This is a genomic window from Streptomyces sp. NPDC017676, assembly GCF_044329325.1.
In the GTDB taxonomy this organism is placed as follows: Bacteria; Actinomycetota; Actinomycetes; order Streptomycetales; family Streptomycetaceae; genus Streptomyces.
Window position 1 is genome coordinate 611,747 of the sequence record NZ_JBIRJA010000001.1, and the last position, 56,897, is coordinate 668,643.

A 56,897-nucleotide genomic window follows, 5' to 3' on the forward strand; every position below is an offset into this window, starting at 1 on the left:
GGTTCCCCCCCCGACCGGCCCCCGCTGCCCGCCGCGCCCGCGGCCTGCCGCGGGGGGCCCCCCCCCGGCCGCGCCGCGGTGTCCGTCCCGGACGCGGCGGCGCACCGCTCACCGACACCCTGAAACGGAGGTTGCGGCACAGTGGATCAGGCACTGCTCGACTGGTTCCGGACCGCCCCCGGCGACCCGGACGAGTCCGGCGCACCCGACGACGACACCCTCCCGGCCGACGTGACCCCGCCCACCCGCACCGAACTGGCGGCCGCGAGCCCCGCCGGGCAGGAGCGCCTGATCGGCGACTACCTGTGCCAGGAGCTCGGCCGCGTCCTGCACTGCCCGGCCGGGCAGGTCGACCGGCACCAGACCATGACGGACCTCGGCGTCGGCTCCATGACCGGCCTGGAGCTGCAACGGCGGATCCGGGCGGCCCTCGGCGTCGCGCCCGGCCTGCCCGAGATCCTGCGAGCCGAGAACACCCACGCGCTGACCCTGCGTCTCGTGGGCCTGCTCGGCACGACCACGGCAGGAGCCCCGTCAGCGTGAAACTGTCCCTCCCCGCCGCGGGCGACGCCGATCTGTGGCTGCTGCGCCAGCCCCGGCTCGGCACCTGCACCGGCGAACTCGACCTGACCGAACTCGACGAGGCCGAACGGCAGCGGGCCGGCAGCTGCCGCCGCGAGGCCGGCCGACTCCTCTACTCGTCGGTGCACATCGCGCTGCGCCGGCTGCTCGGCGCCTACCTGGACACCGGACCGCGACAACTGCGGTTCGGCCGGGCACCCTGCCCCTGCTGCGGGGAGCCGCACGGCAGACCCGTACTCGAAGCGCCCGCGTCCCCGCTGCACTTCTCGCTCTCCCACAGCGCCGGCATGGCCCTCATCGGTGTGTCCACCGTCCCGATCGGCGTGGACGTCGAGAAGATCCCCTCCCGCGACACCGTCCGGGTGTGCACCCCCGCGCTGCACCCCGACGAACGGAGCGAACTGCTCGCCCGCCCCGCCGGCGTCGGCGCCGTCGCCTTCGGGCAGCTGTGGACGCGCAAGGAGGCCTACCTCAAGGGCATCGGCACCGGGCTCGCCCGGGACCTGGCCGCCGACTACCTCGGCGCCGACAGCGGCCGGCACCCCGCCCGGTGGACCCTCCACGACGTGCCCTGCGGCCCCCGCCACACGGCCGCCGCCGCGCTCCGGGACCAGCCCCCGGGCGCCCGGCTGAGGGTGCACTGGCTCCCCATGGACTGCCTGTACAAGGACAAGCCCATGCCCCTGGGCAAGCGGGACACCTTCCTCGGAGAGCTGGTCGCCTGAGATGCCCGTCTACGACATCACCGCCCCGTCCGGCCACGAGCCGCCCTTCACCCTGGTGCTGCTGCACCACGCGGGCGGCTCCGCCCGGGGGTTCGCGCCGCTCCTGCCCCATCTGCCGCGCGGGTGGCGGGTGCTCGGCGCGGACCTGCCGGGCCGACTGCTCGACCGCGCCCGCTCCCGGTGCCGTACCGCCCGCGAGGCCGTGGACCATCTCCGTGACGCGCTGCGCCCCGAACTGACCGGCCCCTACGCCGTCTTCGGCCACAGCATGGGGGCCCTGCTGGCGTTCGAGCTGGTACGGCGGCTGGAGGCCGAGGCCCTGGGCCCCTGCTGGCTCGGGGTGTCGGCCCTCCCGCCGCCCGTGAGCGGGGGCGCCACCCGCGCCGCCGCCCCGGCCGGCTGGCCGGCCCACCGCGTGCTGCGGTACCTGCACGGCCTCGGCGGCACACCCGCCGGGGCCGACCACCGCACGGCCCTCGCCGAACTCGTGGCGCGGACCGTGCGCCAGGACCTGGAGGTGGTCGGCAGCTACGAGTACACCGACGGCCCGCCGCTGCGGACGGCCCTGTCGGTGTTCGGCGGCGAGGACGACCCGCTGGCGCCCCCGCACCTGCTCCGCCGCTGGTCGGCGTACACCCGGCGGCCGATGGGCTGTCACCTCTGGCCCGGCGGGCACTTCTACCTCTTCGACCACGCCGAGGACGTCTCCGCCCGCCTGGTCGGAGCCTGCCGGACGCTGCTCGCCGGCGACCGCGCGGCACCCTGACCGCCCCGGCGCACGGCGAAGTCCCCCGGGCCGCCCGGCCCGGGGGACTTCACCGTGTGTGCGGTGCCGTTACTGACGCACGCCCGTCCCGGCGGCGCGCGCGATCCGCTCCAGGAGCCGGTGGTGCCCGACCGCGTGCCGGAAGTCGGGCACGGTCCGGGTGCCCTCCTCGATGTCGGCGCGCAACCGGGCGTAGGCGTGCGCGACCGGCGACGCCGGCCCGCTCACCCCGGGCACGAGCTGGTACCCGTCGGGGACGGGCAGCACGGACAGCTCCTCGTCGCCCCGGGCACCCCGGAGGGTGAACTGGCCGAACTGGAGGTGCCCGGTGTCCCCGGTGATCACCAGGTCGCCCTCGGTGCCGTTGATCTCCCACAGGAGGTTGGTGGACCGGCTGGAACCGCCCCGGTAGTGCAGGGAGGCGACCGCGCCGCTCTCCAGCACACCGGACACGGCGATCTGGTCCTCGGCGGTCTGCGGCAGCGACTCCCCGGTCTCCGCGACCCGCACCTTGCCGCGGCGCGTGGCCGTGGTGGCCGTGAGCCCGGCGAAGCCCGACAGGCACATCGTCAGCGCGTCCAGGGTGTGCCCGAACGGGATCGTCATCAGCGTGGCCCCGTTGGCCCGGTCGGCCGTGTACGCGCCGCGGGAGCCCACCACCGGCCCCCAGCCGCCGCCGGAGCCCACCAGGGTGGTGGACAGCACCTCGCCCACGTACCCCTGCGCGATCAGGTCCCGCAGGTACCGCACGGCCGGGGCGGAACGCGACTGAAGGCCCACCGCGGTGCGCACCCCGCGCCGCTCGGCGAGCGCGGCCAGCGCCTCCGCCTCCTCGGGCCCGACGGCCAGCGGCCACTCGCTCAGCACCATCGTGCCCGCCTCCAGCGCGGGCTCGATCAGCTCGCGGTGCCGGGGCACCTTGACCGCGACCACGACGAGGTCGATGTCGTCGTGGGCGGCCAGTTCGGCGACGTCGGTGAAGGCCAGCGGCACCCCGTACTTCTCGGCCGAGCGCCGCGCGGCCTCGGGCGAGGACGCCGTCAGACCGCGCAGCTCGAAACCTTCCACCGCGGCGAGCGCGGGCAGATGCCCGCGGGCACCCCAGCCGCCGTCGGCGCTGAGACCGACGATGCCGACTCCGAGGGGCCTGGGGGAACCGGTGCTCTGTGTCATGAAGGGTCAACCCACTAACTGTTGGTCCGGAGAACTGTTCATCAGGCGGCCAGCCGCTCGTACGACCCGCGGTAGAAGACCAGCGGCGCCCCGTCCTCACGGCTGCTGAGCCGGTGGACACGGGCGATGACGACGTCGTGGTCCCCGGCCGGGTACTCGGCCTCCACCGAGCACTCCAGCCATCCGATGGCGCCGTCCAGCACGGGCGTCCCGGCCGGTGTGGCGCTCCACCGGACGTCCCGGAACTTGTCGGCGCCGCTCGTGGCCAGGCGGCTGCTCAGCTCGCGCTGGTCCGCCCCGAGGATGTTGACGCAGAAGCGCTCCGCGGCCCGGACCCGCGGCCAGCTGGTGCTCGTCCGGGCGATGCAGAAGAGGACGAGCGCGGGATCGAGGGACACCGAGGTGAAGGAGTTCACCGCGAGGCCGACCGGCGTGGCATCCCCCGCGCGGACCGCGGTCACCGCCACGACGCCGGTGGTGAACCGGCCCAGCGTGGCGCGGAATTCCTCGTGGCTGACCTGGCTGGCCTGGCTGACCGGACTGACCTGGCGGACGCCGCTGACGCTGCTCACGCGGCTGACGGAATCTGTCGACGAGGGCATGTGTCCATCCTTGGCCCCCCGACAACCCGTAACAAGTGCGTACGCACAGTAGTGGTGCCACCAATACGCGCGACGGCGCCGCCCCCGGCATGGGCGAGAATGGAGCCATGAGTCTCTTCCGCGACGACGGCATCGTGCTGCGCACCCAGAAGCTGGGAGAGGCGGACCGGATCATCACGCTGCTCACGCGCGGCCACGGCCGGGTGCGGGCCGTCGCCCGGGGCGTGCGGCGTACGAAGTCCAAGTTCGGCGCCCGGCTGGAACCCTTCTCCCACGTCGACGTGCAGTTCTTCGCGCGGGGCAGCGAGCTGGTCGGGCGCGGACTGCCGCTGTGCACACAGAGTGAGACCATCGCGCCCTACGGCGGCGGGATCGTCACCGACTACGCGCGCTACACCGCCGGGACCGCCATGCTGGAGACGGCCGAACGGTTCACGGACCACGAGGGCGAGCCGGCCGTCCAGCAGTACCTGCTGCTGGTCGGTGCCCTGCGGACGCTCGCCCGGGGCGAGCACGCGCCGCACCTCGTTCTCGACGCCTTCCTGCTGCGCTCCCTCGCCGTCAACGGCTACGCGCCCAGCTTCGGCGACTGCGCGAAGTGCGGGATGCCCGGCCCCAACCGGTTCTTCTCCGTGGCCTCCGGCGGCTCGGTCTGCGCCGACTGCCGGGTGCCCGGCAGTGTCGTACCGTCCCCGCAGACCCTGGTACTGCTGGGGGCGCTGCTTACGGGAGACTGGGAGACGGCGGACGCGTGCGAGGCGCGGTACGTCCGCGAGGGCAGCGGGCTGGTGTCCGCCTACCTGCACTGGCACCTGGAGCGCGGGCTGCGCTCCCTGCGGTACGTAGAGAAGTAAGCACGGCACGGTCGAGGAGACGAGAAGGACATGGTCGTACGCGGGATCCTGGGGCGCCAGCGGCGCGAGTACAAGGCGCCGGAGCCGCACCCGTCCGGTGCCCGCGCGCCCAAGCTCCCGGGTGAGCTGGTCCCGGAGCACGTGGCGATCGTCATGGACGGCAACGGGCGGTGGGCCAAGGAGCGGGGGCTGCCGCGCACCGAGGGGCACAAGGTCGGCGCCGAGCGGGTGCTGGACGTGCTCCAGGGCTCCATCGAGATCGGCGTCCGCAACATCTCCCTGTACGCCTTCTCCACCGAGAACTGGAAGCGGTCGCCCGAGGAGGTCCGCTTCCTGATGAACTTCAACCGCGACTTCATCCGCAAGACCCGCGACCAGCTCGACGAGCTCGGCATCCGGGTGCGCTGGGTGGGCAGGATGCCCAAGCTGTGGAAGTCGGTGGCGAAGGAGCTCCAGGTCGCCCAGGAGCAGACCAAGGACAACGACCTGCTCACCCTGTATTTCTGCATGAACTACGGCGGCCGGGCGGAGATCGCCGACGCGGCGCAGCGGCTCGCCGAGGACGTGAAGGCGGGCCGGCTCGACCCGTCCAAGGTCAATGAGAAGACCATCCAGAAGTACCTGTACTACCCGGACATGCCGGACGTCGACCTGTTCCTGCGGCCCAGCGGCGAGCAGCGCACGTCCAACTACCTGCTCTGGCAGAGCGCGTACGCCGAGATGGTCTTTCAGGACGTGCTGTGGCCCGACTTCGACCGCCGTGACCTGTGGCGGGCCTGCGTCGAGTTCGCCTCCCGCGACCGCCGCTTCGGCGGCGCCGTCCCGAACGAGGAACTGCTCGCCATGGAAGCCGCCATGAAGGGCGATTCCACCTCGTAGCCACCGGGGGTTCACGCGGGCCGCCGAGGATACGGGACTCATGAGACGTCTGACGCCTGTCCTCGCCCTCGGTGCCCTGCTGCTCACCGCCCTGCCCGCGCACGCGGCGGAGGGGCCCGCGCACCGCGAGAGTTACGGCACCAAGGCGCCCTACGCGCCGCAGCAGGACCCGCACGGTTACCAGCGGCCCCCGGCCGGGTTCGAGCCGGTCTTCACCGAGAACGTCTCCCGGCACGGCTCCCGCGCGGCCACGGACAGCGAGGACGGGGACCTGGTCCTCGCGCTGTGGGACCAGGCCGAGGCGGAAGGACAACTCACCGGCAAGGGTGAGGAGTTCGGTCCGACGGTCCGCGCCCTGGAGGCCGCCATGGCCAAGGTCGGCTACGGCAACCTCAGCGGGCGCGGCAAGCGGGAGCTGGCGGACACGGCCGTACGCATGCAGCGGCGGCTGCCCGCCCTGTTCAAGGAGATCGCGGACGACGGGGAGCGGATCGACGTCGTCAGCTCGGGGCAGGGGCGGGCCGTGGACAGCGGCACCGCGTTCACGGACGCCCTCACCGAGGCCGACCCGGCGCTGGAGCCGCTCATCGGTCCGGCCCGCACCGACAAGGACCTGCTGTACTTCCACAAGGCGGCGGGCGGTGCCGCCTACCGCGACTACATCGCGGGCGACCAGCGCCTCAAGGACACCCTGAGCGGGATCACCGACCAGCCCCGGACGCGGCAGGCCGCCCGCAGCGTGCTGCGGAAGATCTTCAAGGACGCCTTCGTGGAGCGGATCACCGACCAGGTGGGTGCCGCGGAGGCCGTCTACAACCTGTACGCCATCGCCCCCGCGATGATCGAGGAGAGTCCGGGCGGCACGGGCTGGGGCATGGAGCGGTTCGTCTCCCGTACGGACGCGGCCTGGTTCGGATACCTCGGGGACGCCGAGGACTTCTACGAGAAGGGTCCCGGCTTCGCCGACAGCGACATCACCTACAAGATGGCGGACGTCCTGCTGGACGACCTGTTCCGGCAGGTCGAGGCCAAGCGCGCCGGCACCAGCCGCCTCGGCGCCGAGCTGCGCTTCACCCACGCCGAGGAGATCATTCCGCTGGCCGCGCTGATGGGTCTGCCGGGCAGCACGCGACCGGCGACGCCGGGGGAGCCGTACACCTACGCGGACAACCCGTGGCGGGGCGCCGCCGTCTCCCCGCTGGGCGCCAACATCCAGTGGGACGTCTTCCGCAAGGGTGACCGCTGGCTGGTGCGGATGCTCTACAACGAGAAGGAGACGGCGTTCAGGGCCGGCTGCCGTCCGGTCGCGAAGGGCAGCGCCTTCTACGACCTGGACGAGCTGGAGCGCTGCTTCGGGCGGAGGTGAGCCGGAGCGGGCGCCGCGGCGGTCAGCCCTGCGCGCAGTCGGCGCAGTCGGCGCACGTGCCGAAGATCTCCACCGTGTGGGCCACGTTGACGTAACCGTGCTCGGCGGCGATCGCCTCGGCCCACTTCTCCACCGCCGGGCCCTCCACCTCCACCGCCTTGCCGCAGGCGCGGCAGACCAGGTGGTGGTGGTGTTCGCCGCTGGAGCAGCGGCGGTAGACGGACTCGCCGTCGGACGTGCGCAGGACGTCGACCTCGCCGGCCTCGGCGAGGGACTGGAGGGTGCGGTAGACCGTGGTCAGGCCGACGGAGTCGCCCTTGTGCTTGAGCATGTCGTGCAGTTCCTGCGCGCTGCGGAACTCGTCGACCTCGTCCAGGGCCGCCGCCACGGCTGCACGCTGGCGGGTCGCGCGGCCCTTCACGGGCGGTCCAGCGGTCGTCACCGTTGCCTCCTCACGTCTGCTGCTGCCCGGGCCATTCTGCCAGCCCGGGCTGTCGGCGGTCAGACGCCGACCTCGTCGCCGGCACCCCGCGAAGCCGGAATCGCGCACTCCGCGGGGTCCCCGGCGGGCTGGGCCGCGGCGGCCGCGCGGGCGCGTCGCCGGGCCAGCGGACCGGCCAGCGCGGTCAGCACGAGGAACGCGGCGATGGTCAGCAGGACGATCGTGGCGCCGGGCGGGACGTCCTGGTAGTACGACGTGACCGTGCCGCTGACGGCCACCACCACGCCGATCGCCACCGCGATCACGAAGGTGACGGTGAAGCTGCGGCTGAGCTGCTGCGCCGCCGCCACGGGCACGACCATCAGCGCGGACACCAGCAGCAGGCCGACGACCCGCATGGCGACCGTGACGGTGACGGCCGCGGTGACCGCCGTCAGCAGGTTCAGCGCGCGCACCGGCAGGCCCGTGACCCGCGCGAACTCCTCGTCCTGGCTGACCGCGAACAACTGGCGGCGCAGGCCCAGCGTGACCAGCAGGACGAACGCGGCGAGCACACAGATCGCGCCGACGTCGGACTGGGACACCGTCGACAGGGAGCCGAACAGGTACGACGTCAGGTTGGCGGTGGAGCCGCCCGGCGCGAGGTTGATCAGCATCACACCGCCGGCCATACCGCCGTAGAACAGCATGGCCAGGGCGATGTCACCGCGTGTCCTGCCGTACCAGCGGATCAGTTCCATCAGGACCGCGCCGAGGACGGAGACGGCCGTCGCCATCCACACGGGGGACGTGGACAGCAGGAAGCCGAGGCCGACGCCCGTCATGGCCACGTGTCCGATGCCGTCGCCCATCAGAGCCTGGCGGCGCTGGACCAGGTAGATGCCGATCGCGGGCGCGGTGATGCCGACCAGCACGGCGGCCAGCAGCGCCCGCTGCATGAAGGCGTAGTTCAGGAAGTCCATCAGCTCAGCAGTCCCGTGCGGATCGGTTCGGCGCCCGCCGGAGCGTGCGGGTGTACGTGGTCGTGGCCGGGCAGCGCGTGCTGGCCGACCGCGCGCGGCGGCGGGCCGTCGTGCAGCACACAGCCGTCGCGCAGGACGACCGCCCGGTCGATCAGGGGCTCCAGCGGGCCCAGCTCGTGCAGCACGAGCAGGACCGTCGTACCGGCCTCGACCTGCTGCTTGAGGGTGCGCGCCAGGATCTCCTGGCTGGCCAGGTCGACGCCCGCCATCGGCTCGTCCATGATCAGCAGTTCGGGCTCGGCGACCAGCGCGCGGGCGATCAGCACCCGCTGGTGCTGGCCGCCGGAGAGGGCGCCCGCGGAGTCCTTGGCGCGGTCCGCCATGCCGACCAGTTCCAGGGCCCGGCGCACGGCCTCCCGGTCGCCCTTGCGGAAGACGCCGAAGCGGGTGCGGGACAGGCGGCCCGAGGAGACGATCTCGGTGACCGTCGCCGGGACCCCGCCGGCGGCCGTCGTCCGCTGCGGTACGTAGCCCACGCGCGCCCAGTCCCGGAAGGACCGGCGCGGGGTGCCGAACAGCTCGATCGTGCCGCTGCTCACCGGCACCTGGCCGATGATCGTGCGGATCGCCGTGGACTTGCCGGAACCGTTCGCGCCGAGCAGCGCGACGACCTCGCCGCGGCCGACGGCGAGGTCGATGCCGCGCAGCACGGGGCGCGCGCCGAGTTCGGCGGTCACGCCGCGCAGGGCTATGACAGGCTCGCTGGTCATCTCGTCTCCTGTCACTTGGCGCCCAGTGCCTGCTGGAGCGCCTTGAGGTTGGCCCGCTGGACCGCGAAGTAGTCCTTGCCGCGGGACTTGCCGGTGATGCCCTCGATCGGGTCGAGGACGTCGGTCTTCAGGCCCGTGTCGCGGGCGATGGTCCTGGCGGTCTTGTCGCTGACGAGCGTCTCGTAGAAGACCGTGGAGACGCCGTCCGCCCTGGCCATCCTCTCCAGGTCCCGCACCCGGGCGGCGCTCGGCTCGGACTCGGGGTCGAGGCCGCTGACGGCCTCCTCGGTGAGCCCGTAGCGCTCGGCGAGGTAGCCGAAGGCGGCGTGCGTGGTGATGAAGACCTTGGTCCTGGTGTCCGCGAGGCCGTCCTCGAACTGGGTGTTCAGGTCGTTCAGCTGCTTGACCAGCACCGCGGTGTTCTTCCTGTAGTCGGCGGCGTGCTCCGGATCGGCCTTCTCGAAGGCCTTGCCGACGCCCTCGGCGACCTGGGCGTAGCGCACCGGGTCGACCCAGATGTGCGGGTCCTTGCCGGTGGACTCCCCGTCCTCGTGGCTGTCGTGCTCGGCCGCGTGGCCGCCGACCTCGTCGCCGTGGTCCTCCAGCGTGGTCAGGGAGGCCGCGTCGATCTTCGTCCCGACCGGGGACTGGGCCACCGCGTCGTCCACGGACGGCTGGAGGCCCTTCAGGTACAGGACCGCGTCGGACTCCTCCAGCGAGGCGATCTGCTGGGGGCTGATCTCCAGGTCGTGCGGCTCCTGGCCGGGCGAGGTGAGGGTGGTGACGTGGACGTGGTCCCCGCCGATGCGGTCGGCGAGGAAGGCCATCGGGTAGAACGACGCGACGACGTCGAACTTGCTCGTGTTGGCCGCGACCGCCTTGTCGCCGGAGCAGGCGGACAGCGTGCCGATCCCGAGGGCGGTGGCCGCGGCGACCGCGGCGGCGGGTATGAGGCGCCGCGCGCGGGGCCGGGTGTGTCGTCGTACGTTCATGACAGTCATTTTCAACAAACATGGAAACCGTTGTCAACAACGCTCGTCAGGCGGTCCGGGCAGGGGCCGATTTGGTCGTGGGGGAGCATGCGCCGGTAACCTGAATCATTCGCTGGAAGCATCTCGCTTCAACGCCCGTCGTCGTAATGAAGAGAGCACCGTGGCCGCCGACAAGATCGACACCATCGTCAGCCTGAGCAAGCGCCGTGGCTTCGTTTTCCCCTGCAGTGAGATCTACGGCGGACAGCGTGCCGCCTGGGACTACGGACCGCTCGGTGTCGAGCTGAAGGAGAACATCAAGCGCCAGTGGTGGCGCTACATGGTGACGTCGCGCGAGGACGTCGTCGGTATCGACTCGTCCGTCATCCTGGCCCCCGAGGTCTGGGTGGCCTCCGGCCACGTCGCCACCTTCACGGACCCGCTGACCGAGTGCACCGCGTGCCACAAGCGGTTCCGCGCCGACCACCTGGAGGAGGCGTACGAGGAGAAGAAGGGCCACGCCCCGGCGAACGGCCTCGCGGACATCAACTGCCCGAACTGCGGCAACAAGGGCCAGTTCACCGAGCCCAAGCAGTTCTCGGGTCTGCTCTCCACGCACCTCGGCCCGACCCAGGACTCCGGCTCCGTCGCGTACCTGCGCCCCGAGACCGCCCAGGGCATCTTCACCAACTTCGCCCAGGTGCAGACCACGTCGCGCCGCAAGCCGCCGTTCGGCATCGCCCAGATGGGCAAGTCGTTCCGCAACGAGATCACGCCGGGCAACTTCATCTTCCGCACCCGCGAGTTCGAGCAGATGGAGATGGAGTTCTTCGTCAAGCCGGGCGAGGACGAGCAGTGGCAGGAGTACTGGATGGAGCAGCGCTGGAACTGGTACACCGGCCTGGGCCTGCGTGAGGAGAACATGCGCTGGTACGAGCACCCGAAGGAGAAGCTCTCCCACTACTCCAAGCGCACCGCCGACATCGAGTACCGCTTCCAGTTCGGCGGCTCGGAGTGGGGCGAGCTGGAGGGTGTCGCCAACCGCACCGACTACGACCTCAGCGCGCACTCCAAGGCCTCCGGCCAGGACCTCTCCTACTTCGACCAGGAGGCCGGCGAGCGCTGGACGCCGTACGTCATCGAGCCGGCGGCCGGTGTCGGCCGCACCATGCTGGCCTTCCTGCTCGACGCCTACGTCGAGGACGAGGCGCCCAACGCCAAGGGCAAGATGGAGAAGCGCACGGTGCTGCGCCTGGACCACCGCCTGGCCCCGGTGAAGGTCGCCGTGCTGCCCCTGTCGCGCAACCCCGAGCTGTCCCCGAAGGCCAAGGGTCTCGCCCAGGCGCTGCGGCAGAACTGGAACATCGAGTTCGACGACGCCGGTGCCATCGGCCGCCGCTACCGCCGCCAGGACGAGATCGGTACGCCGTACTGCGTGACCGTCGACTTCGACACGCTGGAGGACAACGCGGTCACCGTCCGCGAGCGTGACTCCATGAAGCAGGAGCGCGTGTCGCTCGACCAGATCGAGGGCTACCTGGCCCAGCGCCTCGTGGGCGCCTAGTCACACCGCCGGATGCCGGGCGAGCCGCCAGCGCGGACTCGTCCGGCATTCGCGTGTCCGCCCCCGCTCAGCGGCCCTGGAGCGCCTTGACGTTGTCGCCGAAGGTCCAGTTCTTCGACCCGTCCCAGTTGACCGACCACGTCATCAGGCCCTTGAGCGAGGTGCCGTAGTGCTTCCAGGCCTGGGAGACCAGGGACGGGGACATGTAGCCGCCGCCCGCGCCGGACTGGGCGGGCAGGCCGGGCACCTGCTTGTCGTACGGCACCCTGATCGTCGTGCCCTGCACCACCAGGCCCTTGTTCAGGCAGTCGGTCTGGGCGGTGAAGCCCTGCACGGTGCCGGCCGCGTAGGAGTCGCCGGAGCAGCCGTACATGCTGCCGTTGTAGTACTGCATGTTCAGCCACCACAGGCGGCCGTTGTCCGCGTACTTCTTGATGACCGGCAGGTACGCGCCCCAGATGGAGCCGTAGGTGACGCTGCCGCCGGTGACGTACGCCGTCTCCGGGGCCATCGTCAGGCCGAAGCCCGCCGGCATCTGCGCGAGGATCCCGTCGATGATGCGGATCAGGTTGGCCTGGGACGTGGACAGTTGGCCGATGTTGCCGCTGCCGACCAGGCCCGTCTCGATGTCGATGTCGATGCCGTCGAAGTTGTACTTCTTCAGGATGGGCACGATCGTCGCGACGAAGCGGTCGGCCACGGTGGAGGAGCTGAGGTCGATGCCGGCCGCCGCGCCGCCGATGGACAGCAGGATCGTCTGGCCGGACGCCTTGGCCGCGCACATCTCGGCCGGGGTGGCCACCTTCACGCCGGCGTCCATGCCGTCCTCCCACAGGGCCGTGCCGTCGGAGCGGATCACCGGGAAGGCCGCGTTGATCACGTTGTAGCCGTGGGCGGGGATGCGGGAGTCGGTGATCGGGGTCCAGCCGAAGGGCGGGTGGACCCCGTTGGCGGCGCCGTCCCAGTTCTCCCAGTATCCCTGGAGCACCTTGCCCGCCGGCCTCGGCTTCACCGCGCAGGTGTCGGCGGCGGAGGCGGCGGGCGCGGTGGCGATCACCAGCGGGGCGAGAACGGCCGAGGTGAGCGCGGCGGTGAGGACGCGCAGGGTACGGCGGAGCATGGGGCCTCCCGGTGGGGGTCGGTGAGCGTGGGCCATGTCGCAAACATGACAGTGCTCGTGGTCCAGACCTCCAGTCAATAGGTCTGGACCAAACGACCCGGGCCGTGGCCGGACCGAAGGACCCGGCGCACGCGCGCCGCCCGGCCGACGGCGCGCGGCCCCCGCTCAGCCCACCGTCCGCGGCAGCCGCAGGCTCAGCAACCCGGTCAGCACGATCCCGCCCAACTGCACCAGCAACGTGCTGACCAGCGCGTCCCGCATGCCCAGATGCGGGACCAGGGTCAGGAACAACGTGCCCAGCGTGGCCACCCCCAGCGCCAGCGCCGACTGCTGCGTGGTGACCATCACCCCGCTGCCGACCCCGGCCCGCGCGGGCGGCACCTCGGACATCACCAGCCGCATGATGTTGGGCAGTTGGAGCGCCTGCCCCGCACCGGCCACCGCCGCGCCCGGCAGCAGCGAGACGACGTCCAGCCCGGGCCAGTCCCGCCACGCGGCCAGCACGATCAGCAGCACGCCCACGCCCTGGAGCACGGACCCGGCCGTGACCACCCGGGTGCCGAAACGGGCGATCAGCCGGGGCCCGGCGAGGGAGACGAGCAGGAACGCCACGGCCATCGGCGCGAGCGCCAGCCCGGCCGGCACCGGCCCGAGCCCGGCACCCTGCTGCAACGCCAGCGCGATCATGAACATGAACCCGCTGAAGCCGATGGAGAACGGCACCATCAGCTCCAGACCGCGCCGCATGGACGGCACCCGGAACAGGCTCGGCGGCACCAGCGGGGTCCGCCCCGAGCGGTCCGCCCGCCGCTCCACCACCCAGAACGCGCCCGCCGCGAAGGGGAAGGCGATCAGTGACAGCCAGGTCCACAGCGGCCAGCCGGCCGCCCTGCCCTCGGTGAGCGGCGCGAGCAGCGTCAGCAGGGACACCGCGAGCAGCACGGTGCCCGGCCCGTCCACGGGCTCCGGGTGCTGCGACCGGGTCTCCGGCACGAACCGGGCGGCGAGCACGAGACCCAGCACGACCACCGGCACATTGACGAGGAAGATGGCCCGCCACCCGGTCCCGGCGATGTCGGCGGCGACCAGCACCCCGCCGAGGATCTGCCCGGCGACCATGGACAGCCCGGCCGTGGCGCCGTAGAGGCTCATGGCCTTCGCCCGGCGCGCGCCGCTCGTGGCGGACTGGATGGTGGCGAGCACCTGCGGCAGCATCGCGGCGGCCGAGGCGCCCTGCGCGACCCGGGCCGCGACCAGGCTCCAGGCGCCGGGCGCGAGTCCGCAGGCCAGAGAGGTGAGCCCGAAGGCGGCCATCCCGGCGAGGAACAGCCGGCGCCGGCCGAACAGGTCCCCGAGCCGCCCGCCGAGCACGAGCAGCACGGCGTACGCGACCCCGTACCCGGCGACGACCAGCTCCAGCACGGCCTCGCCCGCGGCGAGATCGGCGCCGATGGTCGGCAGGGCGACGTTGACGATGAAGAAGTCGACCAGCGGCAGCGCCGCGGCCAGCAGGACGGTGAACAGCCCGGGCCCGGTGAGCGCGGGCGGCGCCGCTGTCGGCCGGACGGCGGGGGCGGTGACGGTTTCACTCATGCTCCCGAGCCTGGGGCACCCCTCAGGCTGGTACCAGAGTCTGCTCATCCTGGTAGCAGGACTACCTGGCGCCACCCGCAGACCCGGGCGGATTCCCGGGCCGGCCCCCGGGTCATGCTGGTGGTCGGCGGCCCTTGTCCTGGTACTGGAAGCACCTGGAAACAGGTTGGCCGGCCCGGCACCCTGGACGTATGACGACCTCGGTCCAGGAAACCCGGACGCAGCCCGCCCGGGGAGCGGAGATCCGCCGGCACGAGCTGGCCGCGTTCCTGCGCAGCAGACGGGAGCGCATCACGCCGGAACAGGTGGGCCTGCCGCGCGGGACCCGCCGGCGCACCCCCGGACTGCGCCGCGAGGAGGTCGCCCACCTCTCCGCGGTCGGCGTCACCTGGTACACCTGGCTCGAACAGGCCCGTGACATCCAGGTCTCCGTCCAGGTCCTCGACGCCCTCGCGCGCGCCCTGCGCCTGGACGCCAGCGAACGCGCCCACCTCTTCCAGCTGGCCGGCGCGACGGACCCCACCCCGGCGGCGAACTGCCCGAGCGTCACTCCCGCCCTGCGCCAGATGCTGACCGGGCTGGAGCCGATCCCCGCCTGCATCCAGAACAGCCGGTACGACATCCTCGCCTACAACCGCACCTACGGCCGCCTCCTGGGCGACCTGGACGCGGTTCCGCCCGAGGACCGCAACTGCATGCTCCTCGTCCACACCAACGAGGAGTGGCAGGCGGCGGTCGTCCACCTGGAGAAGACCCAGCGCCTGATGGCCGCCCGGCTGCGCGCCGCCCTGGCCGGCCATCTCGGCGAGCCGGCCTGGAAGATGCTCCTGAAGCGGCTGGACGAGTCACCCGCCTTCCGCGAGAACTGGCGGCGCTACGAGGTGGTCGACACCCGCTCCAAGTCCAAGGAGTTCCTCAACCCCTACGTGGGCCGCCTCAGCCTGGAGCACACGGACCTGTGGCTCGCCCCCGACGTGGGCGCCCGGATGGTGACGTACACACCGAGGAACGAGGAGACCCGGCAGCGGCTGGAGAGGCTGCACGAGATCGCGCACGGACGCTGACCCTCGGCGGGGCGAGCGCCGCGCAGTCGCGGGGGCCGTCCGCCCGCCGGACGCTCTCCTCGAAGGGCACGGCGGCCCGGGACGCGGCCGTCTCCCGCTCACCGAGCGTGGCGCACCGGCTGAGGCAGACCGCGCAGACCAGCGCGGCACGGCAAGGAAACCTCCACGGGATCGGCGAAGCCGCTGCCACGTCGAACCATCGTGGAACGGCACTCCCACCACCCCCGGGAAGCCGCGCCGCGCCCGGCACGGGCAACCGGGCGTTCGGGCTGGCCGGCCAGGGTTGGGGCGGGTGCGGGGGGCTCAGCCGAGCGGCGGGGCCGGTGCAGGGTCCCGCGCGGCGCCCCGGTGGGGCCTCGGTGTCACGCCCGTTCCGCTGTGCCCACGACCTGGCGTACCTCCGGTGACCGCAGGCTCTCGGCCGTGCGTTCGGCGGTGCGGCGGGCCCAGTGGCCGCTGGTCAGGAGGCCCAGGGTCAGGACGGCCAGGCCGCAGGCGGTGAGGATCCACCAGCCGGGGCGGGCCGCCGAGACGAACACCTGCCGGTACGGGGACGAGCCGATGCCGGAGGCCAGGACGGCGCCGACGACCGCGACGCCGAGCGTCTGGCCCAGCTGCCGGCTGGTGGAGGCGACGGCGGCGGCGACACCGGCCTGGGTGCGCGGCATGCCGGAGACAGCCGTGTTGGTGATCGGCGCGTTCACGAAGCCGAAGCCGATGCCGAAGAGGACGTAGCCGAGGAAGAGGGTGGTGTCGGAGGTCTCCGCCTCGAACGCGGCGAACAGGACACCGCTCGCGGTCATCGCCGTGCCCGCCACCAGAAGCGGCAGCCGAGGGCCGCGGCTGCCGACCAGGCGGCCGGACAGCGGGGCGCACAGGAACGTCGGCAGGGCCATCGGGAGCATCCACAGGCCCGCGTGCAGGGCGTCCAGGCCGCGCACGTTCTGCAGGTACAGGGTGGACAGGAACAGGAAGCCGCCGAGGGCCGCGAACGCGCTGATCGCGATCACCGTGGCACCGCTGAACGGGGCCGAGCGGAAGAAGCGCAGATCGATGAGGGGTTCGTCGCGACGGGGCTCGTACCACAGGAGGGCCAGCAGCGCGGCCACGGCGATCACGGCGAACGGCGTCACCGGGCCGGCGCCCGACTCCGGCGCCTCGATGATCGCGTACGTCAGCGAGCCGAACAGCGCGATCACCAGGAGCTGTCCGACCGGGTCGGGACGGCGGGCCTTGGGCGCGCGCGACTCGGGGACGAAGCGGAGGGTGAGCAGCAGGGCCGCGAGACCGACCGGCAGGTTGACCCAGAAGATGGAGCGCCAGCTCACCGACTGCACCAGCAGGCCGCCGACCAGCGGACCCGCCGCCATGGAGATGCCGACCACCGCGCCCCACACACCGATCGCGCGGGCGCGTTCCCGGGCGTCGGTGAAGGTGTTGGTGATGATCGACATGGCGACCGGGTTGAGCATCGAGCCGCCCACCGCCTGGACCATGCGGAAGACGATCAGCAGTTCCAGGTTCGGGGCGACGGAGCAGAGCACGGAGCCGACGGTGAACACCACCAGGCCCGACATGAAGACGCGTTTGCGGCCGATGCGGTCGGCCGTGGAGCCTGCCAGCATCAGCAGCGAGGCCAGGACCAGCGTGTAGGCGTCGATCGTCCACTGCAGGCCGGAGGTGGTGGCGTGCAGGTCGCGCTGCATCGAGGGCAGGGCCACGTTCAGCACGGTGTTGTCGAGGCTCACGATCAGCAGGCTCATGCAGCAGATCGCGAGCACGAGCAGGCGTCGGCGAGGGCTCAGCTCTGGCATGCGCCCCATCGTACGCCGAACTCAATAGTGCGTCTAACTAATGAGTCATACATGGTCCCCTGGGTGTCGGCGGTCGGCGCCGGCGGACGAGCCGCTCGGCGGGTGAGGGACAATGGGTGCTTGCCCAGTGTTCCCGTGTCCGTTCTGTGCCGTAGATCCGCCCCGGAGTCCTGACGATGACCCACCCGCTCTCCATCGGCCCGCACGCCGTGACACCGCCCGTCGTGCTCGCACCCATGGCGGGGATCACCAATGCGCCCTTCCGCACGCTTTGCAGGGAGTTCAGTGGCGGCAAGGGGCTGTTCGTCAGCGAGATGATCACCACCCGGGCGCTGGTCGAGCGCAACGAGAAGACCATGCAGCTGATCAGGTTCGACCCGAGCGAGCAGCCGCGCTCCATCCAGCTGTACGGCGTCGACCCCGCGACCGTCGGCAAGGCCGTCCGCATGATCGCGGAGGAGGGCCTGGCCGACCACATCGACCTGAACTTCGGCTGCCCAGTGCCGAAGGTCACGCGCAAGGGCGGCGGGTCCGCGCTGCCGTACAAGCGGAACCTGCTGCGGGCCATCCTGCGCGAGGCGGTCAGCGGGGCCGGTGACCTGCCGGTGACCATGAAGATGCGCAAGGGCATCGACGACGACCACATCACCTACCTCGACGCCGGCCGCATCGCCGTGGAGGAGGGCGTGACGGCCATCGCCCTGCACGGCCGGACCGCCGCCCAGCACTACGGCGGCACCGCCGACTGGGACGCCATCGCGCGGCTGAAGGAGCACGTGCCGGAGATCCCCGTGCTCGGCAACGGGGACATCTGGTCGGCCGAGGACGCGCTGCGGATGGTGCGGGAGACCGGGTGCGACGGGGTGGTCGTGGGGCGCGGGTGCCTGGGGCGGCCCTGGCTGTTCGCGGACCTGGTCGCCGCGTTCGAGGGGCGGGACGACTTCCTGCGGCCCACGCTGCGGGAGGTCGCCGACGTCATGGTGCGGCACGCGACCCTGCTCGGGGAGTGGCTCGGGGACGAGTCCAAGGGCGTGGTCGACTTCCGCAAGCACGTCGCCTGGTACCTGAAGGGGTTCGCGGTCGGGTCCGAGATGCGCAAGCGGCTCGCGATCACGTCGTCCCTCCAGGAGCTGCGGGCGGGGCTGGACGAGCTGGACCTGGATCAGGCGTGGCCGGTCGGCGCGGAGGGGCCGCGGGGGCGGACGTCCGGGAACAACCGGGTGGTGTTGCCGGACGGGTGGTTGAAGGATCCGTACGACTGTTCCGGGATCACCGAGGAAGCGGAGCTCGACACGTCGGGTGGGTGAGCGCCCCCGGGGCTCCGCCCCTGGACCCCGGCCTCGCCCACCCACCACCCGACTCGGTCGGCCGGAAGGTGCCGCACCCCGCTCCGTCGGCAGGGGTGCCGCGTCCCGCGGGAGGTGTCAGTTCCTCTTCGGGTGGGGTGTCGAGCCGTAGGCCGTCAGGAAGCGGTCGCGGAAGGCGCTCATCTTCCATACCGGGGCGTCGTGGGCGGGGCGGAGCCCGTCCGTCCAGTTCCAGTCGGCGATCTTGTCCAGCATCCTGGGATCCTTGGCGACGATCGACACCGGCACGTCACGGCTGGCGTGGTTGCCGCTGACCCGGGCGATCGGCTGGTGGTCGCCGAGGAAGACCAGCACCGTGTCCTTGGTGCCGTACCGCTCCAGCCACTCGGTCAGCGCGGTCACCGAGTACTGGACCGACTTGCCGTACTCCTCGCGGGACTTGGTGGTGTCGGCGATGACGTCGGCCGGCTTGTTCCCCGCCGCCTGGATGCCCTTGAAGACCGAGCCGTCACCGAGCTGGTCCCAGCCCACCATCTTCGGGATGGGGGCCCAGGGCTGGTGGCTGGACGTCAGGATGAGCAGGGACATCCGCGCCTTGCCGGCGGCCGGCCGCTTGCTGTGCACCCTTTCCTGGTACTGCTGGAGGGCGTACTGGTCGGGCATGGTGGACCAGCTGAACTTCGGCCCCTGGTAGCCGAGTCGGAAGGCGTTGTAGACCTTGTCGAGGCCGTACCACTTCTGCTCCGGCCAGCCCTTCTGCACACCCGGCATGACCCCCACCGTGTCGAACGCGCCGGTCTTCCGGAACGCCTCCGTCAGGCTGAGGTGGTCGCTGGCCATCACCGTGCGGTAGCGCTGCTGGTTGCTGATCCACAGGCCCGACATGGTGGTGGAGTGGCCGAGCCAGCTGCTGCCGCCGTAGGTCGCCGAGGTCAGCCAGCCGCTCTTGGCGTGGAAGCCGGCCTTGGCCAGGGCCTTGGTGCGGACGTCGAGCGTCCGGTCCACGCCGGGCGCCATGACCGGGTCCTCGATCGCGCTGCGGCCGTAGCTCTCGATGAAGGTGAAGATCACGTCCTTGCCGCGCAGGTCGGGCACCAGCTGACTGCCCGGCGTGTTCCCGAACGCGTCGACCCGGGCCACCTTCCGGAACTCGGCCTCGTCCTTCAGTGTGTCCGACACCCGGCGGGCCTGGGCCTTCAGCGCGGTCGCGGTGCGGTCCGAGGCGATCGGCACGCCCGCTACCTGGAGCCCGAGCGAGGAACAGGTGATCCAGACGACCCCGGCGACCAGGGTGCCGCGGGTCGCGGTGCCGGGGTGCCGGGCGAGGAGGTTGCTCAGCCGGACCATGGCCAGCGCCAGCAGCACGAAGAGCAGCAGGACGACCGCGACCAGTCCGGCCACGGCGGCGAGGGTGGCCGTCCGCCCCAGGGAGTCCTCCAGATACGACTCCGCGTCCCCGAACAGACCCCAGTCCAGTACGACGTTGAAGCTGCGGCCGAGGTACTGGTTGAACCCCATGTCCAGCGCGTTGAGCACGGTCATGGCCCCGAGCAGCACCCCGGACACCGCCGCCAGCACCACCCGGGGCCGCCGTGGCAGCGCGAGCAGCACGGCCGCCCCGATGACGGCCTCGCCGGGTATGCGGAAGAACTTCGCGGGCCCCAGCCGGACGACCGTGTTCGGCATCACCAGCGCGGCGACGACCAGCGCGGCGGCGAGCACGGTGACCGTCACGGACAGGGCCCGTGCGACCTCCGGATGTCCCTCACGCCAGCGCCCGCGCCACGCCGACCATGCGGCCCAGGGGCGGCGGAACGTGCGTACGGCGGGTTCGGTGACCTCCGCGGCCACGTCCTCGGCGGAGGGATCGGCAGAGGCATCGGCAGAGGCAGACTGGAGCGCGCTCATGCCTTCCGGTACGGCCCACGGGGAAGCACCGTTCACGACCGCTGGGCAAACACCTGGTCAACACAGCCGACGGTACGTCAGCGCCCTGAAGGGGCGCGGGGAACCGCGCGAACGACCCCCCACGGACCCGCACCCGCCCCACAAGCGAACCCCCGCCCCCTCAGGCGCCCCCCACGGCCGTCAGCAGGGCGAGCGGCGCGGCGGCGGACCGGGCCCCCCGTCCGCACGCGTGTGGATACGGCACCGGCGCACCGTGCGCGGTACGCCCGTACCCCGCCAGCACCTCCGGCAGCCGGTGCCCGCCCACCGTCGCCGCGTCGATCAGCGCATGGGCGACCGTACGGGCCTCGTCGTGCAGCCCGTACCGCGCCAGACCCAGGGCGATCAGCGCGTTGTCATGGGGCCAGACGGACCCCCGGTGGTAGGACAGCGGGTGGTACGCGGCCTGGCCGGAGGCCACCGTGCGCACACCCCAGCCCGAGAAGAAGTCCGGCTCCAGCAGCCGCCGGCCCACCACCTCGCCGTACTCCTTGTCCAGCAGCCCCGACCACAGCAGATGCCCGGCGTCGGACGCCAGCGCGTCGATCTGCCGGCCCTGCCCGTCCAGCGCCAGCGCCGGGAAGCACTGCTCCCGCATCCAGAAGTCCCGCTGGAAGCGGTCGCGGAGGTCGGCCGCCGCCTGTTCCAGCAGCGCGGCGTACGTCTCGTCGCCCCACACCGTCCGCGCCACCCCGGCCGTGCGGCGCAGCGCGTCGTAGGCGTACCCCTGGGCGCCCGCCGCCATCACCGCGCCGGTGGGCCGGGTGCCGTCGGCGCAGCAGATCGCGCCGGGGGAGTCCTTCCAGTTCTGGTTGGCGAGGCCGCCCTCGTCGGCGCGGTAGACGAGGTAGCCGCGCGAGGTCAGGCCGCCGTGGTCGAGCATCCAGCCGACGGCGGCCCGGGCGTGCGACTCCAGGCGCCGGGCCGGCTCCGTGTCCCCGGTCCGCTCGACGTACGCGCCGAGCAGGATCAGGAACAGCGGGGTCGCGTCGACCGAGCCGTAGTAGCGGCCGAACGGCACCTGGCCGAAGTGGGCCAGCTCGCCGTGCCGTACCTCGTGCACGATCTTGCCGGGCTGGGCGACCGGGGACCGGCCGGTGCCGGTGGCCTGGGCGGCGGCCAGGGCGAGGAGCGTGGCGGCGGCCGACCGGGGGTGGTACGGCAGGACGAACAGGGAGGTGAGGAGCGCGTCGCGGCCGAGCAGGGTGAGGAACCAGGGGGCACCGGCCGCCGGTACGCGCAGGTCCTCGCCGTCCGGTCCGGTGGCCGGGACCTGGAGCGCCGCCAGGTCGGCGAGGCCCCGGGCGCAGGCGGCGGCCAGCTCCGGCCAGCCGGTCGGGAAGGCCACGCCCTCCATGAACCGGGCCTCCTCCGCGAGGAGCTGTTCCTGTACGGCGGCGGGGTCGCGGGGTACGCGCAGGGCGCGCTTCTCGCCGTGCGGGCGGGCGATCACCCGCAGCAGCAGCTCGGTCGTGCCGTGGGGGGCGAGGTCGAGGGTCCACACCAGGCGGCGGGCACCGGTGCCCGTCTCCTCCACGGCGTCGGGGGCCGGGTCGGCCGTGATCGTCGTGCGGGACCGCCACTCGGCGCGCCGGTAGGTGAACTCGATGCCGTCGGGGAGGACCTCGCGGGAGCGCAGGGCGCCGGGCTTGGCGTAGGTGCGGTGGTCGGAGCGGAGTTCGAACTGGTCGGTGAAGTCGGCGTCGACGGTGAGCGCGAGCCGGGCGGTGGTGGGCACCGGACGGTTGCTGGTGACCTTCACGGACTCCACGAACGAGTTGTCCCCGACGGCCTGTTCACGGAAGAGGGTGTACGCCGGGGGCTCCTGACGACCGCCGCGCGGGACCAGCACACAGCGGGTCTCGTCCCCGTCCGTGACCGGGGTGAGCACCTCGGGCACCGCGCCGTCGAGGGTGAGCTGCCAGCGGCTGAGGTGCCGGGCGTCCCGGACGAACAACCCGTCCGGGGAGCTGCCGCCCCGCACCCCGCTGATGTCGCCACGGTCGCCCACGGCGGCGAAGGTGGCGCCGTGCACGAGCAGATGATGCCGGTCCGTCATCCCCGGTCCCCTCCTCTGTCACTCCTGTCGAACGTTCCGGTGTGCGTGGGGGGTACGACTCTTTGTGTGCTCTTGTCCAGATGTTGACGCTCGTGTCGCGCGGTCGGCCGGTGGTACAGGTCGAGCGCGAGGGCCGCCGTCCAGCCGAAGCCGGTGGCCCCGCAGGGTGCGCCGGTGTACGGGTCGACGTACTCCGCGAAATCGGTGGCGCCGGCGAGGTCCAGCACCGCCTGGCGCAGGGCCTCGGCCGCCGCCGTCTCGCCGTGCGCGCGCAGGCCGCGCTCCAGCAGCCAGCTCGTGTTGAACCACGCCGGTCCCCGCCAGTAGCGGTGCGGGTCGAAGGCCTCGCCGAGGAGGTCGTAACTGGGCACGAGCCTGGTGCGGTCACCGACCGAGAAGTGCGGCCCGCGCAGGGTGCGGACGAGGGTGGCGGCGATGTCGCGGGGGAGCCCGGGCAGGATCAACGGCACCAGACCGGAGACGGCGCGCTCGGGGAGGAGGCGGGAGCCGGGGGCACGCGGCCCGCCGTCGGCACCGGCACCGGCACCGGGACGGGAGGTGCCGTGCTCGCGGACGGGGCTCGGCTCGCAGGCGCCGTGCTCGGGGGCGGCCCCGGAACCGGAGGCTCCCCGCCCGGCATCAGAGGCTCCCCGCCCGGCACCGGAGGCACCCGGCCCGGAGACGGCGTCCTCGTCCCGCAGGTCGCGGCACAGGAACATCCCCGCCTCCGCGTCCCACAGCCGCTCCACCAGCGTCGCCGTCAGCCGCTGCGCACGGGCCCGTCGGGCGGATCCGGTCGCGCCCAGTTCCTCGGCGATCCGGGCCAGCGCGAGCTCGGAGGCGATGAGGAGGGCGTTGAACGCCGGGTCCTCCACGGCGAACTCCCCGCCCCCGTCGGCGTACCCGGCGTCCCGGTAGTCCGCGGCCAGCCGCACGTACCGCCCGTAGTCCAGATCCGTCGGCCGGTCCTCGGCCGCGCCGTGGTCGAGGTCGGCGCGGCGGAAGGAGCGGGCCGGGGCCGGGGTGATCCGGGCCAGCGGGGCGTCCCAGCAGGGGCTGTTGTCCATGCCCTGCTCCCAGGGGTGGACCACGGACACCAGCCCGGCGCCGCCCAGGTCCCGGCGGTGCAGCAGATACCGGTGCCAGGCGGCCAGCCGTGGGTGGAGGCGGGCCAGGAAGCCGCGGGCCCTGGACAGCTCCGGGTCGGCGCGGTGCACCAGCCAGGCCGCCAGCGCGTGCACCGGTGGCTGCACGATGCCGGAGGTCTGTAACGTGCGCGGGGCGCCCGCCGAGCGCCCGGCGGTGGAGGAGCGCCAGAAGTCGGGGCTCGGGAAGTACGCGTCGAGCGGTACGGAGGGGTTGAAGACGATGTGCGGGACGCGGCCGTCGGCCCACTGGGCGGCGAAGAGCGTCTCCAGCTCCGTCTGGGCCCGCCGCGGGGAGACGTGCCGCAGCCCGACGGCGATGAACGCGGAGTCCCAGGACCACTGGTGCGGATACAGGTCGCGGGAGGGCACCGTCGACGCACCGGTCCAGTTCGCCTCCAGCACCCGGGCGGCCCTCGTGTGCAGGGACGTCGTCGTGGCCGGGGTGGTGGCCGTGGCCGGTGGATCGTATGCCGTCTCGTGCGGGGTGGAACGGGCAGTGAGCTGGGCGGTGCGATCCACTCGGGGCTCCCCGAAGACGTCCGGCCGACGCGGTTCCGCCCCGGCCACCGTAGGGTTACGTCTATTTAACACGCAAAACTCAATATGTAATGCAAACTGGAGAAACACAAGGGGGTGCGCATGACCGGACGTCCGGGAAGGACCGGCAAGAGCGGGAGCCAGGCGGGCGCCGGCGATCTGCTCGAACTGGTGCGCAGCGGACGGGCCGTGACGCGCGGCGCGCTCCAGCAGGCGACCGGACTGTCCCGGGCCACCGTCGGCCAGCGCCTGGACCGGCTGTTCCGGGCGGGCTGGCTGCGTGAGGGCGCCGGTGGCCCGGTCGACTCGCCGCTCGGCGGACGCCCCTCCATCACCCTGGAGTTCGACGACTCCCACGCGGTGGTCCTCGCCGCCGACCTGGACACCCGGCACGCCCGCGCGGCCGTCCTCACCCTGACCGGCGAGATCCTCGCCGAGCAGGCCGGCACGCTGGTGGTCGAGGACGGCCCCGACGCCGTCCTGGGCGAACTCGGCCACTGGTTCGCCGACCTGCTGACCAAGGCGGGGCACCGGGCCGGGGAGGTGTGCGGGATCGGGCTGGCGGTGCCGGGCCCGGTGGACAGCGAGACCGGCCGGGTGGTCCAGCCGCCGATCATGCCGGGCTGGGACGGCTACGACATACGCGGGCGCCTCTCCCGCGCCCTCACCGACCACTCCGGGGCCCCGGCGGTCCCCGTCCTGGTCGACAACGACGCCAATCTGATGGCGTACGGCGAACAGCGCACCGGACACCCCGACTGCAGGGCCTTCGTCCTGGTCAAGGTGTCCACGGGCATCGGGGCCGGGGTGGTCGTGGACGGCTCGATCTACCGGGGCGTCGACGGCGGCGCGGGCGACATCGGGCACATCCGGGTCGGCGCCGACGCGCTGTGCCGGTGCGGCTCGTACGGCTGTCTCGCGGCGGTCGCGAGCGGCGGTGCCGTGGCCCGCCGGCTGGCCGCGTCCGGGGTGCAGGCCGCCTCCGGTTCGGACGTGCGGGAGCTGCTGGCCGCCGGGCACCCCGAGGCCGCCGCGCTGGCCCGGGAGGCCGGGCGGCAGGTCGGGGACGTGCTGGCGACGGTCGTGACCCTGCTCAACCCGGGCGTGCTGATGATCGCGGGCGACCTGGCCGGAACGCCCTTCCTGACCGGCGTGCGCGAGCTGCTCTACCAGCGGGCGCTGCCCCGCTCCACGGCCCACCTGGACGTCGTCACCTCGCGGCTCGGCGACCGGGCCGGGCTGATCGGCGCCGGCGCGCTGGTGGTGGAGCACCTGTACGCACCGGACCGGGCGGAGCAGCGGCTGTCGGAGATGGGTGTGTGACGGCGGTGTTTCCGCTGCCGACGGGCGTCCGCCGAGCGGTCCGCATGGTGAAACGGAGCGGTCTGTGGCAGCGTGATTCTCGCCACCCTTGATAAGGGTAGCGCTCAGATGAGCGGATCAAGCACGGCTGCACTTCCTCAAGGGGTGGCACTCGGTGCCACCCCTTGATCGTTCATCGATCGAAATCAGTCGTGCCGATGCCCGCTCATGTGAGCAGAAAACCGCACCTGTGGGCACTGCTGCCTTCAAGAAGTGAAAACATACGGCTGGCTTCGCTTGCCAAGCCTTGACTTTCGATCCGCTGGCGGACGAGTGGTTACAGGCGCATGACGCGCAAGTGGACGTACCCAGGCGCCTTCGATCTGGGTATGTTCCTCGCCATCAGGGCAGCCACCGTGGCCTCAAGGAGTCGAGACCCGTGTCGGAAAACAAAGAACCCCAGGCAGCGAAGTTCGTTTACGACTTCACCGAGGGCAACAAGGACCTCAAGGACCTGCTCGGCGGCAAGGGTGCCAATCTCGCCGAGATGACCAACCTGGGTCTCCCGGTCCCTCCCGGCTTCACGATCACCACGGAGGCCTGCAAGGTCTACCTGGAGAGCGGCGAGGAGCCCGCGGCACTCCGTGACGAGGTGAGTGCGCACCTCGAAGCCCTCGAAGCCAGGATGGGCAAGAAGCTCGGCCAGGCCGACGACCCGCTGCTGGTCTCCGTCCGCTCCGGGGCCAAGTTCTCCATGCCCGGCATGATGGACACGGTCCTGAACATCGGTCTGTCGGACAAGTCGGTGCAGGGCCTGGCGGCCCAGGCCGGCGACGAGCGGTTCGCCTGGGACTCCTACCGCCGCCTCATCCAGATGTTCGGCAAGACCGTCCTCGGCGTCGACGGCGACCTCTTCGAGGAGGCCCTGGACAAGGCGAAGGCGGCCAAGAAGGTAGCGGTCGACACCGACCTGGAGGCCGCGGACCTGAAGAAGCTGGTCACCACCTTCAAGAAGATCGTCAAGAAGGAGGCCGGCCGGGACTTCCCGCAGGACCCGCGCGAGCAGATGGACCTCGCCATCAAGGCGGTCTTCGACTCCTGGAACGGCGACCGCGCCAAGCTGTACCGCCGCCAGGAGCGCATCCCGCACGACCTGGGCACGGCCGTCAACGTCTGCTCGATGGTCTTCGGCAACCTGGGCCCCGACTCCGGCACCGGTGTCGCCTTCACCCGCGACCCGGCCTCCGGCCACCAGGGCGTCTACGGCGACTACCTGCAGAACGCCCAGGGCGAGGACGTGGTCGCGGGCATCCGCAACACCGTGCCGCTCGCCGAGCTGGAGCAGATCGACAAGAAGTCGTACGACCAGCTCATGCGGATCATGGAGACCCTGGAGAACCACTACAAGGATCTCTGCGACATCGAGTTCACCATCGAGCGCGGCCAGCTCTGGATGCTCCAGACGCGCGTCGGCAAGCGCACGGCGGGCGCGGCCTTCCGCATCGCCACCCAGCTCGTGGACCAGGGCCTCATCGACGAGACGGAGGCGCTCCAGCGCGTCACCGGCGCCCAGCTCGCCCAGCTGATGTTCCCGCGCTTCGACGAGGAGGCGAAGGTCGAGCAGGTCGCGCGGGGCATCGCGGCCTCACCGGGCGCGGCGGTCGGCAAGGCGGTCTTCGACTCGTACACGGCGGTGAAGTGGTCCCGCTCCGGCGAGAAGGTGATCCTGGTCCGCCGGGAGACCAACCCCGACGACCTGGACGGCATGATCGCGGCCGAGGGCATCCTCACCTCCCGCGGCGGCAAGACCTCCCACGCGGCCGTGGTCGCCCGCGGCATGGGCAAGACCTGTGTCTGCGGCGCGGAGGAGCTGGAGGTCGACACCAAGCGCCGCCGTATGACGGTCCCCGGCGGACACGTCGTGGAGGAGGGCGACCTGATCTCCATCGACGGCTCGACCGGCAAGGTCTACCTGGGCGAGGTCCCGGTCGTCCCCTCTCCCGTCGTGGAGTACTTCGAGGGCCGCATGCACCCGGGCGCCGACGACGCCGACGAGCTGGTCGAGGCGGTGCACCGCATGATGGCCTTCGCCGACCGCAAGCGCCGCCTGCGGGTGCGCGCCAACGCGGACAACGCCGAGGACGCGCTGCGCGCGCGCCGCTTCGGCGCCCAGGGCATCGGGCTGTGCCGCACGGAGCACATGTTCCTCGGCGACCGCCGTGAGCTGGTCGAACGCCTCATCCTGGCCGACACGGAGGAGGAGCGCGAGGCGTCCCTGAAGGCCCTGCTGCCCCTGCAGAAGAAGGACTTCGTCGAACTCTTCGAGGCGATGGACGGCCTCCCGGTGACGATCCGTCTCCTGGACCCGCCGCTGCACGAGTTCCTCCCGGACATCACGGAACTCTCCGTCCGCGTGGCCCTGGCGGAGTCCCGCCAGGAACCGCACGAGAACGAGCTGCGCCTGCTCCAGGCCGTGCACCGGCTGCACGAGCAGAACCCGATGCTGGGCCTGCGCGGCGTACGCCTGGGCCTGGTCATCCCCGGCCTGTTCACCATGCAGGTCCGCGCCATCGCGGAAGCGGCGGCCGAGCGCAAGGCGGCCAAGGGCGACCCCCGCGCGGAGATCATGATCCCGCTCGTCGGTACGGTCCAGGAGCTGGAGATCGTCCGCGAGGAGGCGGACCAGGTCGTCGCCGAGGTCGAGGCGGCGACGGGTACGAAGCTGAAGCTGGCGATCGGCACGATGATCGAGCTGCCGCGGGCAGCCCTCACGGCCGGCCAGATCGCCGAGGCCGCGGAGTTCTTCTCCTTCGGCACGAACGACCTGACGCAGACGGTGTGGGGCTTCAGCCGGGACGACGTGGAGGCCTCGTTCTTCACGGCGTACCTGGAGAAGGGCATCTTCGGCGTCAGCCCGTTCGAGACGATCGACAAGGACGGCGTCGGCTCCCTGGTGAAGGCGGCGGCCGAAGCGGGCCGTCGCACCCGCCCCGACCTCAAGCTCGGCGTCTGCGGCGAGCACGGCGGTGACCCGGAGTCGGTCCACTTCTTCCACGAGGCCGGCCTGGACTACGTCTCCTGCTCCCCGTTCCGCATCCCGGTCGCCCGCCTGGAGGCGGGCCGCGCGGCCACCCAGTCGGCGGGCAGCGACCACCGCTGACCCACCCGGTCCCCGGAGCCGCCGACGGTCCCCGACCCTCACCGATCGCCGGCGGCTCCGGCGCACGAAAGAGGAGGGGCGACATCCCAGTGCGGGGGGTGTCGCCCCTCTGTGCGGTGCGCCCGTGTCACCCGCTCTGCTCGACGGCCTCGAAGATGTCGGCGTCGGTCTCCCTCTGCCACTCGGGAAGGTCGCCCCAGACGGCGACGTAGCGTCGCGGGGTACAGCGCGCCGGCCTGTGCCTGGGAGGCGCGCAGCAGGCTCGCGGTGCGGCCCAGTCGCAGATACGGCGGAGCCATCGGGCATGCCCGGCGGCTGGCGCGCGTGTTGAACCTGCTCTGTGATCGGTACGAGGACCTGGCTGGACGTCGCTGCTGACAGGCGCACCGCACACCGGCGTCACCTTCCACGACCGTACCGGCGACACACGGCCGCAACTCGCCTTACGTAATCGAGGCGCATGGTTGATCGTTGGGCCGTGCATCGGTGACGGACGTCAGGGGGCACGATGACGATCAGGCGTAGGGATCTGCTGGCCGCGGGGGTGGGCGTCGGGGTGCTCACGGCCTGTGGGGGCAACACCGGGCGGGGCGGCGGTGGTTCGGGGCCGGAGCTGGCGCAGTGGTACCACCAGTACGGGGAGCCCGGCACCGAGCGGGCCGTGCAGCGGTACGCCGCCGGCTTCAAGAAGGCGCGCGTGTCGGTGCAGTGGCGGCCGGGGAACTACGACCAGCAGACCGCCGCCGCGCTGCTCACCGACTCCGGGCCCGATGTCTTCGAGGTCAACGGACCCACCCTCGACCAGATCCGCGGCGGGCAGGTGCTCGACCTCACCGAGCTGGTGGCGCAGGTGAAGGACGACTTCAATCCGGCCGTGCTCGCGCCGAAGACCCACGACGGCAGGGTCTACGGCATTCCGCAGGTCATCGACATGCAGATGCTGTACTACCGCAAGAGCCTGCTGAGCGACGCCGGTGTCGAGCCGCCCACCACCCTCGACGCCCTGGTGGACGCCGCGCACCGGCTCACCGGCGGCAAGGTGAAGGGACTCTTCCTCGGGAACGACGGGGGAGCGGGCGTGCTCGGGGGGACGCCCCTGTACGCGGCCGGATTCCAGCTCGTCGGCGACGACGGCCAGGTCGGCTTCGACGATCCCGCCGCCGCCCGCACCCTCGGCAAGCTGCACCGGCTGTACGCCGACAAGTCCCTGCTCCTCGGCGCGCCCAGCGACTGGTCGGACCCGTCCGCCTTCGTTCAGGGGCTGACCGCGATGCAGTGGACCGGGCTGTGGGCGCTGCCGCAGGTCCGCAAGGAGCTCGGTGACGATTTCGGGGTGCTGCCCTTCCCGCGGGACGGGAGTCAGGGGCGGCCTTCCGTGCCCGTCGGGGCGTACGGCGCCGCCGTCAGCGCCCGCAGCCGGCACAAGGAGCTCGCCAAGGAGTACGTGAAGTGGCTCTGGGTCGAACGCACCGACCTCCAGGAGGACTTCGCCCTGTCGTACGGGTTCCACATCCCCGCCCGGATCTCCCTCGCCGAGAAGGCCACCGCGCTCAAGGACGGTCCCGCCGCCGACGCCGTCCGCTTCACCACCGACCACGGCTACGCCCAGCCGCTGCTGTGGACCCCGGCGAGCCAGACCGCCTACCAGGACGCGCTCAGCCGGATCATCAAGGACGGGGCCGCTCCGGAACGGGAACTGCGGGCCGTCGTACGGAAGGTGTCGGCCGAACTCGACCGTGTGAAGAAGACGTCGTGAGGCGGCGCGGGGCGCTCTGGTTCTGGGTGTTCGTCGGGCCGTTCGCGCTGGGGCTCGCGCTGTTCACGTACGTCCCGCTGCTGTGGAGCGTGGCGCTCAGCTTCTTCGACGCGCACAACACGGTCACGCCCACGCACTTCGTCGGGCTGGACAACTACACGGCCATGCTGCGGGACCGGGCCTTCGTGGACAGTCTGAAGACGTTCCTCCTCTTCACCGCCTTCATCGTGCCCGTCACCTACGTGTTCTCCCTGTCGCTCGCCCTTATGGTCAACCGCCTCAGGGCCGCCCGGGCCTTCTTCCGGTCCGTGTTCTTCCTGCCGGCCGCGTGCAGTTACGTCGTGGCCGCGCTCGTCTGGAAGATGTCCCTCTTCAACGGGGTCCGGTTCGGGCTGGCCAACAGCGTGCTGGGGTGGTTCGGCGGCGATCCCGTCGCATGGCTGTCCACCACCGACCCGCCCTGGTACTGGCTGGTGATCGTCACCGTACGGCTGTGGCTCCAGGCCGGGTTCTACATGATCCTGTTCCTCGCCGGGCTCCAGCGGATCGACCCGGCGCTGTACGAGGCGGCGGCCGTGGACGGGGCCCGGCCCGGCTGGACGGTGCTGCGGCACATCACCCTGCCCCAGCTCCGCGCCACCTCGGTCGCGGTGGTGCTGCTGCTCGTCGTGGGCGCCTTCCAGGCCTTCGACGAGTTCTACAACCTGCTGTCCGACGCCCGGGGCTATCCGCCGTACGCCCGGCCGCCGTTGGTCTACCTCTACTACACCGCCCTCGGACAGGGGCAGAACCTCGGGGTCGGCAGCTCGGGCGCGGTGATCCTCGCGCTGGTCATCGCCGTCGTCACGGTGGGACAGGCGCGCTGGCTCCGGCTGGGGAGGACGGACGCCGATGGATGACGCCCTGGTGCGGGCCGGGCGGGCGCTGCGGCTGGTGCTGCTGATCGCGCTCGCCCTGCTCTTCCTGATCCCCTTCTACCTGCTCGTGCGCAACGGGCTGGCCAGTGAGAAGGACATCACCTCCCCCGAGTGGACCTTCTTCCCCCGCGAGGTGCGGTGGGAGAACGTCGGCGAACTGTTCGGTGATCCGTCCGTGCCCTTCGCCCGGTCCCTGCTCAACTCCGCGCTGATCGCCGTCGCCACCACCCTCGGCACCCTGTTCCTCGCCTCCCTCGCGGGCTACGGCCTCGCCCGCATCCCCTACCGCCACGCGAACAAGGTCTTCTACGCCATCCTGGGCACCCTGCTGGTCCCGGCGGCCGTCACCTTCGTGCCCAGCTTCGTGCTGGTGTCGTCGCTGGGCTGGATCTCCACGCTGCGCGGACTGATCGTGCCGACCCTGTTCCCGGCCTTCGCCTGCTTCGTCTTCCGGCAGTACTTCCTCGGCTTCCCCCGTGAGCTGGAGGACGCGGCGCAGGTGGACGGGCTCGGGTACTGGCGGACGTACTGGCTCGTCGTCGTACCCAACGCCCGTCCGGTGTTCGCGGCCGTGGGGACCATCGTGTTCCTCGGCGCGTGGAACTCCTTCCTGTGGCCGTTGGTGATCGGGCAGGACCAGAGCGCCTGGACGGTGCAGGTGGCCGTGTCCTCGTTCACCACCGCCCAGGTGGTACGGCTGCACGAGCTGTTCGTCGCGGCGGCCGTGTCGATCCTGCCGTTGCTCCTGGTGTTCCTGTGCTTCCAGCGGTGGATCGTGGCCGGGGTGGAGCGGTCCGGGATCGACTGACGGGAGCCGGGGCTCAGGCCGTGGAGCCGCCGTCGACCACCAGGTCGGTGCCGACCACGGAGGCCGCGTCGTCCGAGGCCAGGTACAGCACGGCGGCGGCCACCTCCTCGACGGTGGAGACCCGGCCGAGCGGCACCTCGGTGCGCATGCGCGCGGCCCGGCCGGCCTCGGTCTCCCCGTTCCGGAACGACATGTCCGTGGCGGTGGGGCCGGGGCTGACGGCGTTGATCCGCACGCCGTCGGCGATGTGGTCGAGGGCGGCGGCGCGGGTGAGGACGGAGACGGCCGCCTTGCTGACGGCGTAGCCGGCGGTGCCGGGCAGCCGGCTGTGCACGCCGATCCGGGAGGCGATGTTCACGATGGCGCCGCCGTTCGGCTGGGTCCGCATCCGCGCGATCTCGGCCTGGAGGGCGAGGAGGACACCGGTGACGTTGATGTCGAGCATGCGGCGCCAGTCCTCCTCGGCCAGGTCGCCCACCGCCCGCCCCCGGCCCTCCAGCACCCCGGCGTTGTTCACGGCCACGTCCAGCGAGCCGAACCGGTCCACGGCGGCGTCCACCAGGGCCCGCAGGTCGTCGGCGTGGGAGACGTCGGCGGTGACGGCGAGGCTCTTGCCGCCCCCGGCCTCGATCAGCGCCACGGTCTCGTGCAGCGGGTCCGGGCGCCGGCCGGCGACGACGACCCGGGCGCCCTCCCGGGCCAGGGCGAGGGCCACCCCGCGGCCGATGCCGGAGCCGGCGCCGGTGACGAGGGCGGTCCGGCCGGAGAAGCGGTGCGTCATGGTGAGGTTCCCTTTTCTTGACCGAACGGTTCAGTTTGTGAGCGAAGGAGAACAACCGCGATCCGCGGGCGGGGGTCTCAATCCAGCGGCTCGTCGGCGGCGGGCGCGGTCTCAGCCCAGCAGTGCCAGGGCCTGCTCCGCCGCGTCCCGGACCCTGGCCGGGTCCGCCGAGGCCTTGCCGACCACCCGCAGGCCCTGGAGCAGGACCAGCAGCATGCGGGCGAGGGCCAGCGGGTCGCGGTCCCCGGCCAGCTCGCCCTGCGCCTGGGCCCGGACGAGGGCGGAGTGCAGCAGGGTCTCGACGGTGTCCCAGCTGCGCTCCACCCGGCGGGCGGCCTCCCGGTCGTGCGGGGCCAGTTCGACCGCCGTGTTGGTGACCAGGCAGCCCTGCTCCCGGGTCGCCCCGGCGGCCTCGGCGGCGAACCGCCGGACCAGCCCGCGCACGGCCGGCAGCACCGGGCCGGGCCGGGACAGCTCGCGCGTCAGCACCGGGTCCTGCGTCTGCCCGTACCGGTCCAGCGCCCGCAGGTACAGCTCGTGCTTGCTGCCGAAGGTGGCGTACAGACTCGCCTTGCCGATGCCCAGGTGCCCGACCAGGTCGGCCATCGACGTCGCCTCGTAACCGCGCCGCCAGAACAGCTCCAGGGCTGACTGGAGCGCCGTGTCGGGGTCGAATTCCTTGGTCCTGGCCATGCGGGCAGCCTAGGGGTATCTGAAACGATCGGTCAACAAAGCGAGCGGTGAAGGGGCGCGCCCGTGGAGGCGCCCGCGCGCCCTGTGCCCACCGGTGGCAGCATGGAAGGCCATGCGTGCCGCGTACATCCAGGAGCTCGGTCCCCCGGACGTCATCCGGTACGGCGAGCTGCCCGCGCCCCGCCCCGGCCCGACCGACGCCCTGGTGGACGTGCTCGCCACCGCCGTGGACCCGGTGGACGCCTACGTCCGGTCGGGGGTCTTCCGCACGGCCGTGGACTTCCCGTTCGTCGTCGGCCGTGACCTGGTGGGCACGGTCGCCGGGACGGGACCCGGCGTGACCGGCTTCCGGGCCGGCGACCGCGTGTGGTGCAACAGCCTCGGGCACGAGGGACGGCAGGGCGCGGCCGCCGAGCAGGCGGTGGTGGCGGCCGACCGGCTCTACCCCTTGCCCGACGGCGTCGACCCGGACCTCGCCGTGGCCGCGCTGCACCCGGCCGCCACCGCGTACCTCGCCCTGTTCGTCCACGGCCGCCTGCGCCTGGGCGAGACCGTGCTGGTCGCGGGCGCCGCGGGCAACGTGGGCAGCGCCCTGATGGCGTTCGCGGCGCGGGCGGGGGCCCGGGTCCTCGCCACGGCCGGCGCGCGGGACGCCGGGTACTGCGCCGGGGCGGGCGCGGCCGAGGTGTTCGACTACCGCGACCCGGAGCTGACCGGGAAGATCCGCCGGGCCGCGCCGGCCGGTGTCGACGTGTACGTGGACACGGCGGGCGTGAACGACCTGGAGACCTCGGTCGGTCTGCTCGCCCGCCGCGGCCGGGTGGTGCTGCTCGCCGGTGCCGGCACCCGGCCCGTGCTGCCCGCCGGACCGCTGTACATGAACGACTGCTCCGTCGTGGGCTTCGTCATCTCGCATGCGACGACCGTCGAACTCGCCGCCGCCGCGACCGCCGTCAACGACCTGCTGGAGCAGGGCCTGCTGCGCCCCCGGAGCGTCGAGGTGCTCCCGCTGGGCGCCGCCGCCGAGGCGCACGCGCGGATGGAGAGCGGGGAGCTGCGGGGCCGCAGGGTCGTGCTGCGCACGGACCTGACCTGAGCCGAGGCCCGCGGCCCGGTCCGCACCCCGCCCGTCCCTACAGCGCCCGCACCTCGTACGCGCTCACCCGCACCGACTCGTCGTCCAGGCACTCACCGGTGACCAGGTCGAAGCGCTGCTTCAGCAGGGGGGACGCCACGAAGGGGCGGCCCTGGTGGGTGCCGGTCAGGCCGCGGGAGAGGACGGCCGCGCCGGTGAAGGGGTCGCGGTTGTCGACGGCGTACAGCCGGTCCGCGCGGTCGCGGAAGAGGGCCACCTGGCGGCCGTCCGGCAGCAGGGCCGCCACTCCGCGGCCCGGGACCAGCAGGCTCAGGTCGCAGACCGTGAACCAGCCGTCCGCGAGCTGGAGCTGGACCTTCAGGTCGGTCGTCTCAACTGCCAGGGTCATCGCTGGGCGCTTCCTTCCAGGACGTCGTCGGCGGGCCGCAGGCCGATGTTCAGCAGCGGCAGGTCGGGCTTGATCTGGTCGCGCTCGGGGACGAAGGAGACCACCGGGTCCGGGGTGTCCGGGGCGTTCACGAAGGACACGAACCGGGCCAGCTTCTCGGGGTCGTTGACCGTCTCCGCCCACTCGTCGCGGTAGTGCGCGACGTGCGCCCGCATCAGCTGCTCCAGCTCGTCGCAGATGCCGAGCGAGTCGTGCACCACCACGTCCCGTACGTGCTCCAGGCCCCCCGGGATGCGCTCCAGCCAGGTGCTGGTGCGCTCCAGACGGTCGGCCGTACGGATGTAGAACATGAGGAACCGGTCGATCAGCCGGACCAGTTCGGCGTCGGACAGGTCCTGGGCCAGCAGGTCGGCGTGGCGCGGGGTGGCGCCGCCGTTGCCGCCGACGTACAGGTTCCAGCCGCCCGAGGTGGCGATCACCCCGAAGTCCTTGGACTGGGCCTCGGCGCACTCGCGGGCGCACCCGGACACCGCCGACTTCAGCTTGTGCGGGGACCTGAGGCCCCGGTAGCGCAGCTCCAGGTCGATCGCCATCCGGACCGAGTCCTGCACGCCGTAGCGGCACCAGGTGGAGCCCACGCAGGACTTCACCGTGCGCAGCGACTTGCCGTAGGCATGGCCGGACTCGAAGCCGGCGTCCACCAGCCGGGCCCAGATCAGCGGGAGCTGTTCGACGCGGGCGCCGAACATGTCGATCCGCTGGCCACCGGTGATCTTCGTGTAGAGGCCGAAGTCCCGGGCGATCTCGCCGATCACGATCAGCTTCTCGGGTGCGATCTCCCCGCCGGGGATGCGGGGCACCACCGAGTACGAGCCGTTCTTCTGGAGGTTGGCGAGGAAGTGGTCGTTGGTGTCCTGGAGCGCGGCCTGCTCGCCGTCCAGGACGTAGCCGCTCGCGCCGATCGCCGGGGCGAGGGAGGCGATGATCGAGCCGACGGCCGGCTTGCACACCTCGCAGCCGTCCCCGCCCCGGGCGCCCTCGCGGCCGTACCGGTCCAGCAGTTCCCGGTACGACGTGATGCGCAGGGCCAGGACGATCTCGTACAGCTCCTCACGGGTCTGGGAGAAGCAGCCGCACAGGCCCTTGTCGACCTCGACGCCGGACGCCTCCAGCTCGGCGTCGACCAGCTGGCCCAGCACCTTCACGCAACTGCCGCACGTGGTCCCGGCCTTGGTGCACTTCTTCACCTCGGGCACCGTGGTGCACCTGTGCTCGGTGACCGCCTCGCGGATCGTGCCCTTGCGGACGTTGTTGCAGGAGCAGATGATCGCGTCGTCCGGCAGCGCGGCCGGGCCGAGCTGCGCCCCGGAGTCGGCTCCGGCGGGCAGGACGAGCGACTCGGGGGAGACGGGCGGCACCGAGCCGGTGAGCGCGCGCAGGGTGCCGTACGCCTCCGCGTCGCCGACCAGGATGCCGCCGAGCAGCGTGCCGTCCGCGCCGATGACCAGCTTCTTGTACAGGCCCGCGCGGGAGTCGGAGTAGACGACGTCCAGGCAGTTCTCGGTGGTGCCGTGCGCGTCGCCGAAGGAGGCCACGTCCACACCGAGCAGCTTCAGCTTGGTGGACAGGTCGGCACCGGTGAAGGAGGCCTCGTCGGCCGCGATGGTCGCGGCGGCCGTCTCCGCCTGCTCGTAGCCCGGTGCCACCAGGCCGTAGACCCGGCCGTCGGCGGCCAGCGCGCACTCGCCGATCGCGAACACGTGCGGGTCGGAGACGGTCCGGCACTGCTCGTCCACCGTGATGCCGCCGCGCTCGCCGACCGTCAGGCCCGCGTCGCGGGCCAGCTGGTCGCGGGGGCGGACACCGGCGCTGAACACCACCATGTCGGTGGCGAGTTCGGAGCCGTCGGACAGCTTCATGCCGGTGACGGCACCGTCCGCGTCCGTCACGATCTCCTGGGTGCCCACACCGGTGTGGACGGTCAGGCCCATGTCCCGGATGGTCCGCAGCAGGGCCGCGCCACCGCCGTCGTCGACCTGCACCGGCATCAGCCGCGGCGCGAACTCCACGATGTGCGCGTCGATCCCGAGCCCCTTGAGCGCGCCGGCGGCCTCCAGGCCGAGCAGGCCCCCGCCGACCACGGCACCCGTCGTCGCCCGGGTCTTCGCGTACTCCTCGATCGCCAGCAGGTCCTCGATGGTCCGGTACACGAAGCAGCCCGTGGCGTCCTTGTTCGGCACCGGCGGCACGAACGGGTAGGAGCCGGTGGCCAGCACGAGGACGTCGTAGTCCACGACCAGACCCGAGCGGGCGGTCACGGTGCGCGCCTCGCGGTCGATCGTCTCCGCCGGGTCGCCGAGGTGCAGCTCGATGCCGTGGTCCTTGATGAACTCCATGTCGGTCATGGAGAGGTCCTCGGGCGTCCTGCCGGAGAAGTACGAGGTGAGCTGGACGCGGTCGTACGCCGGACGCGGCTCCTCGCACAGCACGACCACGCGGTGCGTGGCGGTCAGGCCGCGCTCGGCGAGCGCTTCGAGGAAGCGCTGGCCGACCATGCCGTGGCCGACGAGCACGATCGTGGGGGTGGCCCCCGGGGTGGCGGTCATTCAGGAGCCTCCATCGTTGGTGAGCAGGTGGAGCAAGGGGCCGTCGTCGGGGAGCGGCTCGGCTCCCTCCCAGGCGCGGGCGAGCGCGCCGACGGTGCCGAGTTCGCCGACGAGGACCCCGCCGACCAGGCGGTCGTCGCGGACGACGACCTTGCGGTAGGTGCCGCGGGTGGCGTCGGCGATCCGCACGACGTCGTCGCCCGGCCGGGGCTCGGTCTCGCCGAACGCGGCGAGGTCGAAGGGGGAGTCGGGACCGGTGAGGGTCAGCCGGGTCAGGGAGCGGGTGCCGGTGTAGCGGGCACGGGCGTCGCCTGCCAGCAGCTCGGCGAGCGCGTCGGCCTGTTCCAGGGCCGGGGCGGCCAGGCCGTAGACCGTGCCGTCGTGCTGGGCGCAGTCGCCGATGGCGTGGATGTGCGGGTCGGAGGTGCGCAGCTCGTCATCGACGAGGACGCCCTTGCGGACGGCGAGGCCGGCCTGCTCGGCGAGACCTGTGCGGGGCCGTACACCGCAGGCGAGGACCACGAGGTCGGCGTCGAGCGCGTACCCGTCGGCCATCTCCACCGAGCGGACCGCGCCGGCGACGCAGCGCACGTCCCGCACCCGGCACTCGGTGTGCACCTCGACGCCCAGCTCGGTCAGGTGCCGCAGCACCAGCCGGGAGGCGTCCGGGTCGAGCTGGCGCTCCATGAGCCGCTCGGCCTGCTGCGCGAGCACCACCTGGGCGCCGCGGACGGCGAGCGCGCGGGCCGCGGAGACGCCGAGCAGCCCGCCGCCGATGACGACCGCCCGCACGCCGGGCCGCACGGCCTCGGCGAGGCCCAGGCAGTCGTCCATGGTGCGGAACGCGTGGACGCCCTCGGGGAGCTGGTGGTCGGGGCCGAACAGGCCGCGCAGCGGGGGCAGCACCGGGTTGGAGCCGGTGGCCAGCACCAGCGCGTCGTATGGGATCGACGTGCCGTCGGCGCAGGCGAGGGTCCGGGCGGCCCGGTCGATGCCGGTGACCCGGGTGCGCAGCAGGCCGGCGGGCGGCGGGAGGGTGATCACCTCCGGGGCGTACCGGCCGGCCAGTACCTCGGCCAGCAGCACCCGGTTGTACGGCGCGTGCTCCTCCTCGCCGACGAGCAGCGCGGGCGTGCCCAGCTCGCCGAGCCGCCGGGCGAGCCGCACGCCCGCGAGGCCGGCGCCGATCACCACCACACGCGTATTCGAGGTCATGTCCCGAGCGTGCGGCCCCGACGTTACCCGGCAGCATCACGCCTGTTTCCCGGGAGGAACGCTGCCCTCAGCGGGCCGGGGCGGGGGGTGTGAGGGGGTTACCCGGGGGCGGAGAGGGGATGTGAGGGCGGGGCCGCCGGGGACCCGGGGGCCGGCCCGGCGGTCGCGAGGCCGCGGTCAGCGGGTGCGCAGCAGGTCCACCAGGCCGGTGGTGTCCTCCGTGCCGTGGCCGTCGGCCAGGCGGCGGCGCATCAGCTCCAGGAACGGGGTGAGCAGGTCCGGGCGTACGCCCTGCTCCCCGGCCGTGCGCAGCAGCGTGTCCGTGCCCGCCACCTGCATCTCCAGAGTGGAGACCACACCGGTGGTGTAGTCGCCCGACTCCAGCCGTTCGGCCGTCTGGTGTGCCGAGCCGGCCATCGCGTTCAGCCAGGGCACGAGCAGCGCGGCGAAGTCCCCGGGCGCCACGCCGGTCCCGCGCAGCAGCGCGAACGCGTGCGTGATGCCCGCGAACATGCCGTACATCCCGCTCAGCAGCGCCACGTCGTGCAGCGCGGCGAGGCCGGGGTCGATCCCGACGTACTCGGTGCCGGCCGGGACGGCGAGGGTGTCCCGGTGCTCGTCGAACAGCTCGCGGTGGCCGCTGTAGAGCACGAAGGCACCGGGCGCGCCGATCATCGGCGGTACGGCCATGATCCCGCCGTCCAGGAACCGGGCGCCCCGCTTCTCGGCCCAGGCGGCGCGCTCCCGGGCGTCGGCGGGGGTGCCGGTGGTGAGGTTCACCAGGTCACGGCCGGCCAGCTCGGCGGAGTCCAGCGCGGTGCCCACCGAGTCGTCGTCCAGCAGACAGGCCACGACGAGCCGGTTCGCGGCCACCGCCTCCGCCGCGCTCCCCGCCGCCACCGCGCCCTCGGCGGTCAGCGCGGCCGTGCGTGCGGGCGTGCGGTTCCAGACGGTCAGCGGATGCCCGGCGGCGAGCCAGGCCCGCCCGAGCGCGGTGCCCATCGCACCGGTGCCGAGGAGGGTCAGGGGAGTACGGGGCGCGGAGGAGAGGGAGGTGTCGGTCATGGCGACTACGCTCACCCATGGAACCGCCGCGCAGAAGTACGTACTTGCGAGTGGGTGGTTACCGGTGGGAAAGCGTGCGGGTCGGAAGGGGGAACACCATGCCGGTGGGACGGCGGCCGGGGGCGTACGTCTGCGGTACCGACGCGGCGATGGACATCATCGACGGCAAGTGGAAGGTGTCGATCCTGTGGGCGCTGGGCGAATGCGGCACGTGCCGCTTCGGTGAGCTGCGCCGGCGGCTGCCGGGCGTCACGGAGAAGGTGCTCGCCGCGCAGCTGCGCGGACTGGAGGCCGACGGCATCGTGCACCGCGAGGAGTACGACGAGGTGCCGCCGCGTGTCGAGTACTCGTTGACCGAGAGCGGTACCCAGCTGAACGAGGCGCTGGAGCCTCTGGGCACGTGGGGCAGGAGACACGTCCTGGACGCGGCACCGGCACCGCGCTGAAGCGGTCAGCGGCTTGCCGTCAGGTGGGCGAAGACGACCACGTTGCCCTGGTAGCCGGTGGTCTTCGAGTAGCCGCCGCCGCAGGTGATGACACGGAGTTCGGGGCGGGGGGCGGCGCCGTACACCTTGTCGTCGGGGAAGTCGTGCGCCGAGTACACCTCCACCGCGTCCACGGTGAACACGGCCACGGAGCCGTCCCGGCGGTCCACTTCGACACGGGCGCCCCGCTTGAGCGCGCCGAGGTCGTAGAAGACGGCGGGGCCCTCGGTGTTGTCGACGTGGCCGGCGACGATCGCGGTGCCCGTCTCGCCGGGGGTGGTGCCGGCCTCGTACCAGCCGGCCAGGTTCTTCTCCTTGGCGGGCGGCGCGTCCAGGCTGCCGGAGCGGGTGAGGGCCAGGCCCATGAGGGGCGCGTCCACCCGGATCGCGGGGATGCGGATGCGCAGGGGCGGGGACGGCGCGAGACCGGGCGCCCCGACCCGCGCACCGCCCGGGTCGGGGCGGCCCTCTGCGGCGGACGGCTGCGGTGGGGTGTGCGGGCCGGTGCCGCCGCCCAGCAGCCACACGCCCGAGCCGAGGGCCACGACGGTGACGGCGGCTATGGCGGTGTCGCCGAGCCGGGCGGTCCTGGAGCGCCGGGCGGTCCTGCGGTGCCCGGTGGCCGTGCGGTGCCCGGCCTCGCGGCTTCCGGTCCCGCGGTTCCCGGCGGCCTTGCCCATGCCAATCCCCTCTCCCGGGGGCGGGCCCCCGAAATCCCCTTCCCCCTCCGGGCCGCGAGGGGCGTCGGACCCGGAGGGGGCGGGATGTGCGGTACCGGCGGACGGACAGCGGAGGGTGTCCGTCAGATCCCGTCGCCTCTCGCCCGGCGATGCAGGAGCCAGGTACCGCCCGCGGCGGCGACGGCCAGTGCCGCCACACCCGCCGCGGTCTGTACGGGGTCGGTGCCGAGTCCGCCGCCGACCCCCGTCTTCACGCTTCCCCGCGGCAGCACCTGCTGGTGCACCGCGCTCAACGCCACCACCAGGTCGCCCGCCACCTGCCGGTCGCCCTCGGCGCACCGGGCGACGATCTCGTACGTCCCCGGCTGGGCGCCCGGCGGCACCCGGAACTGTCCGATCGCCTCGCCCTCGTGCGCGGTGGGCGCCAGCATGAACGTTCCGGCACCGACTGCGCCCGCGTCGCCGGTCGCGGCCCCCGTGTCCCCGCACGCGGCCGTGTTCACGGTGACCTGGCCACCGGGTGTCACCGTCGCCGGGTACAGGTCCAGACGGCCGGTCCCGGCCGCGTGGGCGGGTGCCGCGGCGGTCACGGCGAGCGCGGTACCGGCCAGCAGACGGGCAGTGCGTCGCATGGTGCTCCCCAGGGCTTGTCCGACTCGTCCAGGGGTGCGCCCCTGCCCTACCGAGGTAAGTCGCAGTCGCGGGGATCCGCTTCCCGAGGCGGCGCCGGGAATGCGGTGAACGGGTGGCGCGAAAGGCCCCCACACGGCCTAGCCGGAGCGTGTTCCGGCAGGTCAGGGCCGTGTGAGGGGCCGGGTACGAAGAGCACACGATTGGCCCCCACCCGCCGGCCGCACCCCGTCGTCAGCCGGGGTCAGCCGCGGCCGGTGGCAGGGACGGCCGGCGGCAGGGGTGGCCGGCCGGGGAGGCCGCGCCGGTTCAGTTGACGTTGACCGCGCTCCAGGCGGCGGCCACCGCGTTGTACTCGGTGCTGCCCGCGCCGTAGAGGTCCTTGGCCGCGTTGAGGGTGGCCGTGCGCGCGCCCGCGTAGTTGGTCGAGGAGGTCATGTAGACCGTCAGCGCCCGGTACCAGATCTTGCCGACCTTGTCCCGGCCGATGCCGGTGACCGTCGAGCCGTTGTACGTCGGCGAGTCGTAGCTGACGCCGTTGATGGTCTTCGCGCCGCTGCCCTCGGCGAGCAGGTAGGCGAAGTGGTTGGCGACGCCCGAGGAGTAGTGGACGTCCAGGTTCCCGACCGACGAACTCCAGTAGTCCGCCGAACTCCCGTCCTTGGACGGCTTGTCCATGAAGCGCAGGGCCGCCTTGCCGAAGCCGGGCTTCACGATCTTCTCGCCGATGAGGTAGTCACCGGTGTCGGAGGAGTTGTTCGCGTACCACTCCACCATCGTGCCGAGGATGTCGGAGGTGGCCTCGTTCAGCCCGCCGGACTCGCCCGAGTAGGTCAGCGCGGCGGTCTTGGACGTCACGCCGTGGGTCATCTCGTGCCCGGCGACGTCCAGGGCGACCAGCGGCCCGAAGGTGGTGCCGTCACCGTCGCCGTAGGTCATGCAGAAGCAACTGTCGTCCCAGAAGGCGTTGTTGTAGTTGCTGCCGTAGTGGACGCGGTTGTACGAGCCCTTGCCGTCGCCCGCGATGCCGTTGCGGCCGTGGATGTTCTTGTAGTAGTCCCAGGTCTCGTTGGTGCCGTACTGGGCGTCGACGGCGGCCGAGGCGCGGTCCGCGGTGGTGCCGGAGCCCCAGTGGTTGTCGGCGTCCGTGAACAGGGTCGCGGGGGCCCGGCTGAAGCAGATGCCGAAGATGCACAGGTCGGTCTTGCCCTCGGCGTCACCGGTGTAGGTGTTGCCCCGCGTCGGGTCCTTGAGCTGGTACGACGTCCCCGACTGGGTCGTCTCCAGCGGCACCGTGCCGCTGTAGAGGCCCTTGCCGTCGCCGGTGGCCGTCTCGATGCTGTCCCAGGCGTCGATCTGCGCGCCGGTGCGCGCGTCGGTCAGCACGGTCCGGGCGACGGGGTTGCCGAGTGAGTCCAGGCCGGCCGCGTCGGTGCGCCAGGCCAGCTTCGGACTGCCGTGCAGGGCGTCGACCACCAGTACCGGCTTGGCCTTGGCCTGCTTCAGCGTCGTGCCGGGGTTGGCCGCGCGCAGGGCGCTCACCGCGAGGCCGGCGGCCGTGGGGCCGGAGACCCGCGGGGTGACGGAGGGCACGGAGATCGCCTGCCGGGTGGCGCGGTCGGCGCCGCGGTAGGCGCCGTCGGGGGCGAGGTGGACAACGAAGTCGCCGCCCAGCACCGGTATCTGACGGTAGGTGCGGTCGTAGCGGACGTGCTGGGTGCCGTCCTTGTCCACGACCACGTCCCGGACGCTGGTGTCCTGGGGCGCGGTCAGACCCAGGGACGCGGCGTGGGCCAGGAGGGCCGAGGCCGCGTTCTCGACCGCGGTGGCCCGGGTCGGCCGGGCGTCGGCGTGGGCGGCGGGGGAGAGGCTGACGGCCAGCAGGGTCGCGGTGGTCAGGGCGACACCGGCGGTGGCTGTGCGACGGGTTCCTCGGACATGCTGCCGTATCCGGCTCATCTGTCTCCTCGGGGAGGCGCCAGGCTGGGAGTGGGGGTGGCGCTGACGTGTCACCGAGATTTAAGTGGGCATGACATGTCATGTCCATAGTGCGTTCATGGATCTTCGGGGAGATGTGTGGGGAGCCGGCGAGGGTCCAGAATCGTTTCCGTGATCGCCGAGGACCCCCGCCCCCTGCCCTTCTTCGTCTACGGCACGCTCCGCCCCGGCGAGGCCAACCACGACCTCTACCTGCGCGGCCGCACCCTCGCCGAGGAACCGGCCCGCCTCCCCGGCGCCGTGCTGTACGACGGACCCGGCTACCCCTACGCCGTCGAGGAGCCCGGCGGAACCGTGCGCGGGGAACTGGTGACCGCCCGGCCCGAGGCGTACGAGGAACTGCTGGCCGCCCTGGACCGGCTGGAGGAGTACGTACCGGGCGACCCCCGCAACCTCTACGAACGCCTCGCCCGGGACACCGTACGCACCGCAGGCGGCACCGTGAGGGCCTGGGTCTACCTGGCCGCCCCGCGCGTCGCCGCCCGGCTGCGCGCCACCGGCACCCGCATCGCGGACGGCGACTGGCTCTCCCGCCGCTGAGTCAGGGCAGCAGGGTGACCCCCTCGGGCACCTCGATGCCGAACTCCTCCTCCACCACGCGCCGCGCCTCCGCCTCCTCGGTCAGCGTGCGCCCGGTCACCGTGCCGTCGGCGAGCGTCTCGGTCAACCGGGCGCCGTCCAGGGAGAGATGGCGATCGGCGGTGGTGCGCTGCAAGTAGGGGCGGCGGGTGAAGGGGGACCGGGGGTGGGTGCCGACGAACCAGTTGAACACCTCCAGGTCGGGCGCGGCGAACGGCTCCTGGGTGAACGCGTACTGACCGGTCCAGGCCCCTTCGCCCGGGCCGCCCCGGGGGTCGTGGACCTGCAACTCCCACAGCTCCAGCTGCCCCTCGTGCGGCAGCCGCACCAGCCGGTGCCGGCGGCCGGCGCCCTCGAACTCTGTTCCGGTCACCAGCGGCACCGGCAGCAGCAGCGCGCCGGGCGCGCCGAAGCCGACGTCCGCCAGGTACGGCAGCGGCTCGCCCGCCACCTCGACCCGGAGCATCGCGTGCGTCCGGGGCCGGCTCTCCGGCGTCCGCGCGCCCACCACCACCCGGCCGGCCAGCTGGGCCACCCGGAAACCGAGCGCCTCCAGCGCCAGCCGGAGCAGGATGTTGTGCTCGTAGCAGTAGCCGCCGCGCCGGCCGTGGATCATCTTGGCCATCAGGTCGGCGGGCGCGAGGGAGGGAGCCGTGCCCCGCACCGGGTCCAGGTTCTCGAAGGGCAGCGACAGCGCGTGCGCCAGGTGCACCCCGCGCAGGGTGGCCAGGTCGGCCCGCCGCTCGCCCTTGAAGCCGATGCGGTCGAGATAGGCGTCGAGGTCGTACGCCTCGCTCTGCTCGGTCAGGTCGGTTCGGGACATACCCCGAACCTATGCGAGCCCCGCCGCCCGTGCCGCGTCCGGCGGACCGGACCCGGCTACTGCGCTGGGCGTAGGACCTCCACCCGCACCGCGCACGACTTGAACTCGGGCATCCGGGACGTCGGGTCCAGGGCCGGGTTGGTGAGCGTGTTGGCGCGGCCCTCGCCCGGCCAGTGGAACGGCATGAAGACGGTGTCCGGCCGGATGGCACCGGTGATCCGTGCCGGCGCGACGGCCCGGCCGCGCCGGGACACCACCGCAACCGGGTCGCCGTCGGCCGCCCCCAGCCGGGCCGCGAGCCGCGGGTGCAGCTCCACGAACGGTCCGGGGGCCGCCGCGTTCAGCTCGGCCACGCGCCGGGTCTGCGCCCCCGACTGGTACTGCGACACCACCCGCCCGGTGGTCAGCAGCAGCGGGTACTCGGCGTCCGGCTCCTCGGCCGTGGCCCGGTGCACCACGGGCACGAACCGGGCCCGGCCGTCCGGGGTGGCGAAACGGTCGAGGAAGAGGCGCGGGGTGCCGGGGTGGGTGTGGCCGGCGGGGGCGCGGGTGGCGCCGGTGTCCGCGGCGGGGTCGTCGGGCAGCGTGTCCAAGGCAGCGTCCTCTCCGTCGGCCGCATCGGTGCCCGCGGACTCCTCGGAAGCCTCAGTCCCACGAGGACCTTCGGCCCCACCAGAACCGTCGGTCTCACCAGAACCGTCGGTCCCACCGGAAACTTCAGTCTCACCGGAACCTTCAGTCCCACAGGAAGTCCCGACAAGACCGTCAGCCCCACCAGAACCCTCCGCCCCACCAGAACCCTCCGGGCACGGCCAGAAGACGCCGTTCTCCTCGGCCAGGCGGCGGTAGGTGATGCCCGAGTAGTCCGCCGGGCCGCCGGCGCTCGCGCGACGGAGTTCCTCGAAGACCTCCTCCGGATCGGCCGGGAAGCCCTTCTCCACCCCGAGACGGTCGGCCAGCTCGTGCAGGACGTACAGGTCGCTGCGGACGCCCGGCGGGGGAGTGACGGCCTGGCGGCGCAGCAGCACACGGCCCTCCAGGCTGGTCGTCGTGCCCGTCTCCTCCGCCCACTGGGTCACCGGCAGCACGACGTCCGCCAGCTCCGCCGTCTCCGACAGGACGACGTCGGCCACCGCGAGGAAGTCCAGCGAGCGCAGGCGCCGCTCGATGTGGGCCGCGCGCGGGGCCGACACCACCGGGTTGGAGCCCATCAGCAGCAGCGCCCGGACGTCCGTGCCGAGGGCGTCGAGGAGTTCGTACGCGCTGCGCCCGGGACCCGGCAGGCTGTCCGGGTCCACGCCCCACACCCCGGCCACGTGCCGCCGCGCCGCCGGGTCGTCCAGCTTGCGGTAGCCGGGCAACTGGTCGGCCTTCTGCCCGTGTTCACGTCCGCCCTGCCCGTTGCCCTGCCCGGTCAGACAGCCGTACCCGGAGAAGGGGCGGCCCGCACGGCCGGTCGCCAGGCACAGGTTGATCCAGGCGCCCACCGTGTCCGTGCCCTTGGACTGCTGCTCCGGTCCGCGCGCGGTCAGCACCATCGCGGCCTCCGGCTCGCAGAACATCCGCACCGCCTCGCGGAGTCGCGGCACCGGCACCCCGGTGATCCGCTCCACGTACTCCGGCCAGTGCGCCATCGCCGCGGCCCGGGCCTCCTCCCATCCGGTGGTCCGCTCCCGGATGTACTCCTCGTCCGTGCGTCCCTCGGCCACCACCAGGTGCAGCAGGCCCAGGGCGAGGGCGAGATCGGTGCCGGGCCGGGGGGCGAGGTGCAGGTCGGCCTGCTCGGCGGTCCGCGTCCGGCGCGGGTCGACGACGATCAGCGTGCCGCCGTTCTCCCGGAGCTCCGTGAAGAACCGCAGCGACGGCGGCATGGTCTCCGCCAGGTTGGACCCGACGAGGACCACACACCCGGTCCTCGGGACGTCCTCCAGCGGGAACGGCAGCCCCCGGTCCAGACCGAACGCCCTCGTGCCGGCCGCCGCCGCCGACGACATGCAGAACCGGCCGTTGTAGTCGATCTGCGAGGTGCCCAGCACCACCCGGGCGAACTTGCCGAGCGCGTACGCCTTCTCGTTGGTCAGCCCGCCCCCGCCGAACACCCCGAGCGCGTCGGGGCCGTACCGCTCCCGCGTCGCCCCGAGCCGCTCGGCGATCCGGTCCAGCGCCTGGGGCCAGCTCGCCTCGACCAGCCGGCCGCCGTCGCGCACCAGCGGCGCGGTCAGCCGTACCGCGGGTGACAGCACCTCGGCCGCCGTACGGCCCTTGCCGCACAGCGCGCCCCGGTTCACGGGGAAGTCCGCGCGCTCGGTGACCTCGACGCCCCCCTGGGGCAAGGGCGTGATGTTCATCCCGCACTGCAGGGCGCAGTACGGGCAGTGGGTGGGCGTCGAGGTGTTCTCCATGCCGCCCAGCGTGCGTCGCCCGTGTTACGGCCCCGGGTCGCCTCCGGTTACACGCCCGGCACGGCGACCTCCCCGCGCCGGCCGGCCGGCCGTGAGGCCGCGGTCACCGCGCGGCGGCCAGCGCCCGCGCCACCCCCGGTTCCCTCCGCCCCAGGAACGTGGGATCCGGCTGGAAGACGGCGTCCAGGGCCGCCTTGCCCGCCGCGAACACCTCGCGCGTCCCGCCGTAGTACCAGGTCGCGTCGTGCTCGGCGTCCACCCCGACCCCGTACGACGCCACCCCCGCCGCCTCGCACAGGGCCACCGCCCGCCGGATGTGGAAGCCCTGGCTGATCAGCACCGCCCGGTCCACCCCGAAGATCTTCTTCGCCCGGACGCAGGAGTCCCAGGTGTCGAACCCGGCGTAGTCGCTGACGATCCGCGCGTCCGGCACCCCGTGCCGCGTGAGGTAGGCGCGCATGGCGTCGGGCTCGTCGTAGTCCTCGCGGCTGTTGTCCCCGGTGACCAGCACGACCTCGATCCGCCCCGCCCGGTACAGCGTGGCCGCCGCGTCCAGCCGGTGCGCGAGGTACGGCGACGGCTCCCCGTGCTTCCACAGCCCCGCCCCGAACACCACCGCCACCTCGGTGCGCGGCACGTCCGCCGTCGTCCGCAGCCGGTCCGCCGTCGACACGTACAGCCAGGTGGACGGCAGCAGCGCCAGCACACACCCGGCCACCACGGCCTGCACCAGCCGCCGCTGCCCGGTCCGCGTGCGCGGCCATCGCGGTCGACGGATCCTCATACGGCCCCCTGTGATCGCTCCCGACCATGGAGGACGCCACCGGCGCCGTCCCGGTTCACCTCACATCGGACGTCCGGACGAGGTGAACCCGCGGAAAACACCCGTGACGGCCATGCAACGGGCGCGCAACGTCCCGCGGTCAGGATCGTTCCATGACGGCGTCGATCCCCCTCCGCACCAGCAGCCGGCTCGTCCCGCCGCTCGGCCGCCGCCGCCCGTCCCCGCCGGCCCTCGTGCTGGTCGCCCACGGCAGCCGGAACCCCCGGGCCCTCACGACCGTACGGGCCCTCATGGACCGGCTCCGCGCGCTGCGCCCCGGCCTCCCGGTGCACCTCGGCCACATCGAGCTGAACGAGCCCCCGCTCCCCGACACCCTCGCCGCCCTCGGCGACACCCCGGCCGTCCTGGTCCCGCTCCTCCTCGCCCGCGGCTACCACGTCAAGCAGGACATCCCCGAGATGGCGGCGGCCTCACCGGTACGCGCGCACATGGCCACCCCGCTCGGCCCCCACCCCCTCCTCGCCGAGGCCCTGCACGCCCGCCTGCTGGAGGCCGGCTGGCCGGCGGCCATGGACGACGCCGCCCGCCGCGGGACCGCGGTCGTCCTCGCCGCGGCCGGTTCCCGCGACCCCGACTCGGCCACGGACACCCGGCACACGGCCCGCCTCCTCTCCGCCCGCCTGGGCGTCCCGGTGCTCCCCGCGTACGCCTCGGCGGCGACCCCGGCGGTTCCGACGGCTCTGCGCGCCCTGGCGGCAAGGGGCCGCCACCGAGTGGCGGTGGCGTCCTGTTTCACGGCCCCGGGCCGCTTCGCGACCCAGTGCGCGCAAGCGGCGCCGTGGATCGCTTCGGCACCCCTGGGCGCCCACGAGGCGATGGCGCGCCTGGTCCTGCACCGCTACGACCAGAGCCTGTCCACCCGGTCGACCGAAGCAGCGTGAGGGGCGCGGGCCCGTATCGGTGTGCGGTTCCGCCGCGGGGGCGCGGTCGACCACGACGACCCCGCGACCGCCCCACAACAGAACCCGGCAGGCGATTGGGCTTACTGTCGACCCATGGAAGGCACCGCACTCTCCACGGCATACGACCCGACGTCAGTCGAGCGCTGGGCCCCCGAACCCGACAAGCGCCCGGGCCGCACAGCCTTCCAACGCGACCGCGCCCGCATCCTCCACTCCGCCGCCCTGCGCCGCCTCGCGGGCAAGACGCAGGTGGTCACCCCGGGGACCCACGACCAGGCGTGGGACCCCAGCCCCCGCACCCGCCTCACCCACTCCCTCGAATGCGCCCAGGTCGGCCGGGAGCTGGGCGCCGCCCTCGGCTGTGACCCCGACCTGGTGGAGGCGGCCTGCCTCGCCCACGACCTCGGTCATCCCCCCTTCGGTCACAACGGCGAGACCGCGCTGAACGAGTTCGCCGACGACTGCGGCGGCTTCGAGGGCAACGCCCAGTCCCTCAGGCTCCTCACCCGCATCGAGCCCAAACGGTTCACCCCCGAGGGTTCCGTCGGCCTGAACCTGACCCGCGCCACCCTGGACGCCGCCACCAAGTACCCGTGGCAGCGCGGCACCCACCCCACCGACCCGGCGTCGCGGAAGTTCGGCGTGTACGAGGACGACCGCCCGGTGTTCGACTGGGTCAGACGGCACGCCCCCGGCACCCGCACCTGCTTCGAGGCGCAGGTCATGGACTGGTCGGACGACGTCGCCTACTCGGTGCACGACGTCGAGGACGGTCTGCACGCCGGGCACATCGACCCCAACTGCCTGCACGCCGAGCCGGAACGGCAGGCGGTGTTCGGGGTCGCCGTCGGCCGGTACGTCCCCGTGGACACCGACCCCGCCGAACTCGCCGCCGCGCTGGACCGCCTCCAGGACGAGGAGTGGTGGCCGCACGGCTACGACGGCACGGCGGTCGCCCAGGCCCGTCTGAAGGACGCCACCAGCCAGCTCATCGGCCGGTTCTGCCTGGCCGCCGAGGCCGCCACCCGCGCCGCGTACGGCGCCGGCCCGCTCACCCGGTACGACGCCGAACTCGTCGTACCCCGGGCCACCCGCATGGAGTGCGCGGTGCTCAAGGCGGTCGCGGACCGGTACGTGATGCAGCGCGCGGAGCAGGAGCGGCTGCGCGCCGACCAGCGGGTCATCGTCGCCGAGCTGGCCGAGGCGCTGACCGCCCGCGCGCCCGAGGGCCTGGACCCCCAGTTCCGGGCGCTGTTCGACACGGCGGAGGACGACCGGGCGCGCAAGCGGGTGATCGTGGACCAGATCGCCTCCCTGACCGACGCCTCGGCGCTCTCACTGCACGCGAGACTTACGGGGCATATGTGAGAGGAACATGACCCTCCGTGCCCTGATCGGGTCACACCCTCTTCCCGCAGCACGCCGTGTGCGGGACGCTCGCATGTGGCGGCACCCCTACGAGGAGGCATCAAGTGGTCGACGCGGATCAGACATTCGTCATCGTGGGAGGCGGTCTCGCCGGCGCCAAGGCGGCCGAGACGCTCCGGGCGGAGGGCTTCACCGGCCGCGTGATACTGATCTGCGACGAACGCGACCACCCCTACGAGCGCCCGCCGCTGTCCAAGGGCTATCTGCTCGGCAAGGAGGAGCGGGACAGCGTCTTCGTGCACGAGCCCGCCTGGTACGCGCGCAACGACGTCGAGCTGCACCTCGGCCAGACCGTGGACCGGATCGACCGCGCGGCCAGGACGGTCCGCTTCGGTGACGACGGCACGATCGTCCGCTACGACAAGCTGCTGCTGGTCACCGGTGCCGAGCCGCGCCGCCTGGACATCCCCGGCACCGACCTGGCGGGCGTCCACCACCTGCGCCGTCTCGCGCACGCCGAACGCCTCAAGGGCGTCCTGCAGCACCTCGGCCGGGACAACGGGCACCTGGTGATCGCGGGCGCCGGCTGGATCGGCCTGGAGGTCGCGGCCGCGGCCCGGAGCTACGGCGCGGAGGTCACGGTGATCGAACCGGCGCCGACCCCGCTGCACGGCGTGCTCGGCCCCGAGCTGGGCAACGTCTTCGCGGAGCTGCACCGCGAGCACGGCGTCCGCTTCCACTTCGGCGTGCGGCTCACCGAGATCGTCGGCCAGGACGGCGTGGTCCTCGCGGCCCGCACGGACGACGGCGAGGAGCACCCGGCGCACGACGTCCTCGCGGCGATCGGCGCGGCACCCCGCGTCGCCCTCGCGGAGGCGGCCGGCCTGGAGATCGCCGACCGGGCGCACGGCGGCGGCATCGTCGTCGACGAACGGCTGCGCACCTCCGACCCCGACATCTACGCGGCCGGTGACGTGGCGTCCTTCCCGCTCGCCCTGTTCGACACCCGGCTGCGCGTCGAGCACTGGGCGAACGCGCTGAACGGCGGCCCGGCGGCGGCACGCGCGATGCTCGGCGAGGAGGTGGCCTACGACCGTGTGCCGTACTTCTTCACCGACCAGTACGACCTGGGCATGGAGTACAGCGGATGGGCGCCGCCGGGGTCCTACGACGAGGTGGTGATCCGGGGCGACGCCGGGAAGCGCGAGTTCATCGCGTTCTGGGTGAAGGAGGGACGCGTGCTGGCCGGGATGAACGTGAACGTGTGGGATGTCACAGAGCCGATCCAGAAGCTGATCCGTTCCCGGGCCCAGGTGAACACCGAGGCGCTCTCCGACCCGCATGTACCCCTGGACAGCCTCACCCCATGACCTCCGCGAGCACCGGGACTGTCACCGCGCCCCCGTAGAATTCACGCGTGGCAGGACGGATCAACGACGAGGACGTGAAGGCGGTACGGGACGCGGTCCCGATCGACGCCGTGGTCTCCGAGTACCTCCAGCTGCGCAACGCGGGCGGCGGCAACCTCAAGGGCCTGTGCCCGTTCCACGACGAGAAGTCGCCGTCCTTCCAGGTCAGCCCCAGCAAGGGTCTCTTCCACTGCTTCGGCTGCCAGGAGGGCGGCGACACCATCACCTTCGTGATGAAGGTGGACCACCTCTCCTTCTCGGAGGCGGTGGAGCGGCTGGCCGCGCAGGCCGGCATCACGCTGCGGTACGAGGAGGGCGGGTACAACCCGGCCCACCAGCGCGGTGAGCGCATCCGCCTGGTCGAGGCGCACAAGATCGCCGCCCAGTGGTACGCCGAGCAGCTCGCCACCAGCCCCGAGGCCGAGACCGGCCGGGTCTTCCTCGCCGAGCGCGGCTTCGACCAGGCCGCCGCCGTCCACTTCGGCGTCGGCTACAGCCCCCAGGGCTGGGACCACCTCACCCGCTACCTGCGCGGCAAGGGCTTCACCGACAAGGAGCTGATCCTCTCCGGCCTCGCCCAGGAGGGCCGCAGAGGACCCATCGACCGGTTCCGGGGCCGGCTGATGTGGCCCATCCGGGACATCGGCGGCGACGTCGTCGGCTTCGGCGCCCGCAAGCTGTACGAGGCCGACACCGGCCCGAAGTACCTCAACACCCCCGACACGGCGATCTACCGCAAGAGCCAGGTGCTGTACGGCATCGACCTGGCGAAGAAGGAGATCGCGAAGAGCAGCCGCGCGGTGGTGGTCGAGGGCTACACCGACGTCATGGCCTGCCACCTCGCCGGAGTGACCACCGCCATCGCGACCTGCGGTACGGCGTTCGGCGGCGACCACATCAAGATCCTGCGCCGGCTCCTCATGGACAACGGCTCGGCCCGGGTGATCTTCACCTTCGACGGCGACGCGGCCGGGCAGAAGGCGGCCCTCCGGGCCTTCGAGGACGACCAGAAGTTCGCCGCCGAGACGTACATCGCCATCGCGCCGGACGGCATGGACCCGTGCGAACTGCGCCTCGCCAAGGGGGACGAGGCGGTGGCGGACCTGGTCGAACCGCGCACGCCCCTCTTCGAGTTCGCGCTCCGCCAGATCGTGAGCCGCTACGACCTGGACACCCCGGCGGGCCGCGCGGCCGCGCTGGACGAGGCCGCGCCGATCGTCGCCCGGATCAAGAACAGCGGCGCCCAGCACGAGGTCGCCGTCGAGCTGGCCGGCATGCTCGGCATCCTCGACACCCAGTTCGTGGTCCGCCGGGTGGCGCAGCTCGCCCGCTGGGCCCGCGAGGGCAAGGGACCCCAGCAGCAGGACCGGCGCCGCCCGGCCGACCGCCAGTGGACCGAGGCGCCCCGCCCCGCGAACTCCGGGCCGGCCCTCACCCTGCGCAACCCGGTCTTCGCCGCCGAACGCGAACTGCTCAAGCTCGCCCTCCAGCGCCCCGAACTGGTCTCCCCGGCCTTCGACGCCTACGGCGTGGACGAGTTCACCGCCCCGCCGTACGCCGCCGTGCGCCAGGCCGTCGCGGAGGCGGGCGGCGCCGAGTACGGCGTGCCCGACCCGCAGGAGTACCTGGTCCGCGTCCGCGAGGCCGCGCCCGACGACACCGTGCGCGCGATGGTCACGGAGCTGGCCGTCGAGCCGATCCTGCGCCGCACGGTGGACCAGACGTACGCCGGCACGGTCCTCGTCCAGATCCGCCGCCGCGCCGTCGAACGCCGCATCCGCGACATCCAGTCCCAGATGACCCGCCTCTCCACCGCCGGCGACCCGGCCCAGCTGGCCGCCGTACAGAACGAGCTGTGGATCCTCCAGCAGTACGACCAGGCATTGCGCGAGCGGGGCGCGGAGGCGTTGTAGCGGCGGCTACTGCACGGGTGGCGTGACGGCGAAGTGGGTCAGCGAACTGCCGCCGGCCGCAGTTGCCAGTCGCATAGTCCGACGAGACGAGTAACCGACCGGTGACGGACCGGACGCAAAAAGTCACGGCACGACCCTCGTGGCGGGCTTGTGTCGTACTCCACACTGGGGGCGGTGCCCGAGCCTCGGAGCGCACGCTGCCGCACACCTTCAGCAGCGATCATCCTGGAGGTCGCCCCCGTGCAGACCCAGACCCTCACCCAGACCGACGACAGCACCAGCGCCACCGGCATCACCGCGGACGAGCCGGACGCGGAGGCGGACGTCCTCGCGGCCGTGCCCCCGCAGAGCCGTGCCGGCCTGCATCCCGAGGCGGAGCCGCCCGCCGACGCGCTCGTGGACGAACCCGAGGAACCCGTCGAGGTCCCGGCCGTCGCCCGGGTCGAATCCGGCGGTCCCTCCGCCGACCTGTTCCGCCAGTACCTGCGCGAGATCGGCCGCATCCCGCTGCTCACCGCCGCCGAGGAGGTGGAACTGGCCCGCCGGGTGGAGGCCGGCCTGTTCGCGGAGGAGAAGCTCGGCAACACCCCCGACCTGGACAGCGAACTCGCGCTGGACCTGGACCGGCTCGTCGTCATGGGCCGCATGGCCAAGCGCCGGCTCATCGAGGCGAACCTGCGGCTCGTCGTCTCCGTGGCCAAGAGGTACGTCGGTCGCGGCCTGACCATGCTCGACCTCGTCCAGGAGGGCAACCTCGGGCTCATCCGGGCCGTGGAGAAGTTCGACTACGCGCGCGGCTACAAGTTCTCCACCTACGCCACCTGGTGGATCCGGCAGGCCATGTCCCGGGCGCTCGCCGACCAGGCCCGCACCATCCGGGTCCCGGTCCATGTCGTGGAGCTGATCAACCGGGTCGTGCGGGTCCAGCGGCGGATGCTCCAGGAGCGCGGCTACGAGCCGACGGCGGAGGAGGTCGGCGCCCATCTGGACCTGCCGCCCGAACGGGTCGGCGAGGTGCTGCGGCTCGCCCAGGAGCCGGTGTCGCTGCACGCCCCGGTCGGCGAGGAGGACGACGTCGCCCTCGGCGACCTCATCGAGGACGGCGACGCGACGAGCCCCGTCGAGTCCGCCGCCTTCCTGCTGTTGCGCGAGCACCTGGAGGCGGTGCTGTCCACGCTCGGGGAGCGCGAGCGGAAGGTCGTCCAGCTCCGGTACGGCCTGGTCGACGGCCGCCCGCGCACCCTGGAGGAGATAGGCCGCATCTTCGGCGTCACCCGCGAACGGATACGGCAGATCGAGTCCAAGACGCTGAACAAGCTCCGCGACCACGCGTTCGCGGACCAGCTCAGGGGCTATCTGGACTGAGGCGGGGCCGCCCCGGGGAGCGGCCCCGCCCGTCCCCTAGTCCACCTCGGCGACCGCCTGCGCGAACTGGGCCTTGTACAGCCGGGCGTAGGCCCCGTCCGCTGCCAACAGCTCCTGGTGCGCGCCCTGTTCGACGATGGACCCGTTCTCCATCACGAGGATGGTGTCCGCGTCCCGGATGGTCGACAGCCGGTGCGCGATCACGAACGACGTACGGCCTGCCGCCAGTTTGGCCATCGCCTTCTGGATCAGCACCTCGGTGCGCGTGTCCACGGAACTCGTCGCCTCGTCCAGCACCAGGATCACCGGGTCGGACAGGAACGCCCGCGCGATGGTGATGAGCTGCTTCTCACCGGCGCTGACGCCCGTGCCCTCGTCGTCGATCACGGTGTCGTAGCCGTCGGGCAGGGTGCGGATGAAGCGGTCCGCGTGGGCCGCCCGGGCCGCCTCCTCGATCTCCCCGCGCGTGACCTCGCGCGAGGCGCCGTACGCGATGTTCTCGGCGATGGTGCCGCCGAACAGCCAGGTGTCCTGGAGCACCATGCCGATCCCGGACCGCAGTTCGTCCCGGGTCATCCTCCGGATGTCGACCCCGTCCAGGGTGATCCGGCCGCCGGAGACGTCGTAGAACCGCATCAGCAGATTGACCAGCGTGGTCTTGCCGGCGCCGGTCGGGCCGACGATCGCCACCGTGTGCCCCGGCTCCACCGTGAGCGACAGGTCCTCGATCAGCGGCTTCTCGGGGTCGTACCGGAACGACACGTGCTCCAGACGCACCCGCCCGCGCAGCTCCTCGGGCCGCTCGCCCGGCACCGCATCCGCCTCCTGCTCCTCCGCGTCCAGGAGTTCGAAGATCCGCTCGGCCGAGGCGACGCCGGACTGCACCAGGTTCGCCATCGACGCGACCTGCGTCAGCGGCATGGAGAACTGCCGCGAGTACTGGATGAAGGCCTGCACATCGCCGATGGACAGCGCGCCGGACGCGACCCGCAGCCCGCCGACGACCGCCACCAGCACGTAGTTCAGGTTCGACACGAACATCATCAGCGGCTGCATGACACCGCTGTGGAACTGCGCCTTGAACGCGGCCTGGTACAGCGCCTCGTTCTGCTCGGCGAACTGCTGGGCCGACTCCTCCTGCCGCCCGAACACCTTCACCAGGGTGTGCCCGGTGTACATCTCCTCGATGTGCGCGTTCAGTTGGCCGGTGGTGCGCCACTGCTGCACGAAGTGCGGCTGCGAACGCTTGCCGACCCGGGTGGCGACCACGAACGACAGCGGTACGGTGACCAGCGCGACCAGCGCCAGCAGCCAGGACACCCAGAACATCACCACGAGCACGCCGACGATGGTCAGCACCGAGTTGATGAGCTGGCCCATCGACTGCTGGAGCGTCTGCCCGACGTTGTCGATGTCGTTGGTCGCCCGGGACAGCACCTCACCGCGCTGGCGCTTGTCGAAGTACGA

Annotated in this window: 47 protein-coding genes and 1 pseudogene (1 of these 48 cut by a window edge); 23 read left to right on the forward strand and 25 right to left on the reverse strand. The window is 72.5% G+C overall.

Annotation, left to right across the window (positions count from 1 at the left end; genetic code table 11):
- Positions 1 to 141 precede the first annotated feature (141 nt).
- The 3 genes from ACH4LD_RS02715 to ACH4LD_RS02725 are packed head-to-tail and all read left to right on the forward strand — an operon-like array spanning position 142 to position 2,073.
- The gene (locus ACH4LD_RS02715) at positions 142 to 543 is read left to right on the forward strand and encodes an acyl carrier protein (protein ID WP_398053355.1); all 402 of its coding nucleotides are present in this window, start codon (positions 142 to 144) and stop codon (positions 541 to 543) included.
- Positions 540 to 1,307 (forward strand): 4'-phosphopantetheinyl transferase family protein, encoded by a 768-nt coding sequence (locus tag ACH4LD_RS02720; protein WP_398053356.1) that lies wholly within the window; start codon positions 540 to 542, stop codon positions 1,305 to 1,307. The genes ACH4LD_RS02715 and ACH4LD_RS02720 overlap by 4 nt, the downstream gene beginning before the upstream one ends.
- A gap of 1 nt (position 1,308) precedes the next feature.
- The gene (locus tag ACH4LD_RS02725) at positions 1,309 to 2,073 is read left to right on the forward strand and encodes a thioesterase II family protein (protein ID WP_398053357.1); all 765 of its coding nucleotides are present in this window, start codon (positions 1,309 to 1,311) and stop codon (positions 2,071 to 2,073) included.
- Between the two features lie 69 nt (positions 2,074 to 2,142).
- On the opposite strand, the gene ACH4LD_RS02730 is transcribed toward ACH4LD_RS02725, so the two are convergent.
- Together ACH4LD_RS02730 and ACH4LD_RS02735 are read right to left on the reverse strand one after the other, a co-directional pair.
- Positions 2,143 to 3,246 carry a Gfo/Idh/MocA family protein gene (locus ACH4LD_RS02730; protein ID WP_398053358.1) on the reverse strand — a complete coding sequence of 368 codons (1,104 nt, stop codon included), beginning with the start codon at positions 3,244 to 3,246 and terminating at the stop codon, positions 2,143 to 2,145.
- A 41-nt stretch (positions 3,247 to 3,287) separates the two neighbouring features.
- A complete protein-coding gene (locus tag ACH4LD_RS02735; RefSeq protein ID WP_398053359.1) occupies positions 3,288 to 3,818 on the reverse strand; it encodes a flavin reductase family protein in 531 nt (176 codons plus the stop codon).
- 137 nt (positions 3,819 to 3,955) lie between these two features.
- Between ACH4LD_RS02735 and recO the strand changes: the two genes are divergently transcribed.
- The 3 genes from recO to ACH4LD_RS02750 are packed head-to-tail and all read left to right on the forward strand — an operon-like array spanning position 3,956 to position 6,947.
- On the forward strand, positions 3,956 to 4,702 hold the full coding sequence (gene recO, locus ACH4LD_RS02740; RefSeq protein WP_132783564.1) for a DNA repair protein RecO: 747 nt from the start codon (positions 3,956 to 3,958) through the stop codon (positions 4,700 to 4,702).
- Between the two features lie 30 nt (positions 4,703 to 4,732).
- A complete protein-coding gene (locus ACH4LD_RS02745) occupies positions 4,733 to 5,581 on the forward strand; it encodes an isoprenyl transferase (RefSeq protein ID WP_398053360.1) in 849 nt (282 codons plus the stop codon).
- Positions 5,582 to 5,621: 40 nt separating this feature from the next.
- The gene (locus ACH4LD_RS02750; protein WP_398053361.1) at positions 5,622 to 6,947 is read left to right on the forward strand and encodes a histidine-type phosphatase; all 1,326 of its coding nucleotides are present in this window, start codon (positions 5,622 to 5,624) and stop codon (positions 6,945 to 6,947) included.
- Between the two features lie 22 nt (positions 6,948 to 6,969).
- Here the strand turns inward: ACH4LD_RS02750 and ACH4LD_RS02755 are convergent, their stop codons facing one another.
- The 4 genes from ACH4LD_RS02755 to ACH4LD_RS02770 are packed head-to-tail and all read right to left on the reverse strand — an operon-like array spanning position 6,970 to position 10,113.
- Positions 6,970 to 7,389 carry a Fur family transcriptional regulator gene (locus ACH4LD_RS02755; RefSeq protein WP_103810821.1) on the reverse strand — a complete coding sequence of 140 codons (420 nt, stop codon included), beginning with the start codon at positions 7,387 to 7,389 and terminating at the stop codon, positions 6,970 to 6,972.
- A 59-nt stretch (positions 7,390 to 7,448) separates the two neighbouring features.
- The gene (locus tag ACH4LD_RS02760) at positions 7,449 to 8,351 is read right to left on the reverse strand and encodes a metal ABC transporter permease (RefSeq protein ID WP_398053362.1); all 903 of its coding nucleotides are present in this window, start codon (positions 8,349 to 8,351) and stop codon (positions 7,449 to 7,451) included.
- A complete protein-coding gene (locus ACH4LD_RS02765) occupies positions 8,351 to 9,121 on the reverse strand; it encodes a metal ABC transporter ATP-binding protein (RefSeq protein ID WP_398053363.1) in 771 nt (256 codons plus the stop codon). Before ACH4LD_RS02765 ends, ACH4LD_RS02760 begins: the two co-directional genes overlap by 1 nt.
- A gap of 11 nt (positions 9,122 to 9,132) precedes the next feature.
- Entirely contained in the window at positions 9,133 to 10,113 is a 981-nt protein-coding gene (locus ACH4LD_RS02770; RefSeq protein ID WP_398053364.1) for a metal ABC transporter substrate-binding protein, read from the reverse strand.
- Positions 10,114 to 10,273: 160 nt separating this feature from the next.
- Between ACH4LD_RS02770 and ACH4LD_RS02775 the strand changes: the two genes are divergently transcribed.
- On the forward strand, positions 10,274 to 11,656 hold the full coding sequence (locus tag ACH4LD_RS02775; RefSeq protein ID WP_014672583.1) for a glycine--tRNA ligase: 1,383 nt from the start codon (positions 10,274 to 10,276) through the stop codon (positions 11,654 to 11,656).
- A 67-nt stretch (positions 11,657 to 11,723) separates the two neighbouring features.
- Here the strand turns inward: ACH4LD_RS02775 and ACH4LD_RS02780 are convergent, their stop codons facing one another.
- Positions 11,724 to 12,776 carry a chitinase gene (locus ACH4LD_RS02780; RefSeq protein WP_398053365.1) on the reverse strand — a complete coding sequence of 351 codons (1,053 nt, stop codon included), beginning with the start codon at positions 12,774 to 12,776 and terminating at the stop codon, positions 11,724 to 11,726.
- Between the two features lie 165 nt (positions 12,777 to 12,941).
- Positions 12,942 to 14,369 carry an MFS transporter gene (locus tag ACH4LD_RS02785; RefSeq protein ID WP_398053366.1) on the reverse strand — a complete coding sequence of 476 codons (1,428 nt, stop codon included), beginning with the start codon at positions 14,367 to 14,369 and terminating at the stop codon, positions 12,942 to 12,944.
- 191 nt (positions 14,370 to 14,560) lie between these two features.
- Here ACH4LD_RS02785 and ACH4LD_RS02790 point away from each other — a divergent pair, with 191 nt between their 5' ends.
- Positions 14,561 to 15,433 carry a helix-turn-helix transcriptional regulator gene (locus ACH4LD_RS02790; RefSeq protein WP_398053367.1) on the forward strand — a complete coding sequence of 291 codons (873 nt, stop codon included), beginning with the start codon at positions 14,561 to 14,563 and terminating at the stop codon, positions 15,431 to 15,433.
- A gap of 362 nt (positions 15,434 to 15,795) precedes the next feature.
- Here the strand turns inward: ACH4LD_RS02790 and ACH4LD_RS02795 are convergent, their stop codons facing one another.
- Positions 15,796 to 17,247 carry an MFS transporter gene (locus tag ACH4LD_RS02795; protein WP_132783573.1) on the reverse strand — a complete coding sequence of 484 codons (1,452 nt, stop codon included), beginning with the start codon at positions 17,245 to 17,247 and terminating at the stop codon, positions 15,796 to 15,798.
- Between the two features lie 176 nt (positions 17,248 to 17,423).
- Between ACH4LD_RS02795 and dusB the strand changes: the two genes are divergently transcribed.
- Positions 17,424 to 18,554 carry a tRNA dihydrouridine synthase DusB gene (gene dusB / locus ACH4LD_RS02800; RefSeq protein ID WP_103810829.1) on the forward strand — a complete coding sequence of 377 codons (1,131 nt, stop codon included), beginning with the start codon at positions 17,424 to 17,426 and terminating at the stop codon, positions 18,552 to 18,554.
- Positions 18,555 to 18,671: 117 nt separating this feature from the next.
- Here dusB and ACH4LD_RS02805 read toward each other — a convergent pair whose 3' ends face one another.
- The 3 genes from ACH4LD_RS02805 to ACH4LD_RS02815 form a co-directional block, all read right to left on the reverse strand.
- Positions 18,672 to 20,288 carry a CDP-alcohol phosphatidyltransferase gene (locus tag ACH4LD_RS02805; protein WP_398053602.1) on the reverse strand — a complete coding sequence of 539 codons (1,617 nt, stop codon included), beginning with the start codon at positions 20,286 to 20,288 and terminating at the stop codon, positions 18,672 to 18,674.
- Between the two features lie 334 nt (positions 20,289 to 20,622).
- Complete coding sequence (locus ACH4LD_RS02810) at positions 20,623 to 22,560, reverse strand: glycogen debranching N-terminal domain-containing protein (protein WP_398053368.1); 1,938 nt, start codon at positions 22,558 to 22,560, stop codon at positions 20,623 to 20,625.
- Complete coding sequence (locus ACH4LD_RS02815; protein ID WP_398053369.1) at positions 22,557 to 24,227, reverse strand: MGH1-like glycoside hydrolase domain-containing protein; 1,671 nt, start codon at positions 24,225 to 24,227, stop codon at positions 22,557 to 22,559. The genes ACH4LD_RS02810 and ACH4LD_RS02815 overlap by 4 nt, the downstream gene beginning before the upstream one ends.
- A gap of 120 nt (positions 24,228 to 24,347) precedes the next feature.
- Here ACH4LD_RS02815 and ACH4LD_RS02820 point away from each other — a divergent pair, with 120 nt between their 5' ends.
- The 6 genes and pseudogenes from ACH4LD_RS02820 to ACH4LD_RS02845 all read left to right on the forward strand — a co-directional run bounded on the left by ACH4LD_RS02820 (position 24,348) and on the right by ACH4LD_RS02845 (position 32,188).
- On the forward strand, positions 24,348 to 25,568 hold the full coding sequence (locus tag ACH4LD_RS02820; protein WP_398053370.1) for an ROK family protein: 1,221 nt from the start codon (positions 24,348 to 24,350) through the stop codon (positions 25,566 to 25,568).
- Between the two features lie 418 nt (positions 25,569 to 25,986).
- The gene (gene ppdK, locus ACH4LD_RS02825; RefSeq protein WP_132783576.1) at positions 25,987 to 28,707 is read left to right on the forward strand and encodes a pyruvate, phosphate dikinase; all 2,721 of its coding nucleotides are present in this window, start codon (positions 25,987 to 25,989) and stop codon (positions 28,705 to 28,707) included.
- 243 nt (positions 28,708 to 28,950) lie between these two features.
- Positions 28,951 to 29,085: pseudogene (locus ACH4LD_RS02830) on the forward strand (DUF6415 family natural product biosynthesis protein); the annotation flags it as partial.
- 130 nt (positions 29,086 to 29,215) lie between these two features.
- Positions 29,216 to 30,463, forward strand: coding sequence for an ABC transporter substrate-binding protein (locus ACH4LD_RS02835; RefSeq protein WP_398053371.1), 1,248 nt, complete (start codon positions 29,216 to 29,218; stop codon positions 30,461 to 30,463).
- Entirely contained in the window at positions 30,460 to 31,362 is a 903-nt protein-coding gene (locus ACH4LD_RS02840; protein WP_398053372.1) for a carbohydrate ABC transporter permease, read from the forward strand. The genes ACH4LD_RS02835 and ACH4LD_RS02840 overlap by 4 nt, the downstream gene beginning before the upstream one ends.
- Entirely contained in the window at positions 31,355 to 32,188 is an 834-nt protein-coding gene (locus tag ACH4LD_RS02845) for a carbohydrate ABC transporter permease (RefSeq protein WP_398053373.1), read from the forward strand. The genes ACH4LD_RS02840 and ACH4LD_RS02845 overlap by 8 nt, the downstream gene beginning before the upstream one ends.
- Positions 32,189 to 32,201: 13 nt before the next feature.
- Here the strand turns inward: ACH4LD_RS02845 and ACH4LD_RS02850 are convergent, their stop codons facing one another.
- Both ACH4LD_RS02850 and ACH4LD_RS02855 read right to left on the reverse strand, forming a co-directional pair.
- Positions 32,202 to 32,969, reverse strand: a complete 768-nt coding sequence (locus tag ACH4LD_RS02850; protein WP_398053374.1) for an SDR family NAD(P)-dependent oxidoreductase — start codon at positions 32,967 to 32,969, stop codon at positions 32,202 to 32,204.
- Positions 32,970 to 33,080: 111 nt separating this feature from the next.
- Entirely contained in the window at positions 33,081 to 33,662 is a 582-nt protein-coding gene (locus tag ACH4LD_RS02855) for a TetR/AcrR family transcriptional regulator (RefSeq protein ID WP_398053375.1), read from the reverse strand.
- 112 nt (positions 33,663 to 33,774) lie between these two features.
- On the opposite strand from ACH4LD_RS02855, the gene ACH4LD_RS02860 reads away from it, so the two are divergent.
- Positions 33,775 to 34,758, forward strand: coding sequence for an NADPH:quinone reductase (locus ACH4LD_RS02860; protein ID WP_398053376.1), 984 nt, complete (start codon positions 33,775 to 33,777; stop codon positions 34,756 to 34,758).
- Between the two features lie 37 nt (positions 34,759 to 34,795).
- Here the strand turns inward: ACH4LD_RS02860 and nirD are convergent, their stop codons facing one another.
- The 4 genes from nirD to ACH4LD_RS02880 all read right to left on the reverse strand — a co-directional run bounded on the left by nirD (position 34,796) and on the right by ACH4LD_RS02880 (position 40,032).
- Positions 34,796 to 35,146: a nitrite reductase small subunit NirD gene (gene nirD / locus ACH4LD_RS02865; protein ID WP_132783582.1), complete on the reverse strand. Its 351-nt coding sequence runs from the start codon at positions 35,144 to 35,146 to the stop codon at positions 34,796 to 34,798.
- Entirely contained in the window at positions 35,143 to 37,752 is a 2,610-nt protein-coding gene (gene nirB, locus ACH4LD_RS02870) for a nitrite reductase large subunit NirB (RefSeq protein WP_398053377.1), read from the reverse strand. The genes nirD and nirB overlap by 4 nt, the downstream gene beginning before the upstream one ends.
- Complete coding sequence (locus tag ACH4LD_RS02875; protein ID WP_398053378.1) at positions 37,753 to 38,967, reverse strand: NAD(P)/FAD-dependent oxidoreductase; 1,215 nt, start codon at positions 38,965 to 38,967, stop codon at positions 37,753 to 37,755.
- A 177-nt stretch (positions 38,968 to 39,144) separates the two neighbouring features.
- Positions 39,145 to 40,032: an NAD(P)-dependent oxidoreductase gene (locus tag ACH4LD_RS02880; RefSeq protein ID WP_398053379.1), complete on the reverse strand. Its 888-nt coding sequence runs from the start codon at positions 40,030 to 40,032 to the stop codon at positions 39,145 to 39,147.
- Positions 40,033 to 40,130: 98 nt separating this feature from the next.
- On the opposite strand from ACH4LD_RS02880, the gene ACH4LD_RS02885 reads away from it, so the two are divergent.
- Complete coding sequence (locus tag ACH4LD_RS02885; RefSeq protein WP_398053380.1) at positions 40,131 to 40,478, forward strand: winged helix-turn-helix transcriptional regulator; 348 nt, start codon at positions 40,131 to 40,133, stop codon at positions 40,476 to 40,478.
- A 5-nt stretch (positions 40,479 to 40,483) separates the two neighbouring features.
- Here ACH4LD_RS02885 and ACH4LD_RS02890 read toward each other — a convergent pair whose 3' ends face one another.
- From ACH4LD_RS02890 to ACH4LD_RS02900, 3 genes are all read right to left on the reverse strand, one after another.
- A complete protein-coding gene (locus tag ACH4LD_RS02890) occupies positions 40,484 to 41,197 on the reverse strand; it encodes a class F sortase (protein WP_398053381.1) in 714 nt (237 codons plus the stop codon).
- A 122-nt stretch (positions 41,198 to 41,319) separates the two neighbouring features.
- Positions 41,320 to 41,829: a hypothetical protein gene (locus ACH4LD_RS02895; protein WP_398053382.1), complete on the reverse strand. Its 510-nt coding sequence runs from the start codon at positions 41,827 to 41,829 to the stop codon at positions 41,320 to 41,322.
- Between the two features lie 307 nt (positions 41,830 to 42,136).
- Complete coding sequence (locus ACH4LD_RS02900; protein ID WP_398053383.1) at positions 42,137 to 43,786, reverse strand: M4 family metallopeptidase; 1,650 nt, start codon at positions 43,784 to 43,786, stop codon at positions 42,137 to 42,139.
- Between the two features lie 150 nt (positions 43,787 to 43,936).
- On the opposite strand from ACH4LD_RS02900, the gene ACH4LD_RS02905 reads away from it, so the two are divergent.
- On the forward strand, positions 43,937 to 44,365 hold the full coding sequence (locus ACH4LD_RS02905) for a gamma-glutamylcyclotransferase (RefSeq protein ID WP_398053384.1): 429 nt from the start codon (positions 43,937 to 43,939) through the stop codon (positions 44,363 to 44,365).
- A 1-nt stretch (position 44,366) separates the two neighbouring features.
- On the opposite strand, the gene ACH4LD_RS02910 is transcribed toward ACH4LD_RS02905, so the two are convergent.
- From ACH4LD_RS02910 to ACH4LD_RS02920, 3 genes are all read right to left on the reverse strand, one after another.
- The gene (locus ACH4LD_RS02910) at positions 44,367 to 45,227 is read right to left on the reverse strand and encodes an arylamine N-acetyltransferase (RefSeq protein WP_398053385.1); all 861 of its coding nucleotides are present in this window, start codon (positions 45,225 to 45,227) and stop codon (positions 44,367 to 44,369) included.
- A 56-nt stretch (positions 45,228 to 45,283) separates the two neighbouring features.
- Positions 45,284 to 47,629, reverse strand: a complete 2,346-nt coding sequence (locus tag ACH4LD_RS02915; protein WP_398053386.1) for a molybdopterin oxidoreductase family protein — start codon at positions 47,627 to 47,629, stop codon at positions 45,284 to 45,286.
- 103 nt (positions 47,630 to 47,732) lie between these two features.
- Positions 47,733 to 48,413 (reverse strand): vancomycin high temperature exclusion protein, encoded by a 681-nt coding sequence (locus tag ACH4LD_RS02920; protein ID WP_398053387.1) that lies wholly within the window; start codon positions 48,411 to 48,413, stop codon positions 47,733 to 47,735.
- A gap of 152 nt (positions 48,414 to 48,565) precedes the next feature.
- Between ACH4LD_RS02920 and ACH4LD_RS02925 the strand changes: the two genes are divergently transcribed.
- The 5 genes from ACH4LD_RS02925 (at position 48,566) to ACH4LD_RS02945 (ending at position 55,430) form a co-directional block, all read left to right on the forward strand.
- Positions 48,566 to 49,354 carry a sirohydrochlorin chelatase gene (locus tag ACH4LD_RS02925; protein ID WP_398053388.1) on the forward strand — a complete coding sequence of 263 codons (789 nt, stop codon included), beginning with the start codon at positions 48,566 to 48,568 and terminating at the stop codon, positions 49,352 to 49,354.
- Between the two features lie 114 nt (positions 49,355 to 49,468).
- Entirely contained in the window at positions 49,469 to 50,743 is a 1,275-nt protein-coding gene (locus ACH4LD_RS02930) for a deoxyguanosinetriphosphate triphosphohydrolase (protein WP_398053389.1), read from the forward strand.
- A gap of 104 nt (positions 50,744 to 50,847) precedes the next feature.
- Positions 50,848 to 52,113 carry an FAD-dependent oxidoreductase gene (locus ACH4LD_RS02935; RefSeq protein WP_132783593.1) on the forward strand — a complete coding sequence of 422 codons (1,266 nt, stop codon included), beginning with the start codon at positions 50,848 to 50,850 and terminating at the stop codon, positions 52,111 to 52,113.
- Positions 52,114 to 52,160: 47 nt separating this feature from the next.
- Entirely contained in the window at positions 52,161 to 54,065 is a 1,905-nt protein-coding gene (dnaG, locus tag ACH4LD_RS02940) for a DNA primase (protein ID WP_398053390.1), read from the forward strand.
- Positions 54,066 to 54,230: 165 nt separating this feature from the next.
- Positions 54,231 to 55,430: an RNA polymerase sigma factor gene (locus tag ACH4LD_RS02945; RefSeq protein ID WP_398053603.1), complete on the forward strand. Its 1,200-nt coding sequence runs from the start codon at positions 54,231 to 54,233 to the stop codon at positions 55,428 to 55,430.
- 36 nt (positions 55,431 to 55,466) lie between these two features.
- Here ACH4LD_RS02945 and ACH4LD_RS02950 read toward each other — a convergent pair whose 3' ends face one another.
- Positions 55,467 to 56,897 carry the 3' portion of an ABC transporter ATP-binding protein gene (locus ACH4LD_RS02950; RefSeq protein ID WP_398053391.1) on the reverse strand. It continues 498 nt past the right edge of the window, so 1,431 of the gene's 1,929 nt are visible here — the last part of the coding sequence; the start codon falls outside the window, past its right edge — the gene reads right to left on this strand; its stop codon occupies positions 55,467 to 55,469.

Coding starts and splice junctions, on each gene's coding strand:
- ACH4LD_RS02885 (WP_398053380.1), top strand. CDS start 40,131: ATGCCGGTGGGACGGCGGCCGGGGGCGTACGTCTGCGGTACCGACGCG.
- ACH4LD_RS02760 (WP_398053362.1), bottom strand. CDS start 8,351: ATGGACTTCCTGAACTACGCCTTCATGCAGCGGGCGCTGCTGGCCGCC.
- ACH4LD_RS02850 (WP_398053374.1), bottom strand. CDS start 32,969: ATGACGCACCGCTTCTCCGGCCGGACCGCCCTCGTCACCGGCGCCGGC.
- ACH4LD_RS02855 (WP_398053375.1), bottom strand. CDS start 33,662: ATGGCCAGGACCAAGGAATTCGACCCCGACACGGCGCTCCAGTCAGCC.
- ACH4LD_RS02890 (WP_398053381.1), bottom strand. CDS start 41,197: ATGGGCAAGGCCGCCGGGAACCGCGGGACCGGAAGCCGCGAGGCCGGG.
- ACH4LD_RS02925 (WP_398053388.1), top strand. CDS start 48,566: ATGACGGCGTCGATCCCCCTCCGCACCAGCAGCCGGCTCGTCCCGCCG.
- ACH4LD_RS02785 (WP_398053366.1), bottom strand. CDS start 14,369: ATGAGTGAAACCGTCACCGCCCCCGCCGTCCGGCCGACAGCGGCGCCG.
- ACH4LD_RS02730 (WP_398053358.1), bottom strand. CDS start 3,246: ATGACACAGAGCACCGGTTCCCCCAGGCCCCTCGGAGTCGGCATCGTC.
- ACH4LD_RS02860 (WP_398053376.1), top strand. CDS start 33,775: ATGCGTGCCGCGTACATCCAGGAGCTCGGTCCCCCGGACGTCATCCGG.
- ACH4LD_RS02780 (WP_398053365.1), bottom strand. CDS start 12,776: ATGCTCCGCCGTACCCTGCGCGTCCTCACCGCCGCGCTCACCTCGGCC.
- ACH4LD_RS02920 (WP_398053387.1), bottom strand. CDS start 48,413: ATGAGGATCCGTCGACCGCGATGGCCGCGCACGCGGACCGGGCAGCGG.
- ACH4LD_RS02765 (WP_398053363.1), bottom strand. CDS start 9,121: ATGACCAGCGAGCCTGTCATAGCCCTGCGCGGCGTGACCGCCGAACTC.
- ACH4LD_RS02875 (WP_398053378.1), bottom strand. CDS start 38,967: ATGACCTCGAATACGCGTGTGGTGGTGATCGGCGCCGGCCTCGCGGGC.
- ACH4LD_RS02880 (WP_398053379.1), bottom strand. CDS start 40,032: ATGACCGACACCTCCCTCTCCTCCGCGCCCCGTACTCCCCTGACCCTC.
- ACH4LD_RS02900 (WP_398053383.1), bottom strand. CDS start 43,786: ATGAGCCGGATACGGCAGCATGTCCGAGGAACCCGTCGCACAGCCACC.
- ACH4LD_RS02745 (WP_398053360.1), top strand. CDS start 4,733: ATGGTCGTACGCGGGATCCTGGGGCGCCAGCGGCGCGAGTACAAGGCG.
- nirD (WP_132783582.1), bottom strand. CDS start 35,146: ATGACCCTGGCAGTTGAGACGACCGACCTGAAGGTCCAGCTCCAGCTC.
- ACH4LD_RS02770 (WP_398053364.1), bottom strand. CDS start 10,113: ATGAACGTACGACGACACACCCGGCCCCGCGCGCGGCGCCTCATACCC.
- ACH4LD_RS02915 (WP_398053386.1), bottom strand. CDS start 47,629: ATGGAGAACACCTCGACGCCCACCCACTGCCCGTACTGCGCCCTGCAG.
- ACH4LD_RS02790 (WP_398053367.1), top strand. CDS start 14,561: ATGACGACCTCGGTCCAGGAAACCCGGACGCAGCCCGCCCGGGGAGCG.
- nirB (WP_398053377.1), bottom strand. CDS start 37,752: ATGACCGCCACCCCGGGGGCCACCCCCACGATCGTGCTCGTCGGCCAC.
- ACH4LD_RS02910 (WP_398053385.1), bottom strand. CDS start 45,227: ATGTCCCGAACCGACCTGACCGAGCAGAGCGAGGCGTACGACCTCGAC.
- ACH4LD_RS02795 (WP_132783573.1), bottom strand. CDS start 17,247: ATGCCAGAGCTGAGCCCTCGCCGACGCCTGCTCGTGCTCGCGATCTGC.
- ACH4LD_RS02810 (WP_398053368.1), bottom strand. CDS start 22,560: ATGACGGACCGGCATCATCTGCTCGTGCACGGCGCCACCTTCGCCGCC.
- ACH4LD_RS02895 (WP_398053382.1), bottom strand. CDS start 41,829: ATGCGACGCACTGCCCGTCTGCTGGCCGGTACCGCGCTCGCCGTGACC.
- ACH4LD_RS02930 (WP_398053389.1), top strand. CDS start 49,469: ATGGAAGGCACCGCACTCTCCACGGCATACGACCCGACGTCAGTCGAG.
- ACH4LD_RS02820 (WP_398053370.1), top strand. CDS start 24,348: ATGACCGGACGTCCGGGAAGGACCGGCAAGAGCGGGAGCCAGGCGGGC.
- ACH4LD_RS02845 (WP_398053373.1), top strand. CDS start 31,355: ATGGATGACGCCCTGGTGCGGGCCGGGCGGGCGCTGCGGCTGGTGCTG.
- ACH4LD_RS02750 (WP_398053361.1), top strand. CDS start 5,622: ATGAGACGTCTGACGCCTGTCCTCGCCCTCGGTGCCCTGCTGCTCACC.
- ACH4LD_RS02725 (WP_398053357.1), top strand. CDS start 1,309: ATGCCCGTCTACGACATCACCGCCCCGTCCGGCCACGAGCCGCCCTTC.
- ACH4LD_RS02835 (WP_398053371.1), top strand. CDS start 29,216: ATGACGATCAGGCGTAGGGATCTGCTGGCCGCGGGGGTGGGCGTCGGG.
- recO (WP_132783564.1), top strand. CDS start 3,956: ATGAGTCTCTTCCGCGACGACGGCATCGTGCTGCGCACCCAGAAGCTG.
- dusB (WP_103810829.1), top strand. CDS start 17,424: ATGACCCACCCGCTCTCCATCGGCCCGCACGCCGTGACACCGCCCGTC.